The sequence below is a fragment of the Adhaeribacter aerolatus genome (assembly GCF_007991635.1).
GTDB classification, from domain to species: Bacteria; Bacteroidota; Bacteroidia; order Cytophagales; family Hymenobacteraceae; genus Adhaeribacter; species Adhaeribacter aerolatus.
In genome coordinates this window covers 1-57,671 of the sequence record NZ_BJYS01000009.1, presented here as the reverse complement: position 1 = coordinate 57,671, position 57,671 = coordinate 1, and the positions used below count along the sequence as shown (strand labels likewise).

Annotated in this window: 44 protein-coding genes (1 of these 44 running past the window's edge); 22 read left to right on the top strand and 22 right to left on the bottom strand. The window is 43.4% G+C overall.

Features of this window, described 5'->3' with window-relative positions:
* Positions 1 to 3,464, bottom strand: partial view of an Ig-like domain-containing protein gene (locus AAE02nite_RS08110; protein ID WP_146896833.1) — the beginning only. The gene continues 3,523 nt to the left of window position 1, outside the view; only the first 3,464 of its 6,987 coding nucleotides appear in the window; the start codon lies at positions 3,462 to 3,464; the stop codon falls past the left edge of the window.
* Positions 3,465 to 4,963: 1,499 nt separating this feature from the next.
* Here AAE02nite_RS08110 and AAE02nite_RS08105 point away from each other — a divergent pair.
* Together AAE02nite_RS08105 and AAE02nite_RS08100 are read left to right on the top strand one after the other, a co-directional pair.
* The gene (locus AAE02nite_RS08105; RefSeq protein ID WP_146896831.1) at positions 4,964 to 5,959 is read left to right on the top strand and encodes a glycosyltransferase; all 996 of its coding nucleotides are present in this window, start codon (positions 4,964 to 4,966) and stop codon (positions 5,957 to 5,959) included.
* Between the two features lie 219 nt (positions 5,960 to 6,178).
* Complete coding sequence (locus tag AAE02nite_RS08100; RefSeq protein ID WP_146896829.1) at positions 6,179 to 7,117, top strand: glycosyltransferase family 8 protein; 939 nt, start codon at positions 6,179 to 6,181, stop codon at positions 7,115 to 7,117.
* A 138-nt stretch (positions 7,118 to 7,255) separates the two neighbouring features.
* On the opposite strand, the gene AAE02nite_RS08095 is transcribed toward AAE02nite_RS08100, so the two are convergent.
* The gene (locus AAE02nite_RS08095) at positions 7,256 to 8,164 is read right to left on the bottom strand and encodes a glycosyltransferase family 2 protein (protein ID WP_146896827.1); all 909 of its coding nucleotides are present in this window, start codon (positions 8,162 to 8,164) and stop codon (positions 7,256 to 7,258) included.
* 912 nt (positions 8,165 to 9,076) lie between these two features.
* Between AAE02nite_RS08095 and AAE02nite_RS08090 the strand changes: the two genes are divergently transcribed.
* Together AAE02nite_RS08090 and AAE02nite_RS08085 are read left to right on the top strand one after the other, a co-directional pair.
* Positions 9,077 to 10,234, top strand: coding sequence for a glycosyltransferase (locus AAE02nite_RS08090; RefSeq protein WP_146896825.1), 1,158 nt, complete (start codon positions 9,077 to 9,079; stop codon positions 10,232 to 10,234).
* A 91-nt stretch (positions 10,235 to 10,325) separates the two neighbouring features.
* Complete coding sequence (locus AAE02nite_RS08085; protein ID WP_146896822.1) at positions 10,326 to 11,171, top strand: glycosyltransferase family 2 protein; 846 nt, start codon at positions 10,326 to 10,328, stop codon at positions 11,169 to 11,171.
* Positions 11,172 to 11,317: 146 nt separating this feature from the next.
* On the opposite strand, the gene AAE02nite_RS08080 is transcribed toward AAE02nite_RS08085, so the two are convergent.
* The 10 genes from AAE02nite_RS08080 to AAE02nite_RS08035 form a co-directional block, all read right to left on the bottom strand.
* The gene (locus tag AAE02nite_RS08080; protein WP_146896820.1) at positions 11,318 to 12,508 is read right to left on the bottom strand and encodes a glycosyltransferase family 4 protein; all 1,191 of its coding nucleotides are present in this window, start codon (positions 12,506 to 12,508) and stop codon (positions 11,318 to 11,320) included.
* A gap of 71 nt (positions 12,509 to 12,579) precedes the next feature.
* The gene (locus tag AAE02nite_RS08075; protein ID WP_146896818.1) at positions 12,580 to 13,830 is read right to left on the bottom strand and encodes a hypothetical protein; all 1,251 of its coding nucleotides are present in this window, start codon (positions 13,828 to 13,830) and stop codon (positions 12,580 to 12,582) included.
* 187 nt (positions 13,831 to 14,017) lie between these two features.
* Positions 14,018 to 15,232: a glycosyltransferase family 4 protein gene (locus AAE02nite_RS08070; RefSeq protein ID WP_146896816.1), complete on the bottom strand. Its 1,215-nt coding sequence runs from the start codon at positions 15,230 to 15,232 to the stop codon at positions 14,018 to 14,020.
* A 56-nt stretch (positions 15,233 to 15,288) separates the two neighbouring features.
* Positions 15,289 to 16,320 (bottom strand): acyltransferase family protein, encoded by a 1,032-nt coding sequence (locus AAE02nite_RS08065; RefSeq protein ID WP_170252548.1) that lies wholly within the window; start codon positions 16,318 to 16,320, stop codon positions 15,289 to 15,291.
* A 297-nt stretch (positions 16,321 to 16,617) separates the two neighbouring features.
* Entirely contained in the window at positions 16,618 to 18,966 is a 2,349-nt protein-coding gene (locus AAE02nite_RS08060) for an exopolysaccharide transport family protein (RefSeq protein ID WP_146896811.1), read from the bottom strand.
* A gap of 295 nt (positions 18,967 to 19,261) precedes the next feature.
* Positions 19,262 to 19,837: a WcaF family extracellular polysaccharide biosynthesis acetyltransferase gene (locus AAE02nite_RS08055; protein ID WP_146896809.1), complete on the bottom strand. Its 576-nt coding sequence runs from the start codon at positions 19,835 to 19,837 to the stop codon at positions 19,262 to 19,264.
* A gap of 17 nt (positions 19,838 to 19,854) precedes the next feature.
* Positions 19,855 to 20,607: a polysaccharide biosynthesis/export family protein gene (locus AAE02nite_RS08050; protein ID WP_146896807.1), complete on the bottom strand. Its 753-nt coding sequence runs from the start codon at positions 20,605 to 20,607 to the stop codon at positions 19,855 to 19,857.
* Positions 20,608 to 21,536: 929 nt separating this feature from the next.
* Complete coding sequence (gene corA / locus AAE02nite_RS08045; RefSeq protein ID WP_246150886.1) at positions 21,537 to 22,691, bottom strand: magnesium/cobalt transporter CorA; 1,155 nt, start codon at positions 22,689 to 22,691, stop codon at positions 21,537 to 21,539.
* A 121-nt stretch (positions 22,692 to 22,812) separates the two neighbouring features.
* Positions 22,813 to 23,418: an IMPACT family protein gene (locus AAE02nite_RS08040; RefSeq protein WP_146896805.1), complete on the bottom strand. Its 606-nt coding sequence runs from the start codon at positions 23,416 to 23,418 to the stop codon at positions 22,813 to 22,815.
* A 5-nt stretch (positions 23,419 to 23,423) separates the two neighbouring features.
* Positions 23,424 to 24,338: a hypothetical protein gene (locus tag AAE02nite_RS08035; protein ID WP_246150885.1), complete on the bottom strand. Its 915-nt coding sequence runs from the start codon at positions 24,336 to 24,338 to the stop codon at positions 23,424 to 23,426.
* Positions 24,339 to 24,460: 122 nt separating this feature from the next.
* Between AAE02nite_RS08035 and AAE02nite_RS08030 the strand changes: the two genes are divergently transcribed.
* The 10 genes from AAE02nite_RS08030 (at position 24,461) to AAE02nite_RS07985 (ending at position 36,824) form a co-directional block, all read left to right on the top strand.
* A complete protein-coding gene (locus AAE02nite_RS08030; protein WP_146896803.1) occupies positions 24,461 to 24,886 on the top strand; it encodes a sugar 3,4-ketoisomerase in 426 nt (141 codons plus the stop codon).
* 35 nt (positions 24,887 to 24,921) lie between these two features.
* On the top strand, positions 24,922 to 25,920 hold the full coding sequence (locus AAE02nite_RS08025) for a GNAT family N-acetyltransferase (protein ID WP_146896801.1): 999 nt from the start codon (positions 24,922 to 24,924) through the stop codon (positions 25,918 to 25,920).
* A 6-nt stretch (positions 25,921 to 25,926) separates the two neighbouring features.
* Positions 25,927 to 27,174 carry an MATE family efflux transporter gene (locus AAE02nite_RS08020; protein ID WP_146896799.1) on the top strand — a complete coding sequence of 416 codons (1,248 nt, stop codon included), beginning with the start codon at positions 25,927 to 25,929 and terminating at the stop codon, positions 27,172 to 27,174.
* Positions 27,174 to 28,133: a glycosyltransferase gene (locus tag AAE02nite_RS08015; RefSeq protein WP_146896797.1), complete on the top strand. Its 960-nt coding sequence runs from the start codon at positions 27,174 to 27,176 to the stop codon at positions 28,131 to 28,133. The genes AAE02nite_RS08020 and AAE02nite_RS08015 overlap by 1 nt, the downstream gene beginning before the upstream one ends.
* A gap of 2 nt (positions 28,134 to 28,135) precedes the next feature.
* On the top strand, positions 28,136 to 29,644 hold the full coding sequence (locus AAE02nite_RS08010; protein ID WP_146896795.1) for an HTTM domain-containing protein: 1,509 nt from the start codon (positions 28,136 to 28,138) through the stop codon (positions 29,642 to 29,644).
* Between the two features lie 72 nt (positions 29,645 to 29,716).
* Positions 29,717 to 30,673 carry a GNAT family N-acetyltransferase gene (locus AAE02nite_RS08005; protein ID WP_146896793.1) on the top strand — a complete coding sequence of 319 codons (957 nt, stop codon included), beginning with the start codon at positions 29,717 to 29,719 and terminating at the stop codon, positions 30,671 to 30,673.
* Positions 30,674 to 30,687: 14 nt separating this feature from the next.
* On the top strand, positions 30,688 to 32,346 hold the full coding sequence (locus tag AAE02nite_RS08000; protein WP_146896791.1) for a hypothetical protein: 1,659 nt from the start codon (positions 30,688 to 30,690) through the stop codon (positions 32,344 to 32,346).
* A 174-nt stretch (positions 32,347 to 32,520) separates the two neighbouring features.
* A complete protein-coding gene (locus AAE02nite_RS07995; protein ID WP_146896789.1) occupies positions 32,521 to 33,498 on the top strand; it encodes an acyl-ACP desaturase in 978 nt (325 codons plus the stop codon).
* A 508-nt stretch (positions 33,499 to 34,006) separates the two neighbouring features.
* A complete protein-coding gene (locus AAE02nite_RS07990) occupies positions 34,007 to 35,107 on the top strand; it encodes a vWA domain-containing protein (protein ID WP_146896787.1) in 1,101 nt (366 codons plus the stop codon).
* A gap of 172 nt (positions 35,108 to 35,279) precedes the next feature.
* Positions 35,280 to 36,824, top strand: a complete 1,545-nt coding sequence (locus AAE02nite_RS07985; protein WP_146896785.1) for a sigma 54-interacting transcriptional regulator — start codon at positions 35,280 to 35,282, stop codon at positions 36,822 to 36,824.
* A 60-nt stretch (positions 36,825 to 36,884) separates the two neighbouring features.
* On the opposite strand, the gene AAE02nite_RS07980 is transcribed toward AAE02nite_RS07985, so the two are convergent.
* Positions 36,885 to 37,373 (bottom strand): RES family NAD+ phosphorylase, encoded by a 489-nt coding sequence (locus AAE02nite_RS07980; RefSeq protein ID WP_146896783.1) that lies wholly within the window; start codon positions 37,371 to 37,373, stop codon positions 36,885 to 36,887.
* A gap of 2 nt (positions 37,374 to 37,375) precedes the next feature.
* Positions 37,376 to 37,783, bottom strand: a complete 408-nt coding sequence (locus AAE02nite_RS07975) for an Xre family toxin-antitoxin system antitoxin (protein ID WP_146896781.1) — start codon at positions 37,781 to 37,783, stop codon at positions 37,376 to 37,378.
* Positions 37,784 to 37,987: 204 nt separating this feature from the next.
* On the opposite strand from AAE02nite_RS07975, the gene AAE02nite_RS07970 reads away from it, so the two are divergent.
* A complete protein-coding gene (locus tag AAE02nite_RS07970; RefSeq protein ID WP_146896779.1) occupies positions 37,988 to 38,428 on the top strand; it encodes a DUF1622 domain-containing protein in 441 nt (146 codons plus the stop codon).
* Between the two features lie 157 nt (positions 38,429 to 38,585).
* Positions 38,586 to 39,338: a ZIP family metal transporter gene (locus AAE02nite_RS07965; RefSeq protein WP_146896777.1), complete on the top strand. Its 753-nt coding sequence runs from the start codon at positions 38,586 to 38,588 to the stop codon at positions 39,336 to 39,338.
* Positions 39,339 to 39,400: 62 nt separating this feature from the next.
* Here the strand turns inward: AAE02nite_RS07965 and AAE02nite_RS07960 are convergent, their stop codons facing one another.
* From AAE02nite_RS07960 to AAE02nite_RS07940, 5 genes are all read right to left on the bottom strand, one after another.
* A complete protein-coding gene (locus AAE02nite_RS07960; RefSeq protein ID WP_146896775.1) occupies positions 39,401 to 39,859 on the bottom strand; it encodes a peptidylprolyl isomerase in 459 nt (152 codons plus the stop codon).
* A gap of 73 nt (positions 39,860 to 39,932) precedes the next feature.
* Positions 39,933 to 40,418, bottom strand: coding sequence for a hypothetical protein (locus tag AAE02nite_RS07955; RefSeq protein ID WP_146896773.1), 486 nt, complete (start codon positions 40,416 to 40,418; stop codon positions 39,933 to 39,935).
* Between the two features lie 41 nt (positions 40,419 to 40,459).
* Entirely contained in the window at positions 40,460 to 41,398 is a 939-nt protein-coding gene (gene rsgA, locus AAE02nite_RS07950; protein ID WP_246150882.1) for a ribosome small subunit-dependent GTPase A, read from the bottom strand.
* A complete protein-coding gene (locus AAE02nite_RS07945; protein WP_146896771.1) occupies positions 41,380 to 42,630 on the bottom strand; it encodes a 3-deoxy-D-manno-octulosonic acid transferase in 1,251 nt (416 codons plus the stop codon). The genes rsgA and AAE02nite_RS07945 overlap by 19 nt, the downstream gene beginning before the upstream one ends.
* A 91-nt stretch (positions 42,631 to 42,721) precedes the next feature.
* A complete protein-coding gene (locus tag AAE02nite_RS07940; protein ID WP_146896768.1) occupies positions 42,722 to 43,354 on the bottom strand; it encodes a peroxiredoxin in 633 nt (210 codons plus the stop codon).
* Between the two features lie 679 nt (positions 43,355 to 44,033).
* Between AAE02nite_RS07940 and AAE02nite_RS07935 the strand changes: the two genes are divergently transcribed.
* The 5 genes from AAE02nite_RS07935 to AAE02nite_RS07915 all read left to right on the top strand — a co-directional run bounded on the left by AAE02nite_RS07935 (position 44,034) and on the right by AAE02nite_RS07915 (position 52,797).
* Positions 44,034 to 47,039, top strand: coding sequence for a serine hydrolase domain-containing protein (locus tag AAE02nite_RS07935; protein WP_146896766.1), 3,006 nt, complete (start codon positions 44,034 to 44,036; stop codon positions 47,037 to 47,039).
* 1,029 nt (positions 47,040 to 48,068) lie between these two features.
* Entirely contained in the window at positions 48,069 to 49,346 is a 1,278-nt protein-coding gene (locus AAE02nite_RS07930) for a hypothetical protein (RefSeq protein ID WP_146896764.1), read from the top strand.
* A 117-nt stretch (positions 49,347 to 49,463) separates the two neighbouring features.
* Positions 49,464 to 50,504 carry a sensor histidine kinase gene (locus AAE02nite_RS07925; protein ID WP_146896762.1) on the top strand — a complete coding sequence of 347 codons (1,041 nt, stop codon included), beginning with the start codon at positions 49,464 to 49,466 and terminating at the stop codon, positions 50,502 to 50,504.
* Between the two features lie 4 nt (positions 50,505 to 50,508).
* Positions 50,509 to 51,588 carry a sensor histidine kinase gene (locus tag AAE02nite_RS07920; RefSeq protein ID WP_146896760.1) on the top strand — a complete coding sequence of 360 codons (1,080 nt, stop codon included), beginning with the start codon at positions 50,509 to 50,511 and terminating at the stop codon, positions 51,586 to 51,588.
* Between the two features lie 432 nt (positions 51,589 to 52,020).
* Positions 52,021 to 52,797 (top strand): LytR/AlgR family response regulator transcription factor, encoded by a 777-nt coding sequence (locus AAE02nite_RS07915; RefSeq protein ID WP_146896758.1) that lies wholly within the window; start codon positions 52,021 to 52,023, stop codon positions 52,795 to 52,797.
* Here the strand turns inward: AAE02nite_RS07915 and AAE02nite_RS07910 are convergent.
* The 3 genes from AAE02nite_RS07910 to AAE02nite_RS07900 form a co-directional block, all read right to left on the bottom strand.
* Positions 52,794 to 54,983, bottom strand: coding sequence for a bifunctional alpha,alpha-trehalose-phosphate synthase (UDP-forming)/trehalose-phosphatase (locus AAE02nite_RS07910; protein WP_146896755.1), 2,190 nt, complete (start codon positions 54,981 to 54,983; stop codon positions 52,794 to 52,796). The two genes, AAE02nite_RS07915 and AAE02nite_RS07910, sit on opposite strands and share 4 nt — an antisense overlap.
* Positions 54,984 to 55,221: 238 nt before the next feature.
* Complete coding sequence (locus AAE02nite_RS07905; protein ID WP_146896753.1) at positions 55,222 to 55,734, bottom strand: gamma carbonic anhydrase family protein; 513 nt, start codon at positions 55,732 to 55,734, stop codon at positions 55,222 to 55,224.
* A gap of 253 nt (positions 55,735 to 55,987) precedes the next feature.
* A complete protein-coding gene (locus AAE02nite_RS07900) occupies positions 55,988 to 56,968 on the bottom strand; it encodes a radical SAM protein (protein WP_146896751.1) in 981 nt (326 codons plus the stop codon).
* Between the two features lie 211 nt (positions 56,969 to 57,179).
* Here AAE02nite_RS07900 and AAE02nite_RS07895 point away from each other — a divergent pair, with 211 nt between their 5' ends.
* Complete coding sequence (locus AAE02nite_RS07895) at positions 57,180 to 57,545, top strand: DUF1801 domain-containing protein (RefSeq protein WP_146896749.1); 366 nt, start codon at positions 57,180 to 57,182, stop codon at positions 57,543 to 57,545.
* Positions 57,546 to 57,671: the final 126 nt, after the last annotated feature.

Sequence of the window (57,671 nt, the reverse complement as noted above, 5' to 3'; positions counted from 1 at the left end):
ATTAAGTATATTTCAAAAGGAGCAACAGTTTTCTCGCCTATTTTAGTAGAGCCATTAAAGAACTCCACTTTGTTGATGCTGCCATTGGTAAGTTCGGCATTAGCCGTAACAAAAACATTGGTGGGCGCTTTAATCTGGGCATTAATACCCGGCGAGGTAATAACTACGGTTGGGTTATTATTTACCAAAGTGCTAATAATTACCGGGGCCGAGGTGGTGATAGAGCCGGCGTTATCAGTCGCCTTGGCAGTTACTACGTAAGAGCCGATAGCTACATTGTACCAGCTAAAGCTGTAAGGGCTGGTGGTATCTTCGCCTAATTTGGTGGTGCCATTAAAGAATTCTATTTTGCTTACGGTACCATCTGTATCGGCGGCAGCGGCATTAATGGTAATGCTGGCCGGAGCGGCGAAAGTACTGGCGGTTAACGGCGATGTAAGGCTTACCGTTGGCGCTTTATTGGCGCTTACGGTAATATTTACCGGAGCCGAAGTAGTAACCACATCGTTGCTGTTGGTAGCTTTAGCTGTTAAGGCATAAGTTCCGGCAGTAGCATTATTCCAGCTAAAGCCATAAGGGCTGGTTAAATCCTCACCTAGTTTTACGGTGCCGGAAAAGAATTCTACTTTGGTAATGCCGGCCTGTTGGTCGGTAGCATTGGCAGTAATATTAATTACTTCGCCGTTAGGTATTTCTTTATCTGCCGTAGGAGCAGTAATATTTACCCCGTTTTGAGGTGCGGCAAGTTTAAGCAGTACGGTATATTTTTTTAGCTGGTCGCCAACCGTAATGGTAATAGTGGCCGAATGGGTTCCGGCGGCCAAGCCAGCGGGGTTGGCTACAAGTCCAATCTGACTGGTGCACCGTTCATCCGGAATAGAACCGCTGTTAGCAGAAAAGGTTAACCAGGAGGCACTGCTGCCGGCAATCCAGTTCATGGCGGCAATGGTAGAGTTCTTTAATATAAAATCGGTATTAATTAAACTACCGCCGGCGGTACCTGCCATCTCAATTACGTGCAACGGCGCTTCTACGGTGGTACCTTGCAAGCCACCTTTGTAAAGGGTACCTACGCCTTGGTAGGTATTTTCCCGCAAAGCCATTTTAGGGGTAATGGTCAAGCCGCTACCGCCTACTGAACTAAAATTGTTTTTATAAAACAACTGATTCATAATGCCGCTGGTCGAAGAGGTTAAGCCTTGTGGTAAATTGCTTAAAGCGTTAAACTCAAAAACATCGGCATTCAGAGAGTTATCGGCAGCGGTAGAGATAGAAGTATGAATACCGGATACGGTAGCCCCCTGGATGTCATTTTTGCGGTAGGTAGTACCCAAAACGGCTGTTCCTTCGGGCCGGGTTAAAATAAGCTGGTTGTAGATACCCCACCGGCAATTTACCATTTTGTTGTTGGCGTACAGGCTAAAGAAATTTGGATCTAAACCGGTGGTGTGCTGGGTTGACCAGTTGGCTACACCCTGACGAAGCTCATGCAGGGTATTATTAGCGGCAATAAAATTCATGGCGCCACCAAAGGGCTCAATACCAGCGGCGGCAATGTGGGATGGGCTGGTAACGGCGCGCGGCTTACCATCTAAATAATTGTTATAAACCGCAATCCGGTCGATAAAGTGGCCGATTACCAGGTAGCTGCTGGCATCCGGTGTCACATTCCAGGGTTCGTTTAATGTAATAATGCCCCCGTTATTGGCGATTACCCGGCGCGATTGGCCGATGCCTTTTCCTTTTACAATTACCGCGTATAATTTATTCTGAGCGGTAATGCTGTAGCCGGGTACGTTAGTGGTGGTAGCAGTGGAGGAAGATGCATAACCAGCCCACTGGCCCAGGTTGCCTTCCCATAAAAATTGTTCGCCGGAGTTTTGATCTACATCAGCTGCCGGACGGGGAGTAAGATCGTAGGTAACGTTATTGCCTAGGTAAGTGTTGCGGTTACTGCCCCAGGTACCATTGCCGGTAAAAACGCGGCCTTTGCCCCAGCCCGCACCGTTATTCGGATCGGAATTGTTTAAATCGCTGCAGGTAGTCCGGGTCATGCTGATGCCGGCACCACTCCAGGAGTGCAGCGCCATATCAGAATCGTTCGTCAGTTTAATGTTGTTGCGATCGATAAAGAGCTGGGAACAATCGCCCAGGAAGCTGGAGATGCCAATATGCTCGGTTTTATTCAGATACACGTAGCGGCAATTGTGTAAATCCATAATGTTGTAGCCGGCAAACGCAAAACGGGCATTGGTAATATATATATCGGAGCTGCCCCGCAGGAAAATAGGCTTATCCAGCGTTCCGCGGAAGTTGTTATTGCCATCAAATCCTAAATCGGTAATAGCAAAATTCTGCACCGAACCGAAAACCATGGACATGGCAGCGGTAGAATAAGTGGTTGCACATTTCAGAATAGATTTAGTTGGGCCATCGCCTTTAAGCTGCAGATCGTTGTAAGCCTGCAGGTTGCTGCTCAGCATGTAAACACCTGTTGGGAAATACACACTGGCGCCCGGGCTGTTTTTAGCAGCTAAAATGGCATTACGAATAGCTTGGGTGTCGTCGGTGTAGCCGTTACCGGTAGCACCATAATTTTTTACGTTGAAAACTGTGGTTGTCCATTGGGGGCCGTTAAAAACCGTTAATTTTTGCGGACCGCTCCAGCCGTATTGTCCGCCGTGGCCATTGTGTACCCACACTTCGTATTCACCATTGCCTAAACCGGCAGGTACCGTAAAATCTACTTTATAAGGGTTTACCTGCGTAACAGTGGCCCACTGACCGGAGCTGCCTACCGGCTTAATATATACATAAGAACGCAGGGTATCGTTGTTCTGCGCCAGGTTCCGGCCAAACACCGAAACGGTTTGTCCGCGGGTAGCTTTATCGGGACCTACCCACCAGGCATCGGTTTGGTTAATGGCAATCGGCTGGCCATAACCAGCTTCGTTGCCCGGCCAAATTAAATACATGGACCACGTAGGTAAATCTTTTGCTAAAGTAATAATGGCTTTATCTGTTTCTACCCGTTGAATGCGGGCTTCTTTTTGCACACCGCCCCGGCCATACACCAGAAAACGGCTGTCTTTTCCTTCGTCGTTGCCCGTGTACCGCGATAAGTTAACACCAGTTAAAACAATAGATTCATCAGGACCGGCGGTGCGGGTCCATTCTGCGGCTTGGGGAGCTGCAGAAGGGGCGATACCGCTCATGGGCGGGGTAAAGGCATCGCCAGGAGCAGCTGGTTCCGGGCTGGGTTTAGCAAAGCGCGCTAGAGCCGGATAAGTAGATTGTGCCAGACCGCTATACCCACTGCCGCAAGCTATAGCAAACACAAAAAATATGCGCAGAAAATGCGACTGCAAAACCAACCTCTGCTGAAGTTTATAATCCTGTATTCGGAAAAAGAGATAGGAACTGCGGAGTAATGATGTATAAGTTTTTGTAAAGGTATTCTCCATATAATTAGTGTTTGAATATTAGAGGCAATGAAATTAAATGGTATTAATTAGATGTGATGAAATAAAGGTTTATTGGTATATTTATATAAATGAAATTTTATTCCACTTTCGGCTTTATAAAATATTGTTTTTTTCTGATTGAAGAGATAATGTTGCATTAATCCAATGTGATAATAAAAACATGTATTGCTGTTATATTAAAAATGTACATAATTAAAAATTTAATATTCTTGCTTATGTTTAATTTATATGATGATGCTAAACTAGATTATATTTTTCTAACTCCCAAAAATGTAAATTTATAAATATCATTTTATGTGAAAATTTATAATTATACTTGTAACTATTAAATTATAGGTTGTATTAGGAGATTATGTTGTTCTAAATTTTGGAAAGTTATTAACAAGGTGCATTAGAATAGTAAAATTATTAGTACAATAGTAAAATAAAAAAAATTATATTATTGCTAACTTATTATGCGTACCTGTAATTGTATGGGTATTTTAATAGAGTTGCTTTTGAAAAGCAGAAGAGATAGAGGTATACCGTAATTGGTAGGTGTTTTATTGCTACTGTAGAGTAATTACAGTTAATTTTATGCTAACTGAATTTTGATTGTTAAGAAAAAGATAAATTGTATAAGTTAATAAAATATAATATTGGAAAGGAGGGGTATTGGGAGTAAATAGAGGTGGATAGTTGTAGCTGCATATTATACCTACAGATAAGGTGAAATTTATTAGGGTGCAGCGTCGGCGAGAGGCAAACAAAATAGGTGTGAAAACTGGAATTAACACAAAGCTGAAAAGACACTTTAGAATTAAAAGCTTGGCTGTTTTATGCTTCTAAAAAAAGCAAGTGAGCTGAATGGCAGTGGATGTCAGAAACTAAGGAGTATTTAATAGATGCTTTGCGGAATAGAAGCAGGATTCTGGATTTAGCCTGGTAACTAATGTGAATCAAGGTAACCCCCCAAAATTTATTTAAACAAACTTCAACTCTTTAACTAACTTTGAATTTTGTTGATTAGTAAAGTAAGCAGGGATACTTCTTATTAATATATCGATCAGCATAAGCCGTTATTTGCTGCTTTTTTAAGGGCTTTATGCCGGTGAAAAGCTGATAGATTATTCCTTTATAAGAGAATAAAGTGGGTTCCGGCGCGAGATATCTGATTTTTTAGCAGCATAATAGTGAAATTTAAATAAAAAAATGGGAATAGTATATAAAAAACGCTATATTTATATCGATAATTTAATTTGGTGTTTTTGCGCGGCAAAACAGGTAAATAATTTAATCTAAAATAATCAGGGTAGTTTTGTTCAAGCTGAACCAAAGTGCCGGGTTTATGAAGTATGTTTTAAATGTGTTTATAAGGAGAGGATGTAAAATCAAGTAAAGCTGTTCTCGTTGGTTTGTGCTTCCTGGAGTTTAGGGTGTTGCTTGCTATTTGCTCTTTTTACCGAAACTATTCTATCATTATTAATTCTAATCTGTTCATGACTTTCCCCCGGTATAATTTTGTAATAGATTGTACAGATGCTGCCCTCGCCGAATATTTGCGTCTCGATACCGAAACAGCGGTAAAAATTTATACCCGCGGCGATTTAAACTGGTGTTTGCAAACCTATCATATCTTATCGAAGCACAGCTCGTTAGCTGTTCAGTGTTCTAACAAAATGCTGCCAGGGTTTATTAATATTATTCACTCCGATCAGTTATTACAGCAAAAGGGCCAGGCATCGAAGTTTATTGTGTGCGTAAGAGCTGATTATCCGGGGCGCCGTTGGGCACATTATCACCTGGTGCAAAATAAAAACCAGTTGGGCCCCAACACTTCTTTTATACCGCATTGGGTGCAGCCGGGGCTGATAAAACGGGACGCTAACCGAACAGCCGTAAGCCGGGTAGCTTACGCCGGCGAAGCCTTTAACGGCAATCTGGCTGGCACCGTAGATACCTGGAAGCAGTTACTGGCGCCGCATAACATCCAATTTGTTACCTTGTCGGGTGGCTCCTGGCACGATTTAAGTTCTATTGATATTCTATTGGGAATCAGGAGCTTCGATGAACAGCCCCACAATACCAAGCCGCCTACTAAATTATTTGGCGCCTGGCATGCGAATATTCCTTTTATTGGCGGGCACGATTCGGCTTTTAAACAAGTGGGCGTGCCCGGAGAAGATTACCTGTTGGTAACTACCCCCGACGAAGCCATCGCAGCCATCTTAAAATTGCGCGACGACCAAGCTTTGTATAATAAGCTAGTACAAAATGGAAGGAGAAAAGCAACCCTTTATACCGAAGAGACTATCGCGCAGGCTTGGGTAGATGTTTTAACCGGCCCGGTTTTGCAACGATATCGGGCATGGTTGGCCAAGCCTTTTTTAGAGCAAGCTCGTTTTAATACTTTATTGAGTATGGGTAACCTGGAGCACCAGGTAAAACAATTAATAAAGAAGGTAGTGGGCAAAAAAATGAAATCAGCCATTTAGCAGTCGGCTGCATTACTCTAAAACCGTTTTTATCGTAGAGCAAGTGTAGCAGTTTAAGATTAGCAAAAGCTGTTCGGTAGGAAAATAATAGCCAAATCGCCTGAGCTAAGTTGAGCGTGTATCGGTGCGATTAGTTTAGTTAAAGCCAATCCGAATAAGGTGCTGGTTTGTAAGGTTTTTAGTTAAATTTGCTTTTACAAGTGTGGGTTTATAATTAAAATGGCAGAGCAAGAAAACAAAATACACATAGCATTAGCCTTCGACCAGAATTTTATTGTTCCTTTTTATGTGCTGATTACCTCTATTTTCCACAACAACAAAAAGAACAACATAGTATTACATGCCATTGCGGCCGGTGTGGATAACCGCGAACGGGAAAAAATTACCCGGTTTGTGCAGGAGAATCAAAGTCAGATATACTTTTACGAGCTGGATAAAGCCAACGTAGACGCGCTGGTTCTGCCCGACAACGTGCATTTTTCGGCGGCCACTTACTACCGCTTGTTTTTCCCGTCGCTAGTGCCCGCAGACATAAAAAAACTGCTTTACATCGATACCGATACGGTAGTGGTGGGCGACTTGGCCGAATTGTACCGGGTAAATGTAGATTCGGTGCCGGCCGCAGCGGCTCTGGATGCAAAAATAAGCTTACGCCCGGATTTAGGTATTTCTACCAAAGGCCATTACTTTAACGCGGGGGTGATGTTGATTAATACCGAACTTTGGAAAAGCCAGCATATTTTAGAAAAAGCCTTGCAGTTTCTGAATGATTTCCCGGAGAAAATAGAGTGGGCCGACCAAGATGCTTTAAATGCTTTGCTGCAAAATAATATTGTGCAAGTAAGTAACCGGTTTAATATTACCTTTTACGATATTCCAAAATATTTAACCCGCCAGGAATTTGATGCTTTTATAAAGGACAAGGTAATTATTCATTACACCACCCAAAATAAACCCTGGATGATGACCTGTACCAACCGGTTAAGGTATATTTATCATTATTACCTGAAACTTTCGCCATTTGCCACCCAGCAGAAGTACATCGATTTCAAAATTAACAAGTCTTACTTTTTAAAATATTTAAAAGTCCGGCTAAAAGAGTTTTTGATTGATAATGGGGTAATTAGGGCCAGAACTACCGCCTCGGATTCGCTTTAGTCCGGAAATATTTTACGTTTAAGACATAAAGCGCAAGTCCGGCTATTATCAGGATAAACGAAGAACGGCCTGCTATTTTAACAATAGCAGGCCGTTCTCTTTTAAATCTTGCTTAGTTGGTAATTGCTCAACCATTGGTTAGGCATAAGGCTGATATTGTTTTTTGAGTTCGCGGTACTTCAAATAAGTTTGGGTTGATACCGGTTTTCTTTCTTTCATGGCTAATTTAAGGCCATCCAGGAAACCATAGAGGATGCCCCGGGTTTTTTGGTAAGGTCTTTTGATTTTAAAACCATATAAAAAACTTTTGAAAGCACTCCCCGCCAACTGAACGGGTAAATATTTAAGGGGCACATTAAAAATAGCAAACAGCATTAAATTGCGGCTGCCGTAAAAGTCCATGCGATCCCAGCTTCGCTTCGGCGATTCGTAGTGGTGAATGGCATTGCCTTTACCCAAAAATACCGGGTGGCCCAGTTCCAACAGCCGGATGCAGTAATCTTCTTCTTCGCCCTGGTGGAAGAAAGAGGTCCGGAAACCACCGATTTGTAAGAAAATATCGCGTTTAACCACAAAAGAGCAGCCCTTAAACGTATGCGATTGCCAAAGTCCATCGTTAGGAGCAACATCATGTACCTCCGGCGATAAGTTGGCATCAATATAAGGCCAGGCTACAGCGGCGCAATTATTAGCTACACAAAAATCAGCAATCTGGTACAAAATAGTGGGGCTTTCTAAAACGCAGTCATCGTCAATGGATAACACATAAGGCGTTTTAGCCATTTCAACGGCCTCGTTGCGGCGTACAATATAGCCGGCCGACTCTTTGTAGGAGTGTAAAGTTACTTCGGGAAACAGGTTTTTTACGTTCTCATACGTGCCATCATCCGAGTTATCATCTAAAACCAAAACATGGTGTTTAATCGTTTGATTCCGCAAGCTTAATAAAGCTTTATGTAAATCAGGCCAGCGATTTTTGGTAGAGATAATAACCGTAATTAAATCATCTAAAGTACTCTTAGATGTAACCAAATTCTGATCATTCATATTCTTTCAAAATAAGGATTAATCCAGATAGATTTATCCAACTCTAAAACAAGGAATTAGTTTCTGTTTACAATAAAACTAAAACTATCCGTTAGCTCGTTCTATTCGGGTTTCCTTGTTTACACGCAGGTGTATACTCTCTGTTGGCATATCTTAAATACATCAGTTTAACTGGTCAGATACATTTCCTGCGATTACTAGCCTTTAACTGTTTCGGCCTATTTATAGTTACAAAAAATTATAGTTATAAAAAATAAATGTTAAATCCAGTTATTTAGTAAAATAACTAATTTTTTCTCGTTTATTCAACAGAACATATCAAAAATACAGAATTTTGAACAGCCACCCCATGCTGTTGAAATATTTGTAATTCCTAATATTTAAAATTACCTCCGGCCAGACAATATTTATCCGTATAATAGGTTCTGCACTTTAATTTATCTTTCCTGCTTTTACCATAATGCTCTTTGGGGGTTAGTTAACCTAATCAGAACTTTCGCGAAAAGCCTCTCTTTAATAATGATGGTGGTGTGTTTTCATTGTTGGCCTGCCGGTGAAAACACGCTGTCAGGTCAGTTTGGCTAAAGTTTTACTAATTCACACCGAACTAAGTAACCAAATTGCTGGAGCAGGGTAAGCATCCGAATATAGTATTCTGCGTAAGTAGGGCAAATAATTAGTAAAACAAAAAGATAATGATGGTGGTAAGTACAGCGAATAAGTCAAATATATTTTAATCTAAATATTCTTCTGAATTGATAGAAAAAATTAGTAATCTTACATCAAAAACCGGCATTGCTACTTAGCTAGCGCAGTCGGACTTAATTAGTTACAAAAAATAGACATACGGTTTAATAAGAGAATAAAATGGCTTTGGAGCCGATTCTTTTTATTAAAGGTTATCGCATATAAATGAAAGTTGCTTTTATTACGCCTTCTGTTTCCAGGAGCTCCGGCGGAATTTTTGAAGTTGAACTGGCCCTGGCAAAAGCACTGACCGCGGTTGGTTGTGAAGTACAGGTTTACGGACAGAATGACGAAAATACCCAAAATGACTTGCCAAGGTGGGGGGGAATTAAGGTTTTTACTTTCCCCTCTATCGGTCCGCATGCGTTCCGGTATTCGCCGGCGCTTAAAAATGCCATTGTAAAAAGCGAGTGCCAAGTAGGCCACTTACAGGTGCTCTGGATGTACACTTCGGTGGTTACCAATCATTGGTTTAGTTCGGGTAAGTCTTACATTGTTACCATTCATGGTATGCTGGAACCCTGGGCTCTGAAAAATGCCGCCTGGAAAAAGAAGATTGTAACGTTTTTGTACGAGGGCCGCTGCTTAAAAAATGCCGCCTGTATTCACGCCCATACTTATAAAGAATATAAAGATATCCGCCAGTTTGGCTTAACCAATCCGGTTTGTATTATTCCAAATGGCGTAGATTTACCTGATACCAAACCGGTAACCGAAAAACCAGCCTGGTACAGCCAGGTAAATAACCGCAAAGTAGTATTATTTATCAGCCGGCTACACCCTAAAAAAGGCATTGAAAATATGCTGGAGGCGTGGGCAGCCTTGCCGGAGCGCCAGCAATGGTGCCTGGTAATTGCCGGTTGGGGCGATAATGATTATGCCCAATCCTTAAAAGACAAAGTAAGAGAACTAAGTCTGGAAGGAGATATAATTTTTACCGGCCCCTTGTTTGACCAGGCCAAGCACCTGGCTTTTACCCACGCCGATGCGTTTATTTTACCTTCGTTAAGCGAGGGTTTGCCTATGGCTATTCTGGAAGCCTGGTCGTATAAAGTGCCGGTGCTCATAACGCCGGCCTGTAATTTGCCCGAAGGATACGAAGCCGAAGCCGCTATAAAAATTGAGCCTAAACCAGCCAGTATTTCGGCTGGTTTACAACAATTGTTTTCTTTACCCGACGAACAGCGCCGCCAACTAGGGCAGAACGGGTACGAACTGGTACTGAAAAAATATACCTGGGACAAAATAGCCGAACAAATGGCCGAAGTATATAATTGGGTAGACAAAGGTGGCCAGCATCCGGAAACGGTATTATTTGATTAATCAAGCAACAGAAATTAGCAAAACTGATTTAGCGTAAAACAGGAGCAACCCCAATATTGGTTTCGGCTAACATCCGGGTTGGCGTGAAGTTATGAATACAAAATTTACCATAATCATTCTTACCTTTAATGAGGAAGCAAACTTACCGCTTTGTTTAGCCAGCCTGAACGGCGTAGATGCCCCCATTTTTGTAGTAGATTCGGGCTCGAAAGACAGCACCTTGCAAATAGTAGAGCAGCATGGTATTGTTTACAAACAGCATCCTTTCGAAAATTATTCGCGGCAACGCAACTGGGCACAAGCCAATAACCCTTACAATACCGAGTGGGTATTTCACTTAGATGCGGGTGAGCGTTTTACACCCGAACTGGTGCAATGGCTGAATAAAAATTTTGATCCGGCTAAAGCGGTAGATGGGTATATGTTTAGCCGGCGGACCATGTTTTTAGGTAAATGGATTCGCTACGGCGGCCATTATCCTAATTTCCATTTGCGGTTGTACCGGACCAGCAAAGGTAAATGCGAAGACAAAGTGTACGATCAGCATTTTGTGGTTGATGGGGTAACAGAAGTAGTAAAAGCCGGCACCGACATTATTGATACGGTTACCGATACCCTGCAAAACTTTACCATGGGCCACGCCCGCTGGGCTGCTTTTGAAGCCAACGAAATTATTACGGCTACCTCCGAGAAAGGCGATGTAAAGGCTAATTTATTTGGTACGCCAATTGAGCGACGACGGTGGTTTAAGAGCAATGTCTTTCAAAAGTCGCCTTTGTTTATGCGCAGCTTTTTATACTTCTTTTACCGGTACTTTTTTAAGCTAGGTTTTTTAGATGGCAAAATGGGGCTGGTTTTCCATTTATTGCAGGGTTTCTGGTTCCGGTTTTTAATTGATGCCATGGTGCTGGAAGCGAAAACCAAAAAGCGAAGTTAATTATTCCATTTGGTCACTATTAATGGTGTGATTACCACCAAGTTTCAAGTCTTTGCCCGCAAACCTAAAAGGCAACTGGCCGGTCATAAGACACGGCCGGGGCGTTGGTAGAAGTACTTTGCAAAAGTTCTGACACTAATAAATCCTTAGCGGTTTATCAATTTCTTCAGCAGAAACCGGGTAAGTAAGCCCATTCCTTTGCGCGGTGCTTTGTGGGCCACTTGGGCCGCATCTCGCAGACCCCGACCGAAAGCATCTGCATGTAAGGTGGTAACAATTTTTCGGCTTTCCTGTCCCATTACTTCCGGGTTGTCCTGGCCGTTCGAGAGGGAAGTCATAATGCGGGTAAGTTCCGGTTGGTTGTTGGGGTCGATTACATAGCCGTTGCGGCCCGTATGCACCAATTCCGGCACACAGTTGCAACGCTCCGATATGACTACCGGCAAACCCGATGCCATGGCCTCGTTTACCACCAAGCCCCATTGTTCGGTGGTGCTGGCATGAATAAACGTTCTGGCTAATCCAAAATAAATAGGTAGTTCGTCGTACTGCTTAAATCCTTCAAAATGGACCTTGTCTCGCAAACCTAATTCTTCTGTAAGTTGCAGCAGTTCTGGTTTTAAAGGACCATCGCCGAGCAGGTATAAATCCCAAGCCTGGCCGTTAGCATTTCTTAAATAGTCATGGTAAGCCTTAATCACAAAAGGTAAATTCTTTTTCTGAATAAAACGACTTACAATTAAAAAGTAGTTCTCCGGTAAGTTTTTTTGCTGTTGCCAAAAGCTGCGCTGGCCGCGGGCTTTGTCTGCCTCCCGCTCGAAATAATCGTTATCCACTACATCGTAGCCAATAAATATATTTTCTTTCGGCATACCTAAGGCGTGCAGGTAATCGGCATGGCGGCTGCCACCCACTAACCCAGCGCCAAAACGGCCAACCAGAGTGTGTTTAATAAATTCTTTCCACCAAATGCGCTGTTCATCGCCGGCGGCACTTTCGCTCATAACTACAGCCGGTACTTTATTTTCGAGGCACCAGGCGAGAGCTCCCAAAGCGGCCCGGTCGTACCAGCCGTTAACCGCCACTACATCGGGTTTAGCTTTGCTTAATTCCTGCGCCAAAGTTTGCATGAGCTGCGCAGCCGGAATTTTGGTACTTTCTTTCTGCGCAAATAGCGTAATGCGGTTTTTCAGCACCTGGCTTTCCACTTTGTCCCACTGGTACTCACTCGTTTCGCCGGATACTTCTATGGGAATAACCGTTACATATTTGGCCGCGGCTTCTAAACGGGCAATATGATAAGGACCAAACCGGTCAAATAAAACCGCTACTTTCATGGGCAGGAAATAAATTTAAAACTTTAATAAAGGGCTTTTGGGAGTTGAGCAAATGGTAATACTTAGGTAAGCTATTCTTCGGTTTCGGCTTTGGCGTACAGCGCGGCCCCCCAAAGCGCAATAAAGCTAAAGAATATACCCGGCAGGAAAACAACTGTAGAGTGGGTAACCGACAACAAAGCTTGTATTACGCACAACATGTATAAAATCTGAACCAATAAATTTCCTTCTGTCTGCGAGATTCTCCAGAGGTACCGGAAGAAACCTCCTAAAAAGAAGAAGAATATAAATCCAAAATAACTGAATTGCTGAAAACTATCGGCCAGGCCGGTAATGGTAAGGCCGGGTGGCCGCTGGTAACCGTTGCGGTAAACTACCGTACGTTCGCCGATGTACAGCGATTCCTTAAAATCGGTACCTAACAACTGGCCGGGTACATACCGGAACACCATTTCGTTCCAGTAACTGGCGCCAAACGTGTATTCTCCGTGAAAAGAATACGAGTCGAGAACGTGCGCGGCTACCGCTAATTCCAGCACTTCATTTTCTTCTACTTTAAAATAATTTTTAAAGCTTTCTTGTAAGTCCAGAGAAGTGAGGGCCAGCCAGGGATCTTCTTCGGCTTTTTCGCGGTAATCGCCAATGGCCGGTATAATTAACATGGCAAACACAATAATACCAATAATAGCGGCCCGCGGTGGTACAAAGCCTCTTTGGTAAAACATAGTAAGCGCAATTGATAAGACAAAGAGGGCAGTTGGCTCCCGCCGGCCGGCAAAAATAATTAAGTTAAGGGTAGGCAGCGCTGATAAAACCGTGAGTAAAATATTAACAAAATTGGGTTTCCGGAAACTAAAATAAAGGAATATAGGAAAGGCAATATAAATTACGTTGAAGAACATAAAATAGATGGTAACCGAACCAGATAGCTGGGTTACTTCCTCATCAGAATTGCCTATTTCGCGGTTTATCAGAAATAAAAAGAAATACCCCAGCGCCATATAAATGATGCCCACTATTTTAAGTTTATGGAGGTTGAGCGGCACATTTAAATTATTTCCTAGTTTAATTAAGGGCGCTACATAATAACCCAGCGCCCCCATACCCAAACATAAAAAGCACATGCTGAAAATAGGAACCAGGTTACTGTTGGGCACCAGGTAGGGCTGGTTGTAGAGAATAATGGTTTGGGGTACCAGGAAGATAATAAATATACCCGCCAGAAAGTAAGGATATTCAAAAATAAGCCGAGGCTCAATAACCGTTTTCAGAAAGAGGCCGCCGCACAGGAAATAAAATAAATATAAAAATAACTCACTCATAATAATTGGTCGGTCGGGGTAATATTGGTGCTATAAAGTTAAAGATAAAATTGCCATTTACCGGCATCAGCAGTCAGCGTGGTTTTAGCAGGGTTTATTTAGTGGTTAGCGCGATATAATAGATAAAAGTATAACAAATTAAGTATTAAGGTCTAAAAAGCAATTTTATGTCTCCTCCGGAATAGGTCTATTTTAAGCTAATGGTTTTTTGCAGCACACGCTGGAGTAAGCTGTTTAGCTTTTTCCCGTAATTATCCCAGGAATATTCCTGAATATCGGCTTGGGCAGCGGCGGCCAGCCGGGTCCGGAGCACTTTGTCTTCGATGAGTTGGCGTAAGGCAGCCGTGGTTTCCGCAACCGAACCGTAACGCACCAGCAAACCGTTTTTTTGATGCTCGATAATACTGCCGGTGTTAGGTGTAGTAATAACTGCCAAACCCATGGCCATCGATTGGTAAATAGCCAGCGAACTACCTTCTAAAAAACTGGGTAAAATAGATATTTGGGCCGTTTTTAACTCGGTTACCAAACTGTCCTGATGAATAAAACCGTGGTAAAAAACCCGCGCCAGATTCGTAGGTACTTCCATTTGCACATTGCCGTAGAAATGAAGTTCGGCCTGCGGATATTCTTCTAAAATGTTTTCCCAGGCTTGTAATACCACATCGGCACCTTTGCGGTAATTAACGGCGCCTACGAAAGCAATTTTTATTTTGGCCGGGTTCTGCGGCTGCCCGGCTTTGTTGCTGAATTTATTTAAGTCGGCGCCGTAAGGCAGTACTACTAATTTAGCCGGGTCTGTACCTACCGATAAACACGAATCTCGTACAAATTCGGAACCGCAGAGAATAAGGTCGGCCAGTTCCAGTTCTTTTGCATAAATCGCGTAGCTCGGGCCATCGTCTTTGGTTTGGTTCTGAATAAATGCCGCATCCGATTTATATTCCTGGGCCAGCGTTAGTTTATACTGCGGTATGGCAATGGATAAATCCAGAATCAGGAACGATTTATTTTTCCATTTTTCGAAAACCACCCAACTGGAAGTATCATAGCCAATACAGATTTTGGGCGGCGCGTAGTTCTTAATTATCCATTCCTGAAAAATTTCGTTGCGGTCCAGGTAATCGGCATTTTTAGCTTTATACCCCAGCTTTCTTTTCAGCAGCATCTTAATTTCCGGCAGCATATTGGTATCTACAAAACTGGCCGGTAAGGGCGCCGAACGCTTTTTAAGGTTAGCCCCAATTTTAGGCGAAATATTTCCCCAAACCTGTACCGTTTTCTCATCGAAATACAAGCTGGTGAGGTGCTTGTAATCTTTGAACGATTTGGCTATCTGGTAAGCTTGTTCCAGGTTATGTTGTTTGCCCGGATGGAAGGATATAATTTCAGGTGTTTTCATGGATGCAAATGCAGGCCGGTAATTCGGGTGCCCGTTGTTTTAGGTTGCCCGGCACATTACCTTATTTTTTGTACTTCCAGGCCAACTGGTTTTTTTGTTTCTTTTATCCATTTTTTACGCAAGCGCTCCACCGGTTCGTCGATAAGCTTATAAATGCCGTAACTGCCTACCAGGGTAACTATGAAATAGAGAATGAAATAGGGCAGACGCTGCACCAATGGCAAATGCGCGAAAAAGTAGTTGTAAGGGAGCGCTAATACCCAATGAAATAAATAAATATCATACGATAAATTACCCATCAGCCGGTCGGTAGGCGGGCTGGGCTGTTTTACATTGGCTGCCAGGATGGGAATAATAACAATGGCCAAAGCCGTGTTAAATAATTCGTGGTAATTCATGCCCAGCCACATCAGGTCGCGGTTGCTGGCAAACATATTGGTCCGCAGCACCGGGTGCAGGTAATTAATGCTCAATAAGGCGATAAATATTAACGCCGAGAGGTAAACTGCGGATTTGCCGGGCTTATAATCGGTAACATACAGCAAAGAGCCAACCAGGAAAAAATGAATACCTGTAATTACTGTGCCCTGGAAAATATGGTGCAGTAAGGTGTTGGCTATTACTGAAACCAGGAAACAAGCCAGGTAAACCCAAACGGGTTTAGTACGGGTTAAGCACAGAAAAATGAGCGGAAAAATAATATAAAATTGTAACTCAATATCTAAAGACCAGGCTGGAACCAGAAACATCAGCGGCACCGGCAGTTGGTTGTAAGTCAGTAAAAAAATATTGCTAAACCAAAACCGGCTGTCGCCGTCTTCGACATAGGCCTGCAACCCTTCCGGCGACCACTTAAAAACAAATACGATTAAGAGTACAAGTATTAAATTAAAAATATAAGTGGGGTAAATGCGTAACCAACGGCTGGTAATAAATGAATAATACGGGCTTTCCAGTAAGTCGTATTTTTCTTTATACATCTTATGAATCCAGTAGCCGCTCAGCATAAAAAAGGCAAAAACCGCAAATTCGCCAATTTTTAAATATTTGGTATTATGGTGAAAAACCACAATTAAGGCTAAGACCAACCTTAAAAAACCAGGGCCTGTTAAAAAACTTTTTAAGCTAAAGGTTGGAGTAAAAATGCTCATTAGGTAATAAAAGTAATTTGCCGTTAGAGTACTGGTTTAGGCCGGTTTTGCTGGTCAGGAAATATTAAACCTTAGACTTTCAATTTTAAAATCATTCTGAATAACTCAATTTATTGTAAAATTGAGTTTGGCCAGATTTGATATAGGTGGGCTTATTCTTTTCCGTTGCTTTTGGCAATACGGCGTTAGAAATAAGCCCACCTCTATTTATCAGTAATTTAAGAAAGCGGATGTTTATAAAGCTTTAACTTTCTTTTTGTCGTCGGAGAAGTAACCGTACTGGTATTTATCGTTGCTGGCCGGTACGTCGTTCAGGATAATACCCACGTTTCTGATTCTGCCTTCCTGATAGATTTGCTCCAGCTCCACTAACTTATCTTTTGGTGTATAACCCTGGCGAATTACCAGTAAATTTAAGTCGGTGTATCGGGCAATAATGTACGGATCCGAAACAATACCCAGTGGCGGACTATCAATAATGATGTAATCGTAGTTTTCGCGCAGGTGGTTAATCAACAACGGGAACCGATCATCCAGAATTAACTCGGCCGGGTTATTCGGCAGCGGTCCGGTGGCTATGGTGTCCAGCATCGGGTTATCCGTCGGGAATATAATGTCTTTGATGTCAATATCGCCGTTAAGGTAAGAACTGATACCCACTTCCTGTTTCATCAGTTTATGCAACTGGCTGTAAATCCGGAGGTCGAGGTTAATTAAAATTGTTTTCTTCCGGGCTAAGGCCAGCGAAGAAGCAATATTGATAGAGTTAAAGGTTTTACCTTCGCCACTGCTGGTAGAGGTAACCAATAACACCTGCGATGGTTTATTTACCCCCATCGAGTTGAGGGTTGAACGCAGTACCCGGAAAGATTCGGAGATAGCTGTTCGGGAATTGGTAGTAATGGCATACGGCGACGAAGTGGTGTTGTGGTAAATAGTACCCAAAACCGGCATCGAGGTCAGGCTCATAACATCGTCTTTCGAGGCGATTTTATTATTCATGGCACCTTTTATCCAAACAAAAGCAAATGGTAAGCCTAAGCCCAACAGCAATGCCAGAATATAAGTATTTGTTTTCTTGGGTTGAATAGGCGCGCCACTTTCGTTGTAAGCCGGTTCTATTACCCGGTTCTGAATGGTAGCCGAAGCTTTAATAATACCGGCCTCTACTTTTTTCTGTAACAGTGTTTGGTAAATAGTGCTGTTTAGCTCATACAACCGTTCGATGTTAACAAATTGCCGTTCGGCTTTCGGTACTTGGTTTACGTTTTCCTGGAAGGTCCGGCTACGGGAGTTAATCTGGCTCAGACGAATGCGGTTAGAGGCCAGTAAGCTGTTCAGGTTGGCCTGCAGCGTTCTTCTGATATTATTTATTTTGATGGTCAACTCCTGGTAAACCGGGTTTTTGGTCTGGCCACCGCTGGAGAAAGTATTTCTTTCTATTTGCAACTCAACCAATTGGCTGATTAGATTATTCAGCACAGGATCATCAATACCAATCGAAGAGGGTACCACCAGTTTATCTAAATTCCGTTCTGAATTTAAAGACTGCAGAATAGAATTATAATACCGTTCGTTTACAATTAAACCGGCTTTATCGTTCTCTAGCTGCGACAGGGCAGAAAGCCCTCGGTCAGTCATGGAGTTAGCCTCGGAGTAAGTATTTTCTGCTTTAAAGGCTTCTTTTTGTCTTTCTACCTGGGTTAAGGTACTCCGGGTAGCAGCTAACTGTTCGTCAATAAAATCTAAAGTTTGGGTGGCAGCTTTGTTTTTGTTTTCGTACTTATAATCGATGTATTGCTTGGTATAAGCGTTCAGAAAATCAATTCCTTTTTGCGGAATGCTGGTTTCGTAGTAAATATCCAGCACCGAGCTTTCGTTTTCCGGAAACAAAATAGAAATACTACCCTTGGCACCCATTACCAAGCTGTTCCAGTCGTGAATAATAAATTCATAATCTTTCCGCGCGTGTTGTTCCACTTTAAAATCCGGCGTTATTTCTACCAAGAGCGAGTTTCCGTTTACCATAACGGTTTCGCCTACTTTGTGCTGGGCTTTCCATTGCGCATTTTCTTTCGTTAACCCATGGCCTTCGTTTTCCAGGGTATAATAATTTTTATCAATAAAAGTAATCTGGAAAGGAGAGCCGGTTACCGTGTTGGTTAACGTAGAATCTATAAAAGAAACCCGGAATGGCAGGTTCTCATACATTTCGCGGGTAGTTAACTGGTCTTTAGTAAAATAAGAAACCCGGAAATTAAGGGTTTTCATGGTCCGGTAGATAAACGGAAATGACTTCAGAATCGCGATTTCATCGGCCATGTTTTTCACCGGCGCTTCACTACCAGTCTTCTCGTATAAAATCTGCGCCATATCGCTCTGGCTCGGGTCGGCCTCTTTTACCAGTACCGAAGATTTAACCAAATACACCGGCGGGGTATACAGATTATGAAAGTAGGCACCCGTCAGAAAAAGCAAAACACTTACCAAAAAGAGATATTTATGGGCAAGTAGTCTTTTAAGTAATAAGCGGTTTTTAAAGGTAGTCTTTTTATTGACTCTGGGGGGTTGCGATAAATCCATTTTAATGAGCTAGAATAATTTTATTATGTTTTACCAGGCGGCAGAAATTACTGATTATTTTTTGCAGCAATTTACAAGCCAAAGCCGGCGACAACTTACAATTTAGATAAATTTCATTTTTTTACAGGGTTAGAAAAGGTAGTTGATTGCATTCAGCCATTAATTTGTGGCAACCAAACTTTAAACCAAATTCTATTTTCACTTTTGTACGGCTCTCTCACATTGGTTTAAAATTTAATGGTAACAACTGTATTACGGTAAATAGCCTTACAATACTTATAATTAGGTAGAAATATCAAAAATTAATGATGCGTTCTCTCTTTTTCTCGGCCGGATTACCCTGATAAATAAGATAAGGCTCCAGGTTTTGGGTGGCCACCGACCCTACAGCCAGAATGCTGTGCGAGCAGCAAATAACACCCGGACAAACCACCGCCTGCGCGCCAATCCAGGCGCCCTCTTCTAAAATAATTTTATTTACCATTAAATCAAAGGTTTCTGATTTATAATTATGGCTCCCCGTTAGCAACATGGCTCCCTGCGAGAGCGTTACATTATCGTGTATAATTATGGGGGCCAGGTTGTCGATCCAAACTTTTTCGCCGATCCAGACGTGGTTGCCAATGGTTAAAAGCCAGGGATATTTAATATTTACATTAGGTTTTATAACCACGCCTTTACCAATCCGGGCCCCGAACATACGCAACAGCCAAATTTTAAGGCCATTTACCGGCACCAGCGGATTTATAAATACCAAAGCGTTGAGAAAAAACCAGATAGTACGCTTCATAGCCGAACCACCTGGCTTATACCAGTCGTTGTTGTATTTTGATAAGTTTACCTTCCGGTTTTCTGACGCCTTTACTGACATGTGAGGCAAAAGTAATTTTAATTATTTACCCGTAACAGGACAAAACTTAAACTGGTAACAATAGAGAGAATAATACTAACAGTACTCAATCGATCCCGGCTGGTTGTTCTTCTACTCACGGAGTTTACCAGAATAACATCGTTTGGCTGCAAGAAAAACTTATCCGATAGCAGCAGATTATCTTCCAGCACATTTATTTGGTAAATATTGGCTTTGCCATTTTCATGACGAATAAGCCGGACGTTCTGGCGATCGGCAAATTCGCTGAAACCGCCGGCCTGACCAATGGCTTCTAGTACATTTACTTGCGGGTCAATAACATTAATAGTGCCTTGTTTGCCCACCTCACCAATTACCGTGTAATTAAAATTTAATAATTTAATGGCTATGCGGGGATTTTTTAAATAATCGGTGGCCGCTGTTTTTATTTTTTTCTCGGCGTTTGGTATGGTTAAACCGCTAATTTTAACCAGGCCAATCACCGGCAGGTCAATTTGCCCCTTGCTATCTACGGTAACTTCTACTTCGGGCCGGTCGTTTAAAAAGTTAAATCTTTCTTCGGTCATGCTGAAGATATTAATCAGCAGGCGATCATCTTCTTTAATCAGGTATTCTTTTTCTTTTAAAGTAAAGGATTTAATTAATTCGTTTTGGTTGTTCTGCGCATCGGCTTGTTGATCCTGCAACAAAATGAATTTTTTGCTGGAGGCACAGGAAGAGATTAAAATTAAAGCAGTTAGATAAAAAATAGCGCGATTAATTAATTTCATTGAGTTTTACGGTTTGTTAAACTTAGTCGGTTTTAAAAGTAATGGGTCTATATTAATCGTAACAAGTAAATATTCTTGGTTGCTCGCATCTGACAAAAGCTGTCCGGGTACAAAATTTACGGACGATTTAACTTTTCTAATAGTTTATAACTTTTTTGTTATACCTGGTTTCAAATTTTTTATCGCCTCTATATTAAATCCCGGGCAAACAGCACCGGTCTTAACTTTATACTTAAAAAAATTAAAGAATCGTTGGTATACAAAATGGCTCTTTCGTGCCAGACAAATTTTTTTAGGTCTGACTTACCAGGTGGTATGGGTGGAGGCTGGTATAAACCGAGTAATATTTTGTAAAGCTTCTGCCGCTGCCGTCCCGGTTCCTGAAAAAAGTTTCCTTATATTCCGTATAAAATTGATTCTATTTAGAATTAATAGAACAAATGTAAAGATATAATTTTGTAACCAAAAATATTAATTAATTTTAATATTTAAATATTTAAATTTAATTTTTATAGCTTTACTCTAAATTACGCATTTGGGTTTCACAGAAAGTCGAAAAAATATATGTTCTGATCTGGTTTTAAATAAGCCTAGGCGACAGGTTGAGCCTCGTTATATTTACAGCTTGTCTTATTAGCCCGGCATTGCAAGCTAAAGGTTTTAAACGGTACATTATTCTTATATACTGGCCTGTTTAAAAGTACATAGTGCTCTTACAAGTTTATACTTAATTCTGATTCTGCTACTTAACTTTCTCGCCCCAGCGCTATTTCTATATTGTGGCTGTGCCCGTTTTAGGGACCATTATACGAATCTTAGTAGCTGGTGAATACCGGAACAACCCTAATTTAAAAGCTTCATGGTAGCTGCGTTGTAAACCAAGTTCTGATTTTGGGTTTATTCCGGTAACCTAAAAGAACCGGCTGCCATTACCCGGACCATTTTAGCCAGCCCTTCCGCCAGAAAAAATAAAGTTGAAATAATACAAGCAAGCCCATGGCACTGAGCACAATAATGTAGCCATAGGGATGGTACAACTCCGGCATATTAAGGCGGTTAACGCCGCCGTGCGGGTTTTCGCGCGAAAAGTTCATACCGTACAAACTGGCAAAAAAGCTCAACGGAATAAAAATGCTCGAAATAATGGTAAGCACTTTCATAATTTCGTTCATGCGGTTGCTTACGTTTGATAAATAGAGTTCCGTCAGATTCCCAATCATCTCGCGGTAATTATCAATCAGGTCTATTACCTGAATGGTATGGTCAGAAGCGTCTTTAAAATAGGGACGCATGTCTTCGTCGGGTACCAGATCTTCGTCGCGCAGCATTTCGTTAATTTTATCGCGCTCCGACCAGGCAATGCGGCGGAGCTTGTTTACCTCACGGCGGATATTCAGTATCTGGTTTAAGGTTTTTTTGTCGGGTTGCTCAAACAAACAGTCTTCCAGCGCTTCAATATATTCACCAATTTGTATCAGCACCACAAAGTAATTATCAATTACTACATCCATGAGGGCGTAGGCCAAATATAGTACCGGCCGTTTCCGGAGTACGCCCTTGCCGGCTTTAATGCGCTCCCGGAGTACGTCCAGGCAATCTTCGTAATCGCTCTGGAAGGTTATTACATAGTTGGCGCCGGTAAAAATAGAAAGCTGATCGTCGTCGAGGCATTTGTCTTTGGTGAAATTAATCATCCGGGAAATGATAAATAAGCGGCCGTCATTTTCTTCCACTTTGGGCCGCTGGTAATCGTTTATCACGTCTTCCATCTGCAGGGGATGAATATCGAAATCGGCGATAAACTTTTCGAGAATCGGCAAATCGGCATAGCCACGCACATCTATCCAATGCCGGGCGTGGGGATGTTGCCGGTAAAAATGGAGGAGTTCTTCGTATGTGTTAAATTCGTTTTCCTGGTAAAAATCTTCGTCGAACGATAATAAAAACAGGCGCGGCTTAAAAGAACCGGCCGGCACGTATAAATAGCCCGGCTTGCGGCCTACTTTATTGGCGGCAATGGTTTGCTGCAAAACTTTGGGTTTTATTTTAGAAGTATCCATGCGGGTGCGGATATTATTTGGCAAGCTTTACGAAATATTAAGGTTATCGGATAACGTACGCCCGGTGCTTTTAAAATTATTTTCGAGGCCAAAAGCGAGAGAGCCGGCTTTACAAAACACTTTTAACCAACGGCAAAATATTATTTTAAAGCCTATTCACCCGGGCTATATCTGCGAGCTTTTGGGTTATTTCTTCCTGCAGGTTTTTCCGGACACCGAGAGTTAAACGGCAATCAATATTAAAATCCTGACTGAGCATCTGGAGCTTGTATTCTTTAATCAGGCTCATGATGGTATTCATCTGCTCATAATCAAAGAGAACTTCTATAGTGATGGTTTCTATTTTCTCTATTTTTTCGGCAGCGTGTATGGCTTCGGCCGCAGCAGTGCGGTAAGCATTTATCAGGCCGCTCACTCCTAGATTTATGCCACCAAAATATCGGATTACTACTACTAAAATATTGGTTAACCCGGCCGAGCGGATTTGCCCGAGAATCGGATCGCCGGCAGAGTGATTGGGTTCGCCGTCGTCGTTGGCGCGGTACTGATGGCCGCCGGTGCCCAGTTGGTAAGCGTAGCAATGGTGGCGCGCATCAAAATATTCTTTCCGCAATCCGGTTAATATATTTTTAATTTCTTCTTCCGATGCTACCGGGTAGGCGTAAGCCAGGAACTTGCTGCCTTTTTCTTTGTAAACTCCTTCAGCAGGTGCAGCAATGGTCAGGTAAACGTCGGAGGCTGGTTCGGACATGATAACTACAAAGTTAAATATTTGCCAATTTCCTGATACGATAATAACACCAGCGCCACTACGGCTACCGCAACCCCCACCAGATTAATACGGGATAAACGCTCTTTGAAAAACAAGATAGCCGCTGCCATTCCCAGCAGAATAATGCCAATATTAATAACCGGGTACAGAAAAGCACCGTCGTTGTTAAAAGCGCTCAGGGTTTTAAGCAAGAAGTAAATAGAGAAATAATTAGGAATACCCAGCACCACCCCGCCAACCAGGCTCCGGAGACTAAGAAATTGTTTTTTTAATAGCAGTTGGTAAAGCAAAAACAAGGTACCCATGGTGGCACTGGTAGCAAACGTAAAGGTGGTAAAAGCTCCGGCTTCGGCTGGTTTCAGGTAATAATGGTTGGTATAGTTAATGAGCGCATCGCCTACGCCCGAACAAACGAATATTAGCAAGGGCAGCGCTAAGCTGACCAAAGCCGGTTTGCTGGGACTAGCCTGGGTGTTTTGCCGGGTGGGCAAAGAAGTAAGCACAATGGCCGCTAAAGCCACGCCCATTCCCAGGTAATTTAATCCGGTATATTCTTTTAAATTATTCTGAAGGATCAGTAAGCTAACTAAAACCGGAATAACCAGCGATATTTTAGAAGCCACAGAGGCGGCGGTAATACCCACGCGTTGCGCGGTAATGGCAATCAGGTAAAAGGTAAAAATAAATAAAGTGCCCAGTAGCAGGGCAAAAGGAAACCAGCTGGCTTGTGTAATCTGATGAAGTGCGGGCACCGGCGAAAACTGTAGCAACCCAACCGTGGTGCAGGTAATATAATTAACCACAATGGCCGGGAAGGTAGGTACCCGGAATATTTCGTAACATTTAAAGGTTAAAATTAAAAATACAGTGCAGCCGATGCACGCCAACAGGTAAATCATAATTTAATGTAAAAGTAGCTTGCTGCTTTTAAGCTCCAGAAACCTTGTTTGCCGGAGTCTGCCTTCATTTCTAAGCTTTAAATTCCGGAATCTGTGTTAATTTTGCTTTTGAGAGCGAAATAATGGAGCAACATATTCCGGCAAAGGTACCCAAGATTATTTATTTTGACGCCATCGGCACGGCCGCAGAAGGCTTTCTGTTTTCGACCCAAACCGCCGGTAATTTACCTTTCGCGGTAAAACGCGCTTTCTGGCTGCAACACGTACCGGAAAATTACACCCGCGGCCACCATGCGCATTATACTACCGAAGAAGTGCTGATACCTTTGCAGGGCAGCATAACGGTTACTACCCAGAGCGCGACCGGCGAACAAACATTTACTTTAAACCACCCGAATGCCGGCTTGTATATTCCGGCTTGTTGTTGGGTGACTTTAGCTTTTTCGGCGGATGCTTTACTCTTGTGCCTGGCTTCTACGGATTATAACGAGGCCGATTATATCCGGGATTACGAAGCGTTCCGCCGGAATTGTTTGGCTTCAACATAAAGACTTATTTACTTGTAATCTGCTTCCTGTAAAACATGCCTGCCTACCTCCTAAACCACCAGCTCGATTACGCCAAATGGGATGCGTGCGTGGCAGCCGCGGGGCAGCGACTGGTTTATGCTTTCTCGTGGTACCTGGATGTGGTGTCGCCGGGTTGGGCGGGTTTGATAGAAGAGCAGAACGGACAGTACGTAGCCGTGCTGCCCTTGCCGGTAAAAAACCAATTTGGCATTCCTTATTTAGCGCAACCGCTGTTCTGCCAGCAATTAGGTTTTTTCTCGGTTAACGATTCTGTTGCGCCGGAAACATTTATTGCGGACATGCAGCGCCGATTTACTTTAATCAGCCAGTACAGTTTTAATACAAGTAATATTTTCCCGATTCATGCTCAGGCCGAAATGGATTTTAAAGTAAATCGCCAGTACACGCACCACCTGGATTTAAACCAAAGCTACGCAGCCATTTACCACAATTATTCCCGCGACCGGAAACTGAACCTGAAACGCAGCCAAAAAGCCGGTTTAATTATTCAGGAAAGTACCGACATCGAAATATTAATCAGGTTGTTTAAAGAAGATGCGGCTTCCCGAATCTACGGCGGCGTATCTGAATTAGCTTACGCCCAATTACGCCAGCTTTATCAGGTGCTAAAAGCAAAAGGTTTGGCTACTTTGTTATACACCCAAACCCCGGCCGCTGAATTAGATGCCGGTTGCTTGTTCGTAACGTACGGTCAAAAAATTATTTATCTTTTTAATGCGGCCTCTATAGCAGGGCGTAGCCGCAACGGGCGCTCCCTTATGATAGATGCTGTTATTCAAAAATACGCCGGTCAGCCTTACGTTTTAGATTTTGAGAGTCCGGTAAATATTGCCTCTATTATTCGGGTGTACCAGGGGTTTGGGGCAACCCCTGTTCCTTTTTATACGATTACCCAGAATAACTTGCCGGCTCCGCTCAAATTCCTGAAAAAAGCCCGGCAATTTATATATCTGAAGGTTATACCTACCTTTGCGGCTAAGCCCACGAGTTAAACCCGCATGTTATCTTTTCTAAAGTCATCTTTTTGGTCGTTGCTGTCGGTGGGCTCCCGCACCTTAAGTGCTTTGGTAATAAATAAAATAATTGCTGGTCAGTTTGGCCCGCAGGGCATTACCTTACTGGCGCATTTTCAAAACCTGGTAACCCTAGCCACTACTATTCCCATCGATGGCATAAACGTGGGGTTGGTAACTTATTTAGCCGGCAAAGAGCCCAGTAGTACCAGTTACCGCCGGTATTATATGGCTGGTATTTTTTGGCAGGTGCTGGTTTTTCTGGTGGTAATCGGGGTATTTCTGGGGCGGCAGCATTTTTACTTAGGGGCCTTTTTGCAGCAGGTTAACCCAATTAGCTGGGTGGTTTTTTTTATTTTGGGCCTGGTGCTGTTTTTGGTAACTGCTTACCTGCAAACCCTGTTGCTGGCCCGGCAGGAACTTCGGGCTTATACTGTTTTAATTGCCGTATCAAGTTTGTGCAGTGCCTTATTTATCTGGTGGTATTTAAAAATTTTGCCTTTGCCCTATTTGCTGCTGCTTTACCTGGCCAGCCAGGCAGTAACGGCGGTTTTTGCTTTAATGATGGCTACCCGCCAAAATTGGCTACCCACCTGGCAATGGCAGGTGCCCCCTAAACCAATACTCCGCGATATTGGTAAGTTTATTTTAATGGCGCTTACCTTGGTAATATGTTCTAAACTGGTAAACTTTTACGTGCGCGATTTAATGATTAAGCGGTTTGATTTGTACCAGACTGGTTTGTGGCAGGCCATGGTAAAACTTTCCGATAATTATACCCTGATTTTTACTTCCCTCATAAGTATGGTGTATTACCCCCGCGTGGCCAGCTTGGTTCAGCAACCAGCCGCTTTACGACGGTACGTGCGGCAGGTGTTTTTTTTGCTGGTACCGGCCATTGCTTTGGGTTTATTTTTATTTTACGCGCTGCAACGGTGGTTTATTCTGCTGTTGTTTAATGACGATTTTTTGCCCGGTGCTTATCTGCTGGATTATCAGGTATTAGGTGATTTTTTTAAAATGTCGGCCTGGATATTATCTTACCTGATGATGGCCCAGGCCCGGATGGGTTTGTATATAGTGGTGCAGGTGGTGGCAGCTGCTTTGTATTTGTTTATTTTATTCTGGTTGGTAGAGCGGTTTGGTTTGCCCGGGGTTACCATGGCCCATTGTGTTAGTTTTGGGTTGTTTTTAGTATTTAATCTTATCTTTTTCCGGAAGTTAATATTCTGATGCAGCCGCTGGTAAGTATAATCGGCCTTTGTTATAACCACCGCTCTTTTCTGCCGGAAGCGATGGCCTCTATCCTAAACCAAACCTACTCCAACCTGGAAATAATATTGGTAGACGATGCCAGCACCGATGGTAGTGCGGAATGGCTGGCGGAATATTGTCGGCAGCATCCGCAACTTAAATATATCCGGCACACCCACAATACTGGCAATACCCGTGCTTTCAACGAAGCTTTCTACGTATCTTCCGGCGAATATATTATTGATTTTGCCACCGACGATGTGTTGTTGCCTAACCGGGTAGCCGAGCAGGTTAAAGCTTTTCAGGAACTAGACCCGAGTTACGGTGTAGTTTATACCGATGCCGAACTAATCGACGAAAACTCGCAGGTGATTGGCCACTTTTACCGGCGCAATGCGCAGGGGAAAGTTATTTCTCATACGCCTTCGGGTTATGTATTTACCCATATTTTAAAGGATTCCTTTCTTTGTCCGCCTACGCTCATGTTCCGGCGCACTTTGCTGGAAAAAACCAGTGGTTACGACGAAAACCTGGCTTACGAAGACTTTGATGTGTGGGTACGATCGGCGCAAGAGTTCCAATATTACTTCCTGGATAAAATATTAACCCGCCGCCGGGTACACGCCGCCTCTTTGTCGCATCGGTTATACACGCCCGGCGATAAGCAACTGGCTTCTACGATTACTATTTGCCGGAAGGCGCAAAAACTCATCCGGACCGACAGCGAAAATGCGGCTTTAGTAGTGCGGGTTAAATCTGAACTGCGGCAGGCGGTGTTTACCCAGAACTTTCCGGAAGCCCGGCAATTAGTAATTTTACTGGAAGAACTCACCGTTTTAAATTGGCAGTACCAATTATTAAAGTGGGTAGCGGAGCGGGAAATCCGGCTAGGTTTTATCCGGAAATGGTATTACCATTGGGTTTATGATAAATCCTGAGCATGCTTAGAAAATATTTCGGGAAAATAGAAGCGATTTATGCTATTCGGGTAAATGCCCTGGGTTTAGCTTTTTTCCGGATTTTTTATTGCCTCGTATTGCTGCTGGAGGTAAAGCAACTTTTCACCTTCCGTACCCTTATTTTCAGTGAAGTCACCATCTCAATAAACCTAATTACTAGCCTGCTTCTACTGTGGGGCTTGGCTTTAATATTTCTCTTCCTGGGATGGTTTACCCGCCTGGCGGCTGTTATCAATTATAGCATCGGGGTATTTATTGTGTGGCACATGCCGGATTATAAATATCACCTCGATTTTGTAATGACTACCGTTAATTTCCTGCTGCTTTTTCTGCCTGTATCGGCTGGGTTATCGCTGGATAAATATTTTGGCCGGCAACAACATTCCGAAAAATATTCGTCGGACCAGGTGAGCAGCCTTTATGGCTGGCTCCTGGTTCTATTGGGCATTGGCCTGGTTTACCTCGACTCTTCGGTTTATAAATTCAGTTCGCCCATGTGGCGGTCGGGCTTAGGTTTCTGGCTGCCGAGTTCGCTGCCCCAAAATGCCCACACCAATCTTTCCTGGGTGTTAAATCAGGAGCTCCTGGTGCGGTTTATTGGCTACGGCATTCTCCTTTTTGAAGTGCTTTTCCTGTTTCTGATTTGGTTCCGGCCGCTCCGATGGGTGCTGGTATTAGGCGGCATGTTATTGCACCTGGGAATTGGTATTGCTTATCCTATACCACATTTTAGTTTAATCATGGTGGCCTTGTATATTCCTTTATTACCGGATAGTTTCTGGTATAAATTGCGGCTGGTTTGGGGAAGGCGAGTAGAGCAAAATCAGAATGAATTGTATCGGTACGCGGCTTTTAAGCCTGAGAGCGGCCCCAGGCTTAAAAGATATTTAATGGCTTTGTTTATTTTGTATGCCGGCGTAGGGCAATTGATGTGTATACTGGCGGCACCGGCCATGCAGGATTTTGCCGAAAAATACTGCGCAAAGGATGTTCTTGCCGGAACTCAATATTTGTTTAAGCCATTTTACTATGTTAACCAGAAGTTCCTGGGCATTGTGTCGCACGATATTTTTCTGGATAAACATTTCGCCGGCTACAATCAGATCTTAAACCTGAGTTACGTTGCGAAAGACAATACCTTGGTGCCACTGCCGCTTTTTACCCAAACCGGTCAGCCCGGTACCTACAGCACCGGCCGCATCTGGACCAAATGGGCTTACCGCGTAACGGGTGCTCATCCGGAACCCAATAGTCTACAAACAGGTATGGCACAATTTTCCGCCTTCTGGATGCAGCAACAGGGGCTTAACTTAAAGGAAGCCACTTTTCTGATTCGGGTAAAGAAAATTGCGGTTGTAAATAATTGGGAGAAAAACTACCTAAACCGGCAAATGCAACAACCCTGGCGTACTATCGGGCGGGTATATTGGTACCAAGGCAAATGCCGGTTCGAATGGTTGTCGGACAGTGGATTGTTGAAAGAAAAATAATCTGCCCAGGTGGCGCATGCCGTATTCTGCTTTTAACTGCGTAATATTGTTTTTTCAAATTACAGTTCATTAGTGGCAATTATCCGGGAGAAAGTTATTCAGGTGGTTCGGTATTCTGAGGCGCATCGCGCCTTGTGGAATAGCTTCAATCAGCAGGCAATAAATGGCTTATTTCTGTTCGACCGTAATTACCTCGAATACCACCAGGACCGGTTTCAGGATCATTCTTTACTGTTTTTTCAGGCAGAAGAATTAATTTGTATTTTCCCGATGAACGAAGCAGCAGATGTGGCTTTTTCGCACCAGGGCCTGACCTTTGGCGGATTAATAATTGGCCTGCGGGTAAAAATACATACCTACTTGCAAGCCTTTGAGGCGCTGCTTAATTATTTACAAAAAGGCGGATTTAAAAAACTTATATACAAACCCATCCCATTTATTTTTCAGCAACCGCTGGCCCTCGAAGACCAATATGCTTTTTACCGGTATGGTTTTGTTTTGAAAAACCGGAGCCTGTCTTCCTGTATTGATTTAAGCCTGCCATTACATTATACCAAAGGCCGCAAGTGGAGTTTAAGCAAAGCCCGGCAGAGCAATTTATCTGTTACCGAATCGCAGGATTTTAACACTTTTATGGAGATGGTAAAGCAAATTCTGCAGACAAAATATGCCGTTCAACCAACCCATACCGCCACCGAAATAAGAGATTTAGCCGAGAAGTTTCCGCAAAATATTAAATTACTGGTGGTATATCACCAACAGGAATTAATTGGCGGGACAATTATTTACCTGAGCCAACAGGTGGTGCACCTGCAGTATATTGCTACCACCGTCACGGGTAAAAGCATGCACGCGCTGGATATAATCATGCACCATCTGATTCAGACCTACCGTTCCGAAAAAAAATATATAAACTTTGGTATTTCGCCGGGCGAGGATGTTTTTGGCTTGAATACCGGCTTGATCCAAAATAAAGAAAGTTTTGGTTCCCGGAGCCTGCCCCATGATATTTACGAGCTCACTCTTTAACGTTTGCGGCTGGAATGGAATTTAAAGGCAGCTTTTTTAGAGATTCTGCGGCCATCTGGCTGCCGGGTTTACTCCTGGGGCTTACCTACCTGCTGCTGGGGTTCTACTACGAAACCAACGACGACATCATAATTTCGCTGCTTTTGCGAGGTATTGCCATCCAGCCGCCTTTGGGCGATTTAACTTTGTATTTTCATGGTTGGGGCCAGGTATTAAGGGGTGGTTACCAATTAATGCCTTCCATACCCTGGTACGGGTTGTTCCTTTATGGCTGCTTGTATTTGGCTACAGTTTTAGCCTTTATGTGGGGCTTTCGCGCTCTGGCTACTTTTAATTTTATTAAAGTTTTAGCCCTGGTACTGGTATTTTATATAAGCACCTGGCTCGAACATGCCATGTGGTTTAACTACATGCGGGTGCCTTTGCTGCTGGCTGGTACCAGTTATTTAATAACGCAGGGGGGAAGCAGCAAAAGTAAAAACACTTGGTTACCGGCTGCCGGTTTGCTCTTTCTGGTAGCGCTCTCTATCCGGCCCAGTGCGGCTATTCTGGGTCTTTTAATCGTGTGGCCAGCTTCTTTGTTGATTAATCCGGCTACCAAGATTTCGCTTCGTCTTTTCCGGCCACTAATATTTTATTTATTTATAGCAGCAGGGTTTTTAATTTACCACAAACTGAACCAGCGGCCGGCAGAAACCCAATATCAGCGGCTGGATTGGTTAAAATCAACAGTTCTGGACTTTGAGATTTACCAGCCGCAGCCCCGGACGCAAAAAGATAAATTAGCCTTCCAAGCGATAAATAAATGGTTTTTGGCTGATACAAACGTAATAAACGAAGCTTTTTATAAACGGGCAGGAAGTGTAAATCTGGCTTATATTTTAACAGAAGCAGTACCTGCTAAACTACCGGACTTAGTAACCGGGTTGGTGAAAGACCATTTTTTTATTCTGGCAATTAATGCTTTTCTCGTCTTTTTCTCTTTTAAAAACCAACCTACCGAACCAACCCAAAACCGAAAATTAATATGTAGCTACCAGGTTTACTTCTGGTTATTGGTATTGGCCTTGGGCATCTTGCTGAAATTACCGCCGCGCGTAATTACCCCTTGTTTAAGTTTGTATACCTTGGTAAACGCCGCTATATTTTTTAGATCTGTAAAAAGTGATCAGTTTAATTTTAAAAAGTTTAAGGTAATCTGGTTAATATTAATTTTACTGTTTTTGCTGCAACTTTACAAAATTAAACACCGGGCTGGGTGGCAACAAAATAACCAGGCGACAAACGAAGCCTTTATCTCTACGCTCGGTAATTCTTTTGCTGGCCAAATTATAGTTACCCAAATATTACCAGATTATTTTCGTTCATTATCGCCCTTCCGGAATTATAATTTTGGTAATAACCACTTGTTTTTATTAACCGGTTGGAACACCCTGGCACCGGGAAAACAACTTTACTATAAAAAGCTTACCGGACAAACAGATTTTGCAAAAGCCGTATTAACTTTGTCCCGCCAAAAAAACACGGTCTGGCTGCTGTCGCCGGAATTTTATAAGTTTATAGATACTTACTTTAAAATGTGTTATAGAAAGAATTTAGGTTTGAGGCCCGGCCTGATTTTAATGGAAGGACATTCGCCAGCCCAAATTTACCGGCCAAGCCTTTTGCCGTAAAATTTTAACTGATTTTCTTTAAACTCTAAGCATTAATTACATCTTTAACAGGTATAACTACGTATTTATAATTTCTAAGAAAGTTATTTCTGATTAAATATAAGTGAATGAGTGGTAACGCTTAAGATAAAATTTAGTATATTTGGTGTTTAATATTTTTATAATAGAATTTACATGATTGCAGCTATCTCTTCCCGGGTGGAAGTCCTTAAATACTTAGAATCGTTTGTAGCCGAAAATTTATCCAGCTTCCTGAAAACGGTTGAAGACAGTTGGCAGCCAGCGGATCTATTGCCGGATGCCCGGCTCGACAATTTTTTTGATGAAATAAAATTATTGCGGGAGCGGGCCAAATCCTTATCCTACGATTTGTTTGCCGTATTAATTGGCGATACAATTACCGAAGAAGCCCTGCCAACCTACGAAAGCTGGTTGTTCTCGATTACCGACATGCCCAATAACCCCGATAGCGCCTGGACCAAATGGAACCGGGGCTGGACTTCGGAAGAAAACCGGCACGGCGATTTACTCAACCGCTACCTTTATTTATCGGGCCGGGTAAATATGCGCGAAATGGAAGCCTCTACGCAATATTTAATTGCCGATGGCTTTGATTTGCAAACCGACATGGATCCGTACCGGAGCTTTGTGTATACCAGCTACCAGGAAACCGCTACCCAGATTTCGCACCGCCGCGTAGCCCAGATTGCTAAACGCGAAGGCGATAATGTGCTGGCTAAATTGTGCGGTTACATTGCCGGCGACGAAGCCCGTCATGCCAAAGTGTATAAATCTTTTGTAGATAAGATCTTTGAAGTAGACCCCAGCGAAATGATGCTGGCTTTCGAAGATATGATGCGCAAAAAAATTGTGATGCCAGCGCACTACATGCGCGAATTAGGCGTTGAAATTGGCCAAACCTTTGGCCACTTTACCGATGCCGCCCAACGGATTGGCGTTTATACCTCGCACGATTACGTAAATATTCTGGAAGATTTAATTAAAGACTGGAAGGTAGAGCACATAACCGGCATGAACGAAGCCGGCGAAAAAGCTCGTGATTATATTATGGCCCTGCCCAACCGTTTAAAGCGGGTAGCCGAGCGCATGAAGGTACCCCAAAGAGAATATAAATTCCGTTGGATTGATTAATCTCAAATCATATAAAACAAAAGCCCTGATTTAATTAAATCAGGGCTTTTGTTTTATAAAGTTTTCGCTAGAATTTATGTTGACGGTTAGGCTATTTTAATAAGCAGTTTTGGCTGATTTTTACTTACCTGCATTAGCTTTTGCGTTTATCTTTCGTATAGCTGTTTTATTTGCCCGATCGGGCACCAATCTTTAATTTTTCTGGATAAAATTAACTAAACAATAATCCTTTTGCGTTTGTTTAAATATCAAGCCCGAAGGAAAGCCACCCGCCAGGAAGAAATCAGTTAAATCAGCCGAAAGAATTTTGTTAGAGGGCAATTACATGAAATTTAATACGTAAAAATTGCCTAAGAATATTATTGGTTGTTGGAAGAGGGGAACAAATTAGAAATTATCAGATGGTGGGGAGAGAACAGAATAAGGGAAATCAGCCAGAATTATAGTAAATTAGGGTTGAAGATGAAGAGCAGTTGAAAAGAGTATTTAAATTTTAATTTAGAAGAAGATGGCAGCCGGATATAGATTTACCGATTATATACCTCCCCAGGACGATAAAACAGGATTTGAGTCGTTGCTGCAGATTTTTATGCAGCTTATTACCATAACTTCCGGCGATGTGGGCGAAGCGCTTTCGTGGCTCAGTTCGCTGGATAAACAATATAACCTCACCAATAACGAATACGGCATTGGTAACTTTATTGAAGATCTGAAAGCCAAAGGATATATTGATGAAAATGAACAGCAGAAAGGCTCTTTTGAGCTTACCTCTAAAAGCGAAATAAACCTGCGCCGCAGTGCCTTAGAAGAAATCTTCGGCAAACTGAAAAAGTCGGGCAAAGGCAACCATACCACCCCGCACACCGGGCAAGGCGACGAGGCCAGCACCGACCGCCGCGAGTTTCAGTTCGGCGATACGCTGGAGCAGATTGCCATGACCGATTCTATCCGGAATGCGCAATTAAACCACGGGCTGGGGGATTTTTTCCTGACCGAAAATGATTTGGAGGTAACCGAGCGGGAGCACAAAAGCCAGACCTCTACCGTACTCATGATTGATATTTCGCATTCCATGATTTTGTACGGCGAAGACCGAATTACACCCGCCAAAAAAGTAGCCATGGCCCTGGCTGAGCTCATTACCCAAAAGTATCCCAAAGACACTTTGGATATTATTGTTTTCGGCAACGATGCCTGGCAGATTACCATTAAAGACTTGCCTTATTTGCAGGTAGGCCCTTACCATACCAACACGGTAGCCGGCCTGGAGTTGGCTATGGATATTTTGCGTAAGCGTAAAGCCGCCAACAAGCAAATATTTATGATTACTGATGGCAAACCAACCTGCCTGAAAGAAGGAATCCGGTATTACAAGAACAGCTTTGGCCTGGACCGGAAAGTAGTAAATAAAACGTTGACCCTGGCTGCCCAGTGCCGCCGGATTAAAATTCCGATTACTACGTTTATGATTGCTTCTGACCCGTATTTAAAGCAATTTGTTGATGAATTTACAAAAGTAAACAACGGCAAGGCTTATTACAGCAGCCTGAAAGGTTTGGGCCATTTAATATTTGAAGATTACAGCCGCAATCGGCGTAAAACATTTTAAGTAAGTACTAATATTTATATTCCTTTTAATTTTATTATTGATGTTACGCAAAATTTAAAATCTTTATGAAGGTGTAACCTCCTGAAAGCGAACGAATACATAACTTAATTTTGCGTACTGTCCTTTTAAAGCTAAGAGTTATTTACCATCCAATATTTGCAATATCTGATTCATGAATTATAAAGATATCACCCCCCAGAATTTATTAAAAATTACCACGCTCGGTCAATTGCGGGCGGCTGGTTACGAACCTAAATCGGTAAAACAGGAGCTGCGCGATAACTTAATTTCTAAACTCCGGAACAAGGAAGAAGTATTCCCTGGAATCTGGGGCTACGAGGAAACCGTTATCCCGGATATGCAGCGGGCAATCTTATCGATGCACCACATTAATTTGCTGGGTTTGCGCGGACAAGCCAAAACCCGCCTGGCCCGGATGCTGGTAGAATTATTAGACGAATATATTCCGGTAGTGGCCGGCTCCGAACTGAACGATGACCCGCTGCAGCCCTTATCGGTATTTGCGAAGCATTTAATTCTGGAGAAGGGTGATGACACACCGGTAGCCTGGATGCACCGCTCGGAGCGCTACACCGAAAAACTGGCCACACCCGATGTGTCGGTTGCGGATTTAATTGGCGATGCCGACCCGATTAAAGCAGCCACTTTGAAACTACCTTATTCCGATGAGCGCGTAATTCACTTTGGCCTGATTCCGCGTTCGCACCGGGGTATTTTTGTGATTAATGAATTGCCCGATTTACAGGCCCGTATTCAGGTTTCATTGTTTAATATTCTACAGGAAGGTGATATTCAGATTCGCGGGTTTAAAGTGCGTTTGCCGTTAGATATACAGTTTGTGTTTACCGCCAACCCAGAGGATTATACCAACCGGGGCAGCATTGTAACGCCGCTAAAAGACCGCATCGACAGCCAGATTATTACGCATTATCCTAAGTCTATTGAGGTAGGTAAAAAAATTACCCTGCAGGAAGCCAGAATTCACAAAGAACAGCAGCAAATTGTTACCACCAACCAATTGGTAAGCGACCTGATTGAGCAAGTGGCCATGGAAGCCCGCGAGAGCGAATTTGTAGATGCCAAAAGTGGCGTATCGGCTCGTTTAACCATATCGGCTTACGAAAATACGATTAGCGCTGCCGAACGCCGCGCCCTGATAAATGGGGAAGCTCAGACTTTTGTACGGGTAACCGATTTCCTGGCGGCGGTACCGGCATTAACCGGTAAAGTAGAGTTGGTGTACGAAGGTGAGCAGGAGGGACCGTCTATTGTGGCGCAAAAGCTCATGGGCAAAGCCATCCGAAACCAATTTCTAAATTATTTTCCCGACCCCGACAAGCAGAAAAAACTGAAAGAGCAGAATGCGTACAAAAAAGTAACCGACTGGTTTGGCGAAGGCCACACCCTGGATATTTTGCAGGACATGCCGGCGGCCGAGTACAACAAAAGCCTGAACAGTGTGCCGGGCTTGGCTGCGTTGGTAGATAAGCTTCACAGCAAATCTGATGCTCAAACCAAATTATTTCTGATGGAATTTTGCTTGCACGGCTTGGCCGAGCACAGCCTGATTAGCCGGAATAAACTAACGGCTGGCTTGCAGTTTAAAGACCTGCTAAGCAGTATGTTTACCATGCCTTCCTTCTCCGACGATGATGACGAGGAAGAGGATTATGGTAGCCGGAAGAAGCGGAAATAACCACTACCTTTTATTCTTATATTATTATAACCGGAGCAGCTAATTAGCTGCTCTTGGTTTTTACTTCTTTTTCCGGCCGGTAACTACTTCCTTATCTATGGTGATAAACCGGTAGTCATAAACAAAGGGCTCTTTTCTTTTAATTTTTACTTTGGTAAAATCAGGATGCCGGCTATTAATTACAAAGTTATATTCGGCGGGTACAACGGCAGAAGGAACCTTTAAGAGCAGCGTTTCGCCGGCTTCATACCAGGCCGCGCCCAAAGGTTGGCTAAGCGCATAGCTGCTTTCTAATTTCCAGGTAGGCGGCAATTGCTCCACCGTAATGGTTGTAACTGGTATATCGTCCGGTATTTCCAGTACCATCACCACGAACCTGGACCCGAGTACGCCTTGTCCCATTTTATGAACCATATTTTCCATAGAGGCCAACGAACGTGTAGAACCAGCATAAATTACAAACTGGCCATCATAGTTCCAGCGGCCCGAGAACCCTGGGGCATAAAGCCGGTCGGCAAAACGTTCAAAAACAATCCGGTAAAGCTCCATGCTTAGGCCGCGTAGCCGTGGGCCAGTCGCATTAGCTGTTTTTCTACTTCCAAAATACCCGATACAGAATGGAGCAGTTCCATCGGGCTTTTATTTTCCAGACCTGGCGACGGAATAGCCAGCCAATCCATAAATTCCGGTGTGGAGCCGAATAATTCGTCGCCGAAAGAGAAAAGGCGGTGCAATTGCAAAAGCTTTTCCGCCGAGTCACGGGTAAAGCGCTTGTTCGATTTGCGGTAATTATCTACCGTTTTGGGATCGATGCCTACCAGGCTGGCCAACTCATCTTTTCGCAACCCCGAATGCCGGAGTAAATTCAGGAAATATATGGCTTCAACGCCTTCCTGCGCCTTCTTTACCAAAGCCAGGTTGTTGTCTATCACAAATAAATCATCTATAACTTCTACCATGGTATTTTTCCAAAAAAATTTCGGTTCAGGTAAATATACGAAAATTTCCTGAATAAGAACGTAAAATTCCGATTAGCATATTTCGATGTACTTCTTAGGAGCAAATACTCGCTCATTTATATAGATTGAGTTGGTTCTGGCATCTGCCCAAATCTTTTTTGCAGTGTCCGGAGTAAGTGTAATAATATTATTTAAGAATAAATAATGGGAATATTTTTACTCGAACTACTACAGGAGAAAGTCCCGTCCGTGTTAGCCAGTCCGGCCCAGCTGGGGGTAGAGGCAACAATCATTAGCCTGGTACAGTGGTTAAAATTACTACTCGAAACCATTGGGGCTGTTATAATAGGCACCGGCGTAATTATTGCCGGCTATTATTTATTCCGGCGACTGCTACCGCCCGAAGACGTAAATTATAACCGGATCAGGCTTATTTTAGCCCGCTACCTGGCGCTGGCGTTGGAGTTTCAGTTGGGAGCCGATATTCTTTCTACGGCTATTGCTCCGAGTTGGGACCAGATTGGGAAATTAGGCGCTATTGCCATTATCAGAACCGCTTTAAATTATTTTCTATCTAAAGAGATGAAAGAGGAACGGGAAGCCACGAGCCAGGCTGGCTTAAAAGAATTGCCGGAAAATAAATAAATGTAAAAGCCACGGGTGGAAATTTTGGATAAATAAAAGTATAAAGAAGTTTAAGCTGGCATGCATGAGCATACTCCAAAGGCATCGGTTTACAGCTAAATGGTTGGCTATTTAGATATAGATTAGATAATTAAAAGACTAAACACCACGCAGCTATATGCCTATTTGGATATTTGCAGGCTTTTGGGGATTATTGGCCGGATCAGCATTGCTGCTGGGTGCGGCTATCGGTTATTTTGCTCCCGTAAGCCAGCGGGTAATTGCCAGTATTATGGCCTTCGGGAGCGGTGTTTTAATTTCGGCGCTGTCTTTGGATCTGATGAATGAGGCGTTCAGGCAAGGCGGATTTGATGCGACGGCCATAGGCTTTTTAAGCGGAGCGGTTATTTTTACCCTGGCTAACTGGTTATTAACCCGATGGGGCGCCCACCACCGAAAGCGCTCCGGTACCCAACAACCCACCGAAGCCCAAACCAGCGGCAGCGGCATGGCGCTGGCCATCGGGGCCTTAATAGACGGAATACCGGAGTCGATAGTAATTGGCATTAGTATGATTGCCGGTACAGGTGTAAGTTTGGTAGCTGTAGCCGCCATTTTTTTATCTAACCTGCCCGAAGGCTTATCCAGTGCAGCTGGCATGAAGAAAGCAAAACGCTCGGCCGGCTATATTTTTGGGGTTTGGGGAAGCATTGCGCTGATTTCGGGAGTCGCCTCCATTGCCGGATACACCATTTTTGATCATTTTAACGCGAATGTAATAGCCGGTATTACAGCGCTGGCAGCTGGGGCCATTCTGGCCATGGTAGCCGATACCATGATTCCGGAAGCTTTTGAGGAAGCCCATAATTTTACCGGACTTATAACGGTATTGGGCTTTTTAACAGCATTCGTCCTGACTAAATTTGCTTAACAGGCTTAAATAAAAACGCCATTGAAAATTTTCAATGGCGTTTTTATTTAAGCAATATTTATTTACGCTTCGTTAACTACGATCTTATCGATTTTGTCACCGGCTTTAATCTGGTCGATTACGTCTAAGCCTTCTACTACTTTACCAAAGCAAGTATGATTGCGGTCGAGGTGAGCCGTGTTGCGGCGGCTGTGACAAATAAAGAACTGGGAACCACCGGTATTACGGCCGGCATGTGCCATCGATAAAACTCCTCTATCGTGGTACTGGTTATCGCCGGTCAGTTCGCAATCAATTTTATAGCCTGGGCCACCGGTTCCGGGCTGACCTTTAGCACCTTCGCGGGTGTTAGGGCAACCGCCTTGAATCACAAAATCCGGAATAACCCGGTGAAAAGCTAAGCCATCGTAATAGCCCATTTGAGCTAAATCAGTAAAGTTTTTAACCGTTTTCGGCGCATCCTGCTCGTAAAACTCTACTTTCATGACACCTTTAGCGGTATGAATTTCAGCTGTTTTCATAAATATTTAACTGGTTTAAGTCTTAAACAATCCGGCAAAGTTAAAAATTCAGCCGAAGAGAAATTAGAATAAGTTAACTTTTTAACTCCTTTCGATAATTGCTAAAGTTTTCAATCCATTCTGGTAGCTCATCATGCAAGTCTTCCCATTTGTCAGAAATATCCAGAGCCTCACTTTTTCCATCCAAAGTTTTCGGCCTTAAGGAAATACAAATATCTCCATATTCAAATTGGTCGAAAGTGACAAGTGAACTGAATAATACGCCCGACGCTGTATCTATTATAATCTCCTTTATTTTCTCCTTAACCGCATTATCCAAATGAGCAAATGCCAACCTAAATGCTTTGTCCTTTCTGCTTAATGCATTCTCTCTTAGAAACGGCTCTTCTGGTTCATGATTGTCAATTAAGTCGAAGGCATTATTTAACCAATTATCAAGATTACCTATTAAGCTCAAACCTAATAAGGCTCTGGCTAGTTTTCGCTTTTCGTCTTCTGATTCAGGGAGATTAATATTGCCGAACCCATCGACCACATATTTTTCAATAAGTTCTATCATTTATAGTTGTTTTCATCAGCTAAAAAAAGCAAAGTTAATATTTACCGGCGGTTATCTTCTTCGGCCAGGATGCTGCGGTAGCTTTCATAGCGGGTTAAAGCTATCTGGCCGGCTTTAACGGCGGGTACTACGGCGCAACCCGGCTCGTTTACATGCCGGCAGTTGTAATATTTGCAATCTTGCATGCGCTCACGTATTTCCGGAAAAAAATGGCCTAACTCATTGTCTTCAATATCAACCAAACCCAGTTCTTTAATGCCGGGGGTATCAATAATAAAGGTGTTGGGATTTACTTCAAACATTTCGGCAAAGGTAGTCGTGTGCTTTCCTTTGTCGGAGTAGTCCGATATTTCGGAAGTTTTCAGTTCCAGGTCCGGCACCAGTAGGTTAATTAAAGTAGACTTACCAACGCCCGAATGCCCAGAAACCAAACTGGTTTTATCCTGCAAAACGGCTCTAACTTCATCTAACCCAATTTCCTGTTGGGCCGAGCAGGAAATACCAGGGTAACCAATCTGGCTGTATAAACCCGAAATAGCCTCCTGATAGCGCCGGTCTTCTTCGTCGTATAAATCTATTTTGTTATAAATAATGGTAGCCGGAATATCATAGGCTTCGGCTGTAACCAGAAAACGATCGATAAAACCAAAAGAAGTACGCGGCGAAACCAGGGTAACCACCAGCAGCGCCTGGTCCAGGTTGGCCGCAATAATATGGCTGTGGGCAGTTTTATGGGTCGATTTACGGATAATGTAGTTCTGCCGCGGCTCAATTTCGGTTATGATGGCTGTATTTTCTTCGGACGCTTCCCGCTCAAAAGTAACCCGGTCGCCAACAGCCAACGGATTACTTACTTTGGCATCTTTTAACTTAAACTTACCGCGTAGCCGACAAGGGTGCAGGTTGCCATCAGCATCGCGCACCAAATACCACGACCCCGTCGATTTAATTACTACTCCATTCATACTTTTTGCAGCCATTGGTCTACTTGTTTCAGAATAATATCGGTAGCACCGGCCTGTTCGTGTACGTAGTTTTTTGCTTTGCGGGTGATAGCTTCGCGCTCGGCAGCGTCGGTAGCTAAGCGGGTAAAAATGGCAGTTAGCTCAGCCGTATTCTGAATAGGATGCGCCACGCCCAGTTCTACCAAATCAATTGCTTCCTGAAATTTAAGGTAAGTTGGCCCGAAAAAAAGCGGTAGACCAAAAACGGCCGCCTCTAAAGTATTGTGCAAACCTTTCCCGAAAGCGCCGCCAATATAAGCATAGGTGCCGTAACTGTAGAGCGATGAAAGCATGCCAATATTATCGATTAACAGCACCTGGTAATTGGCTACGGTAGCTTCCTGGGCCTGTGAGAACCGGATAGCTTGCCCTGGTAAATAAGCTACTATTTTATTTAATTCGTCTGCATGAATCTCGTGCGGAGCAATAATGAATTTTATTTGGTTGATGTGCTGCTTTATAAAAGGAAGCAATACTTCCATATCCTGGGGCCAACTGCTGCCGACCACAAATATAGGTTTGCCGGCTTTAAACTGCTCTACCAATGGAATAATTTTAACCGACGCCGCCGTTTGCAGCACCCTATCAAAGCGGGTATCACCGGCTACTGTAATCTGGTTTAGACCAATATTTTGGAGTAAGGCCGCGGAGGCTTGGTTTTGCGTAAATATATGCGTGAAGAGCTTTAATATGCCGCGGTAAAAGCCGCCGTAAGGCTTGAAAAATAATTGCGAAGGCCGAAAAATAGCCGAAACCGATATAGCCGGAATTTGCCGGCGGTGTAGTTCCGCTAAATAATAATACCAGAACTCGTACTTTACAAAAACGGCTAGTTTGGGCTTTACCAACTCTACAAACCGGCGGGCATTGGCGGCACTATCCTGAGGCAGGTAAAATATATAATGGGCACCGGCGTAGTTTTTCCGCACTTCGTAGCCCGACGGCGAGAAGAAAGTAAGTAATATTTTATATTTCGGATATTCCGAAGAAAACTTTTCGATTAATGGTCGGCCTTGCTCAAACTCGCCCAGCGAGGCGCAATGAAACCAGGCTACCGGTTGGGTATTGCCCGCAAGTTTATTTTGAATCTGCTCAAAAATATCTTTCCGGCCCGCTACCCATTGGGCTGCTTTCGCATGAAAAGGTGCACTGGCTTGCAGCAGCAGGGAATAAGCTTTGGTACCAAGAGAGTAGAGGAGGCGCGACAATATTTTAAACGTTATAGGGTACAAAAGTAAAAAGCCCCCGTTTAAAACGGAGGCTTTCCCAAAACAATATTAAAGTAATATTTAAAAAGAATTAGTTATTAGATAAATAACTGGCAACACCTTCGGGCGTAGCCAACATTGCTTCTTTGCCTTGTTCCCAGTTAGCCGGGCAAACTTCGCCTTTTTCTTCGAAGTGCTGTAAAGCATCAATCATCCGGATAACTTCTTCTACGTTACGGCCCAGCGGCATATCGTTTACTAATTGGTGACGTACTACACCTTCTTTGTCTATCAGGAATAAACCGCGGTAAGCAGCCGGCTCACCAGTAAAAATTAATTCGCCGGCTTCGTTGTAAGAGTAAGAACCTGCCAGTACATCGTAGTTCGTAGAGATGGTTTTAGAAGTATCGGCTACTAACGGGAAAGTAATGCCCTGAATACCACCTTGTTCTTTCGGAGTATTTAACCAGGCAAAGTGTGCAAAATGAGAATCGGTAGAGCAACCAACTACGGCTACGTTACGCGCCTCAAAATCAGCTAAACGCTCCTGGAAAGCAATAATTTCGGTTGGGCAAACGAAAGTAAAATCGAATGGCCAAAAGAAAAATACTACATATTGCTTACCTACATATTGTTCTAAAGAGAAATTTTCTTCGAATTCTTCGCCGTTTACCACAGCGGTAGCGCTAAAAGAAGGGGCTTTTTTTCCAACTAATACTGCCATAATTTATTTATTTAGATTAAGGATTTAGATTAAATATTTATAATAAAGGTTATTCCGAATAAAATATTAAACAGAAAAAACATTTTTTTAACGCTCTCAAACTGCCCTATTGCAGGTGTTCTGGGTTAAGCAAATCTCTCGGTTCTACCTTGATTTTGCCAATGTTTGTACTTTGGCTTTCAGCACGTTGGCTGCTAATAAGTGTCATACCGGAAGATAGTAAACGCTAGCCTTTGGTAATAAAGCAGCTAATGAAAAATGTTTATCTCTGATAATTTTGCAAAGCTATGGCCTTTTTGTTAATAAATCAAAAATATTCTAAAATTTGGTGCGGAACTATTAATTACCAGGTTTGTACTTAGCTTAGAAGAAAAGTAGGTGAAAACCTTCGTTTTATAACTAAACTCCTAATACTTGAAAACTTAAAATTGCGCTGGTGAAACGTCGTTAAGTTACTGGTAGCTTATACCATAAGCCCAAAATCATTTAAGGGTAATATTTTACCCCAAAAATATAATTTGCTATATTTGATGATTAAGGATAGCCTTATCTTTCTGATTTAATCCTGATTTACCGCTCTTGCTTAATAGCAATTTAGCTAAGAGAATTTTTTGGGTTAAATAACAGGAAAAGGAGCCAAGCCAGTTTAAGTTTAAATTCGCGTAAGTTTATAGTATTAATGACCTCTAAAAGAATATTTTTTTCCTTAGCATTTTTTATTCTTATTCTTTTTACGGCGGCAGCCCAAACCAAAAAAGTGGCGGTGCCAACTCCTCCGGTTCCCGTCAAACCCGAAAATTTCCCGGTGTTCTTCAAAACAAATCAGCTTTGGGTCGATTCGGTATTTGCTACACTTAGCCCCGATGAGCGCATTGGCCAGTTAATAATGGTGGCCGCTTATTCTAACCGGAACAAAAAATTTGAAGATTCTATTGCCAACGTTATCGCCCGGCATAAAGTAGGTGGCCTGGTGTTTTTCCAGGGCGGACCGGTGCGACAAGCCAAACTAACCAACCGCTACCAAAGTATTTCGAAAGTACCGCTGCTGATTGCGATGGATGCCGAATGGGGTTTGGGGATGCGGCTCGACAGCACCGTTAAATTCCCTTACCAAATGAGCATGGGCGGCATTTCCAACGACAAGCTTATTTACGACATGGGCGCTGAAGTAGCCCGTCAGTTTAAGCGAATTGGCATGCACATTAATTTTGCCCCCGTAATAGATGTAAATAATAATGCCGATAACCCGGTTATTAATTTCCGGTCGTTCGGCGAAAACAAGCACAATGTGGCCCGCAAAGGTGCCGCCTACATGAAAGGCATGCAGGACCAAGGCATTATGGCGTGCGCTAAACACTTTCCGGGCCACGGCGATACCGATGTAGATTCGCATTATTCCTTGCCCAAAATTTATTACAACCGCAAGCGCCTCGATACCCTGGAAATGTACCCGTTTAAAGAGCTGATGCGGCAAGGTTTAGGTTCGGTAATGGTAGCGCACTTAAATATTCCGGCGCTCGATACCACTACTAATTTGCCTTCTACGCTTTCAAAACCCATTGTAACCGATCTGCTCAAAAATGAACTGGGTTTTAAAGGGCTGGTGATTTCGGATGCCATGAACATGAAAGGCGTTACGAATAATTTTCCGGATGGTACCGCCGATGTAAAAGCGATTTTGGCCGGCAACGATATTATTGAGTTTTCGGAGAATGTGGAACGGGCGATTACCTTAATTCGGGAAGCAATTGCGAAAAAGGAAATTACCCAGGAAGAAATTGACCACCGGGTTAAAAAAATATTAGCGGCTAAATATTGGGCTGGTCTGCACAAGTTTAAACCAGTAGCGTTGAAAAATCTATACGAAGATTTAAACAACCCAATGGCTAATTTTATTAACCGCAAACTTACCGAAATGTCAGTAACGGTCCTGCGCAATAACCGTAATACCTTACCGGTAAATAACCTGGATACCCTCCGGATTGCTGCCTTGGCCATTGGTACCAAAACCGCCACGCCCTTCCAGCAAATGCTGACGCGTTACGCACCTACTGATAATTTCTTTTTGCCGGCCAATGCCTCTATTGATTACCTGCGCGATTTGAAAAATCAGTTACAGAAGTATAATTTAATTATAGCGGGCGTACACGATTTAAGTACCCGACCAGCCGGTAATTACGGGGTTAGCGCCGAGACGGTGGTTTTTGTAAAAGAACTAGCTAAAGGCAAGAAAACCATTCTGAATATTTTTGGTAATGCATATTCCTCGGCGAAGTTCCAGGACTTGGATAAACTAAACGCGGTCATTATGGCCTACCAGGAATCGGTAAATGCGCAGGAGGTAGCGGCCGAAATAATATTTGGCGGTTTGGGTTCTAAGGGGCGTTTACCGGTTACTACTTCGCCGGCTTATAAGGCCAACCTGGGCCTAGCCACCACCGGCGGTACGCATTTCAAATACAGCTCACCCGAAGATATTGGTCTAAGTTCCAAAACCTTCAGCCGCATCGACTCTTTGGTACAGGTTGCCATCCAGGAAAAAGCCATACCTGGTGCCCAGGTGCTGGTAGCGAAAGGTGGTAATGTTATTTACCAGAAATCGTTTGGGTACCATACTTACGAAAATAAAGTGCCGGTTAATAATTCCGATATTTACGATCTGGCTTCGGTAACCAAAATAAGTACTTCTATTGCGGCCCTGATGAAACTACAGGACGAAGGTAAATTTGATTTTAACAAAACCGTGGGCGATTATTTGCCGGAGTTCCGGGGTTCCAGCAAAGAAAACCTGGTGTTTAAAGAAATATTAGCGCACCAGGCCCGGCTCCAGGCTTGGATTCCGTTCTGGCAGGTAACTAAAAAGAAAAACGGCAAATTCAAATGGTTTACGTTTAAAGCCGATTCTTCGGCCCGGTTCCCGATTAAAGTGGCGCAGAACTTGTACATGCATCGCAATTACCACAAGAAAATTTACAAGCAAATAAAAGAATCGCCGCTGAACGAGAAAGCCGGTTACGTGTACAGCGATTTATCTTTTTACCTGTACCCGGTTATTGTGGAGCGACTCACCGGTAAAAAGTTTGAAGATTACCTGAAAGAAAACTTTTACAAACCGCTGGGCGCACAAACGCTTACTTTTACCCCGGAGAAATATTTCCCACACAGCCGAATTGTGCCCACCGAGTACGATTCTTTGTTCCGGAAGCAATTATTACACGGTACCGTGCACGATGAGGGAGCCGCTATGCTGGGCGGTGTATCGGGCCATGCTGGTCTGTTTGGCAACGCCAATGATTTAGCTAAACTGATGCAAATGTATTTGCAAAAAGGCGAGGTAGCCGGACGGCGCTACATCAGCGAAGCTACTTTAAATACCTATACCAGTTGCCAGTTTTGCCCCACCAACCGCCGGGCATTGGGCTTTGACCGCATTAATTCGCCGTACGTCGAGAACGGCAACGCCGCCAAAGGTGCGAGTCCCGAAAGTTTCGGCCATTCGGGCTTTACGGGTACTTTTACCTGGGTAGATCCGAAATACGATTTAGTGTATGTGTTTTTGTCGAACCGCGTACACCCCACACGTAACAATAACAAGTTAAGCCAGTTAAATACCCGAACCGCCGTGCAGCAGGTTATTTACGATGCCATTGAACAGGCAGCCAAAACCCAGGCCCGCCGGCAATAATTTTGAAATTTAGTGCAGCAAAAAGTATATGATTCAGCCCGGAATACCGGAATAGACCTGCGCGAGGGATAAGAGCCATTTGTTCACAAAGATCAACCTAATCCTGTTAGGCTTAAAGATGGGCCTCCGGACGGAAAAGGCCCGCCTAATGGGCAACGTCGTATAAATTTGAATCTGGAGGAATAAAACGATAACCGCTTCCGCTATATCCCCAATAAATAATTCGGAAAGCCTGGATTAAGTAATTTGCATGTGTATTATTTTGCCTGCAGGTAACATTGCCCATTTACAATCTGCACTTTCTTTTCTGGCAATTACAGGTAGCCATACTTGTAGCAAAAGTGATAACTATTTCCCTGGCACGTTTGGTACAGGTGTATATGATACTGGGAATCGAAGTCTTGGATCACCAGATATTTTTCAGATGGTGGTTTTAACCAATAGTTTTCACGTTTTCAGAATGTTGCGATTCTTATTCTTTTTCTAGTTGACGTAACCGCTCTTTTAGCTGCTGATTATTCGCCAACAGCGAGGCTGATGCTGTTCCTGATATAAATATTCACTTTCCCTTCTGTTTTTGTTTCCAGCGGTAAATCAGGCTCTCGCTAATCTCTAAAGCTTATTAAACATAGCCAACTGTTTGGCCACCATCTTGAGCACTTCAGTTTTGAAGTCAACGCCGTTTTTTACGACGCCTTAATCCCTGCTCTTTTCTTCCATTCACTTGCAGAGTTAAGCCACTCAACAATGTCGCTTTATTTGACCATCTCTGTAACTGGTGGCCAGCCCCATCCGCCTTAAGTGTTACGCTTGCAAAATGTTCTATTGTTGGTGTAAAGGTTATACCTGGCTTTGGGGCAGATAAACCTTTTACCTGGTAAACAAGGCTCTGTTTATTCCGGGAACTTACCTTTACTACCGGCAATTGGCAGTTCAGGTAACTATTTCTACAACTGGCTGCTTTTGGTTTTTTTGGGGGGCGCTTAATGCTGAATTTTGTTGGAGAAATTACCAGAAAAAGTTATTATTATGAAATGGTTTACTTTCAAAAATAAAGCTGCCTATGCCATGTTTTCTACTATCCTGCTAACCTGCTTACATGTTTTCAGCGCTTTTGCCGTTCCCGGTGATCCTTGTAGTTCCGTTACGGATTTCGATTCGGTGCGGCACCAACAGGGCATTCACTCCTGGGTGAACCGCAACAATGGCTCTTCCACGATGCTTTCGTATAAGGGCAAAATTTACTTTTCCGACGATGAGCGGGATATTATAAGCATCAGTCCCGGCGGCTTTTTTAAGTACAGCAAAACAACCTTTGGCAACTGCCGCGAAATTCAGCTATTAAGCGAACCGGACGGCAGTTTGCAGCGGCGTTATTTTGTAGGCCGCACCGAGCAACCTTACGAACCCGAAGGCCGCCAGTGGCTGCAGGAAATGTTACCCGGTATAATTGCTACCACCGGCATTGGGGCCGAAGACCGGGTACATCGGCTGTACGCCAAATCGGGCCTGAACGGCGTACTGCAAGCCATTGAGAAAATAGAGAACGATAATGTGCAAAGCATTTATTTCTCGTACCTCTTAAACCAACCCCGTCTGAAAGATAATGACCTCCGGCATATTTTCGCCCAAGTAAACAAGTTTATTTCTTCGGATTACGAAAAAGGCAAACTGCTGCGCAAAACCAGTCCGCACCTGCTGCAAAGCGACAAAGTGACGCAGGAATATCTAAATGCCGTTACCCTAATGTCGTCGGACTATGAAAAAGCCCGGGTTGTTTCTTACATCGTGCAAAACGGTAATTTAAGCCCGGCTAACTTTTCCCAAGCCATTAATACCGTAGGCCGCATTGCTTCGGATTATGAACAGGCCAAAGTATTGAAACAGGTGATTGTACACCCGGGGCTACCCGAACGGGCTTACAAAGACGTAATTGTGCAACTCGGCAATATCGATTCGGATTATGAAAAGAACCGGATAATATTCACCCTCATGAGCAATCAGAAATTATTGGATCAGCATTTTAATGAGGTACTGGCAGCCGTACGGAATATCCGTTCCGATAACGAAAAAAGCCGCGCGTTGGCTTACCTCGTCAGCAAGCATAAACTTACGCCTCAAAATTATTTACAGGTTTTTCCGGTGGTAGCCGATATTAACTCCGCGCACGAAAAAAGCCGTACGCTGCAAAAACTTAAAACCACTATGCCCACCGACAACGAACAGGTACGGGCTGCTTATGTAAAGACAGCCAAAACCATTAACTCAGACTACGAATACCAACGCGTGGTGTACGGAGTGGAGTAAAGCGCCCTCCGGGATTAGGGTTGCGCAAGCCGGTCCTAAAAGTACCGGTTAATTTGTTTCAGCATTTAATATTTTAACAGACAATCTTCCCAAACCCCAGGTACGCTAACGCTTTTTATGAAAATGAACCGCCGGATAATCATTTCTTTTGTCATTAGTACCCTGGTTGGAATATTGTTATTCCTGTACTTATATTATTCAGTAAACGGGTATTTGAGCTTGAAAGAAAGCACGCTTAAACCTGGTCTGTTTAGCATACTTGTGGCTAATGCCGTCGGGTTAGGATTTTATTACCTGAGCCGGTTTCTGAATAAAAAAGCGCCCTGGCACCTGGCTACGGCCTGGCGATTTGCGGTAGAACTGGCCGTAATGGGGTTTTGCCTTTTTGCCCTCGCTTACGTCTTTTTGCGTTTGTACCTGGCTTGGCAAGGCACCACCTGGGCTTATTTTAACCAGCAATACCACGACCCCCTAATTAAATTCTGCATTCTGGGAATTGTGGTGCTGTTTATTTATACCATCGTCGATTTTACGCTGTATACTTACAACCAGTACGCGGCCATTCAGATAGAGGAAGTGAAAATTGCCAGCACCCAGCTAGCTTTGCAGTTTGAGGTACTCAAAAGCCAGCTCAGCCCGCATTATTTGTTTAACAGCCTGAATACGATTTCTTCTTTAATTTACACAAACCCCGACCAGGCCGAAGAGTTTATCCGGAAACTGGCCCTAACGTATCAGTATATTCTGACTAATCAGAATTTGCCGCTGGTACGGCTGGCCGAAGAACTAAACTTTATTAAGGCTTATTTCTTTTTGCTGAAAAGCCGTTTCGATAATGCTGTGCAGCTATCGGTAGAGTTGCCCCGCCGGGTACTGAGCAGTAAAATTCCGCCCCTTACCTTGCAGTTGCTCCTGGAGAATGCCGTGAAACACAACGCGCCATCCGAAGAAACGCCGCTGCACATCCGCATTTTCGTTTCGGATAAAAACCTGCTGACCATCACGAATAACCTTCTGGAAAGGGAATTCAAGGCCAGTTCTTTCCGGGTAGGGCTCGATAATATCCGGCAACGCTACCATTATTTTGCCAAAACTGATATTAAGGTAGATAAAACCGATTTGTTTAAAATAGAACTGCCCTTGATTTACACCGCCTGAACCCATGCAAGGAATATTTATTCATAATCCTTATTTCCGGGTATTATTTCCGCCGGTTTATGGCCTGCTAGTGTACGTTTTGGTGCTGCTGGTTTTTGATAGTATCCGGCAGGTAGAACAAAATTTTTTCAGCGAAGAGGCCTTACTTTGCGTGGGCTTAACTTATGCCCTGACCGAAAGCTTACGCCTGGTACTAATTGGTATCAACAAGCTCTTTCCGGTTTTCCGGAGCGTGCAGCGGCGCATACTTATTTACCTGACGGCTAATATTCTTTGTTCGCTTTTGGTTGTTACGACGGTGGTATCGGCTTATTTTATCTGGTGGGTGGGCTACTCGGCTTTTCAGATAGAGTTACTCACGCTCAACAGTATTTTCCTGGTGTCGGTGGTACTGTATACGTTGGTTTATTTTGGCATTTATTACCTCAACCATTTCAACCAGCGCCGCCTGGAGCAGGAACATAACCTCCGCGAGAAAATGGAGTTTCAGGTTAACGCCTTAAAAAACGAGGTAAACCCGCAACTGCTGTACGCCAGCCTCGAAACCCTGATTAAAATATTACACCACGACCCCGACGAGGCCGAAGCCTTTATTCATGACTTATCGAAAATATACCGCAATGTGCTGCAAAACAAAAAGCAGGACATGATACCCATTAGCCGCGAGTTAAGCGCAGCCCAGGATATTATCCGGTTGTATAATTACATGCACCACGACCTTATTCAACTGCACCTGCAAACCGATAACGAAGAAGCACTCGCCCATAAAATGATTTTGCCGGGTACGCTGCAAAAATTAACCGAACATGCCATTAACCGCTCATTAATTACCGAATGCAAACCTTTGCAACTACACGTACGGTTGGGCCAGGCTGAGCACTTGACTTACCGGTACGCGCTACGCGAACGTTTATTAGTAAGCGGTCTTAATCCGAGCCCCTGGCCGGAACTCACCCGCGCCTACAGCTTCTTTACCGACCGCCCACTCGAATGCTCCCAGGAAGATAACTACGTTTCGGTGCGCATCCCGCTCTTAACCGTAGCCACCCCGGAACCGGTTCTTTCTGAGGAGGTGAAGGAGTGAATGACGGACCTCACCTAAATTCCTCTCCTGAAATAGGAGAGGAACTTTGATTAGTATTCAAGGTAGTGCTCCGCCAAATTAAAAATTAGATATTATAAATTAGGAATTAAAAATGCTGGTTTATTACCTCTCCACTTACAAATTAATTCTAAATATCAAATTGAAACAGCCTTTGGGCAAGAATGCTGTTTACATGTTTACTGAGATAGATAAAGAGAATGAATAACTAATTCTTATGATACATTACAATTTTTCACCAGTTACTAGAAGTGTTTACCTTAAAAAACGCATTACCAGAGCACCCCTTCGCCTTGAGGAGAAGGGGTTGGGGGATGAGGTGACCTCCATTACTACTCTACTTAACAACAGAAAATCAAATTAATCAAACAAACCCAGCCAACCTTTAACTTTAAACCTTCAACCTTTTCTCCCATGCGTGTATTAATTATTGAAGATGAAAAGCCCGCCGCCGAAAAACTCGAAAGGCATATCCGGAAATACGACCCCAGTATTGAGGTAGCCGACCGGCTGAACAGCGTGGAAAAAGCCGTGATGTGGTTAGGTAATGCCCGCAACGAGGTAGATTTAATATTTATGGATGTGCAGCTAACCGATGGCTTAAGTTTTGAAATATTTAAGAAAACCGTAGTAGAGAAGCCGGTAATATTTACCACGGCCTTTAACGAATATGCCATTGAAGCTTTTAAAGGCAACGGAATAGATTATTTACTGAAGCCCATTACCTACGAGGCGGTTGCGGGCAGTATGCAAAAGTTAAATACGCTGCGCAAAACGTTAGGTGCCTCGGATACGGCTTCGCAGCTTTCGCAACTGGAGCAGGCTTTGGGTATGCTGCAAAAGAAGAATTACAAAAACCGGTTTATGGTGCGTACCGGCGAGCATATCCATTCAATTCCGGCGCAAGAAATTACCTTGTTCTATGCCGAAGATCGCAACGTGTTTCTGCTGGCCGATAACCGCAAAAAATATATTATTGATTATAAAATGGAAGAACTGGATGAGGCACTGGACCCCACCCTGTTCTTCCGGGTTAACCGCACGTTTATCATCAACATCAATGCTATCCGCGATGTGGTGGTGTATTCTAACAGCCGCCTCCTTATTCGGCCAAAAGCCGAATTTGACAAAGAAATTGTGGTTAGCCGGGAACGCGTGCAGGAGTTTAAAGATTGGTTTAACGGTGCTTAAGCCTGATTACGACCGTTAATTAACTGTTGTAGTAATTCCCTTACGTGCTGCGGACTGTGCATGTGGTATTTGGCTATAGACCGGATATTACCTACTTTAATGGTATACGCATTTTGGGGCATCACCTTAAAAGTATCTTCATCGGTCCGGTCGTCGCCAATGGCCAGTACAAAATCGCTTTGGTATTCGTGTAACCACCGCGAGGCCGCAATGCCTTTGTTTACCTCAATATTCTTAATTTCCACAATTTTATCACCTTCCATTACCTGTAAATTGCGGTTGGCAATTAGGTAATTTAAGTGGCTGCTTAGCTCACCGGCGCGGGTTTCGCCCAGCACCGGATCTACTTTGCGGTAATGCCAAACCAAAGCAAAATCTTTTTCTTCGAGCAACGTGCCCGGCGTGCGGCTTACGTACGTTTGAAATATAGGCCGGATTTCTTCTTTCCAGGTATTATCCAGGTTCTGAATCATGCGCCAGTCGGTTTCGTGTTTCCGGAGCCAAACGCCGTGTTCGGCAATCATATCAATAGGTAGGTGCCCCAGCCATTTAGCCAACGTCTTATGGTCGCGCCCGCTTATTATAACCACCCGGTTAGCCGAATCGGCTGCCAGCGCCTGCAATAATTGCAGCAATTCTTCGTCGGGTTGGGTTTTATTAGGGTCACGGGTAAAAGGCATTAAGGTGCCATCGTAATCCAGAAAAATTAACCGCTGCTGTGCTTGCCGGTAATCTGATATTAATTTTTGTCTTAGCTCGCCGCGAAGCAATGTTGTTATTAACTCATTCTGTTTTTCTTTGGTGTAGGCTAATCTATCCATAAAAAGTTTTACCCAATGGTGAATATTGTATTGCTGCACGGTGGCCATCATGCTGGCAATTGCCACCCGCTGGGTATCTTCCGGAGCGGTTAAGGCCTGGTATAAAGCCCCTACCATCTGGTTTACATCGTTGGGGTTTATTAAAATAGCTTCGGAAAGTTCTTTGGCGGCCCCGGCCATTTCGCTCAATATCAGTACGCCGGTGCCATCGGTGCGGCTGGCTAAATATTCCTTGCAAACCAGGTTCATGCCATCGCGCATGGGCGTAACCAAGGCCACGTGGGCCATGCGGTAAAAAGCCGAAAGTTCTTCGAACGGAAAAGAGTGGTAATAATATTGCACCGGCGCCCAGCTCAAGGTTCGGTACAAACCATTAATGCGGCCTACCAACTCATCTACTTCTACTTTAAGTTCTTTGTATTTTTCTACCTGGTCGCGGGAAGGCACCACAATCATAATCAGGGTCACCTGCTCGTGAAATTCGGGATATTGTTTCAGGAATAGCTCAAAAGCCCGTAAGCGTTGCGGAATACCTTTCGAATAATCCAAGCGGTCGATAGACAATACAATTTTGCGGTACCGCAGCGCTTCTTCAAAGGTTTTCTCAATTTCAGCTACTTTCTCCGAATGGGCGGTATCGGCATATTTATCGAAATCAATTCCCATCGGGAAAGCATCTACCATTACGCTGCGGTTACCGGTTTCGATAACCCCGTTGGAGGCCGGTAAACCCACCAGGTGAATAACCGAACTCACAAAGTGGCGCACATCGTCGTAGGTATGAAACCCGATTAAATCAGCGCCTAAAAGTCCTTGCAGAATTTGTTTGCGCCAGGGCAGCATCCGGAACACTTCGTAACTCGGGAATGGTATATGCTGGAAAAAGCCTATGGTAATATCGGGTAAACTTTCCCGCACCAGCGAAGGCAATAATAATAACTGGTAATCATGAATCCAGATGGTATCGTCGGGATTGGCAACTTTTACAATTCGTTCGCAGAATTTCTGGTTTACACGGAGATAAGCTTCCCAATAGTCCTGTTCGTAAACAGCAAACTGCGAAAAATAATGGAAGGTAGGCCAAAGTGTTTCGTTGCTAAAGCCCTCGTAATATTCTTTTATTTCAGTTTCGGTTAAAAATACCGGCTGCATGCTTTCCTTTTGCAGTTCGGTTATTACCTGCTGCTCTTCGCTTTCTTCTTCCAGGTACAAGCCCGGCCAGCCTATCCAAATATTATCGCCTTCTTTGTAAACCGAACCCAGGCCGGTGGCCAGGCCACCTTCGCTGGGTTCAAACGTCATTCCATTCTCGGTTCTTTTAATTTTAACCGGCAACCGGTTAGATACTATAATCTTTCTCGCCATAAATTAAATCTTCTCCTTAAAAGATACTCTTTAAAAATGTTTAAGGTTAGTTTTTAAAGCACAATTATCCCATTTTACAGGCGGTGGCCCGTGGCGGGATTCCGGCAAACTATAAAATATAACCGTAATCGCAAGTTTATGGCGAGGAGATGGGCGAGAACCCCGGTGGAGCGGTCTACTATTAGGATGGGTACCTAGCGGGCGAAATATTCATTTAAAGAGGCTAACGGATTGTGTCTTACGCCCGAAACCAACTCCCGTACATCACATAATTATCTGCGGTTTTGGCCAGGTTATTTATTTGTTCCGGACTTAGCTGTTTTACTTTTTTAGCCGGAATACCGGCGTAAATATAACCGGCTTCACAAACCGTGTTTTCGAGTACAATGGCGCCGGCAGCTACAATGCAATTGCTTTCTACCACGGCTTTGTCCATCACAATCGCTCCCATGCCAATAAGTACATTATCGTGCACCGTACAGCCGTGCACAATGGCATTATGCCCAATCGAAACATTATCTCCGATAACTGTAGCCGCTTTCTGGTAAGTACAATGTATTACCGCGCCATCCTGAATATTAGTTTTATTACCAATCCGAATACTGTTTACATCGCCCCGGATAACCGCATTAAACCACACACTACAGTCGTTTCCCAGCGTTACATCGCCCACAATAGTAGCATTTGGAGCAATAAAGCAGTTTTCGCCGAGCTGCGGATAAATATCTTTTACCGGTAATAGGAGGGCCATGGTTAGTTATTAGTTGTTAGTTATTAGCAATTAGTTGTTAGTTGTTAATTGTTAGTTATTAGTTATTAGTTATTAAGGAGAAGTTAAACTACAGAATTAAATTGTTAGATAGTGATTTAGTTATAGTATTTTAATTTTTGCTCCAGATTTGCTTAATTATTTGGGTTGTCTATTACCTTTCTCTGAATTTGTAATTTTCAAATAGTTTATTACATTTTGTTTCAACTAAAAACTAATAACTAACCACTAACACCTACCTAAACAGACGTTTCCAGGTGCCTTTGTTTATGTTATATTTTAAGGTACTGGGCAGCGCCTGCCAGAAGTATTTGTTTACTTCTACGGCAAAGCTGGGCTGCATGTAGCAGTTAATGGTGCAGCCTTCGCAGGCCGGCAACCGTCCTTCCAGGGCTATCTGTTTTTTTACCGCTTCGGAATGATATAACTGATAAAGCTGGCCGTTTATCGGATATTTCTTCTCGCCTAAATGGTAGCAAGGCAACACCAGTTCGTTTTCCGGCGAAATAACCACGGTGGTACTGGCCGCTTTACACACCGGGTCGGCGATGTGATTGCCTCCGTTTTGGCGCAACGAAATAAAAGCCTCGTTCAGGTAAACATTTTTTCTCTTGCCGAACGCAGAGAGGTATTTTAGCTGGTCGGGCGTTAAGCCGGCGCCAGTATCTACAGTGTTGTATTCAAAAGCCGGGTTAATTATTAGCATTAGCCGGTTGGGTAAAGCTACCTCCTGGTAAACTTTTTCGAGCTGGTCAATGTTTTCGCGGAAAACAGTAAATAAGATATCGGGGCGCTCGGCTAAGCTTTTAGCTATCCTAATCGACTCCAGCACAAAATCGAAACAAGCCACGCCGCGGCCAGTATCGTGCTTTTCTTTTTCGGCGGCATCCAGCGAAAAATGCAGCATATCTACTTTGCCTTGCAGGCGTTGGGCATATTTGGGGTAGAGCAGGCAGTTGGTGGTGAGGGTGGTAATAAATCCCATTTGGTGCGCCAGCCCCAAGAACTGATCGAGCTGCTGGTGTAGCAAAGGTTCGCCGCCGGTAAAATCAATCACATTTACCCCCAGTTTTTTCAGATCGCGCAGGTTTGTTTCAACATCTTCTAACCGGATGTAAGGCGAAGGTTTTTCCCAGATATCGCAAAACGAGCACCGGGCATTACACCGGTAGGTAACGTAATAATTACACAGTACTGGATGAGAAACAAGCCGCACGTTTAGTTTTGGTTTAGGAACTGCAAGTTAAAGCTTATCTCCAACAAAAGCTTTTATGATACTACCAAATCATAAAAGACATAAACAACAGGAATTGCCTTTAACAATTATCTGGTGGGAAAGTGTACATTTTTACATTGTTAAAAGTTTTAAGGAAAGGCAAATTCACCGATATTGATTTAAATATATTTATGTATTAAATGAAGGAATAATGACGGCCGTAGATTTATTCATCGCAGAACAAACCGAAGCTAATCAATCTATTTTGTTACGACTGCAAAACATTATTCTATCATCGGCACCCCAACTGGAGGAGAAAATAAGCTACCGGGTTCCGTTTTATTTCTACTTCGGGCGCTTGTGTTACCTTAATCCGCTCCGGCAAGGCGTAGCTATTGGTTTCTGCCGGGGCTTCGAACTATCTGATGAACAGGGATTAATGGAAGCAAAAGACCGGAAAGAAATAAAAACCATTACGTATAAAAATATTGCTGCAATCGACGAAAGAGTACTGCGGGAAGTTTTGCAGGAGGCCTTGGTCCTGAACGAATGGCACTACCGGAACAAAAAGAAATAGAATATTCTTTACAGGACTTTCGCAAAATTATCCAAAGTCCCCTTTCGGAGGGGACAAGGGGGAGGATTTACTAGGTTAAAAAACCATTTTGCGAAAGTCCTACTTTAATAAGATGGAAAGCTTAAA

Coding starts and splice junctions, on each gene's coding strand:
- AAE02nite_RS07985 (WP_146896785.1), top strand. CDS start 35,280: ATGAATTATAAAGATATCACCCCCCAGAATTTATTAAAAATTACCACG.
- AAE02nite_RS08060 (WP_146896811.1), bottom strand. CDS start 18,966: ATGGATTTATCGCAACCCCCCAGAGTCAATAAAAAGACTACCTTTAAA.
- AAE02nite_RS08100 (WP_146896829.1), top strand. CDS start 6,179: ATGGCAGAGCAAGAAAACAAAATACACATAGCATTAGCCTTCGACCAG.
- AAE02nite_RS07935 (WP_146896766.1), top strand. CDS start 44,034: ATGACCTCTAAAAGAATATTTTTTTCCTTAGCATTTTTTATTCTTATT.
- AAE02nite_RS08015 (WP_146896797.1), top strand. CDS start 27,174: ATGCAGCCGCTGGTAAGTATAATCGGCCTTTGTTATAACCACCGCTCT.
- AAE02nite_RS07980 (WP_146896783.1), bottom strand. CDS start 37,373: ATGGAGCTTTACCGGATTGTTTTTGAACGTTTTGCCGACCGGCTTTAT.
- AAE02nite_RS07955 (WP_146896773.1), bottom strand. CDS start 40,418: ATGATAGAACTTATTGAAAAATATGTGGTCGATGGGTTCGGCAATATT.
- AAE02nite_RS08055 (WP_146896809.1), bottom strand. CDS start 19,837: ATGTCAGTAAAGGCGTCAGAAAACCGGAAGGTAAACTTATCAAAATAC.
- AAE02nite_RS07940 (WP_146896768.1), bottom strand. CDS start 43,354: ATGGCAGTATTAGTTGGAAAAAAAGCCCCTTCTTTTAGCGCTACCGCT.
- AAE02nite_RS08075 (WP_146896818.1), bottom strand. CDS start 13,830: ATGAGTGAGTTATTTTTATATTTATTTTATTTCCTGTGCGGCGGCCTC.
- AAE02nite_RS08025 (WP_146896801.1), top strand. CDS start 24,922: ATGCCTGCCTACCTCCTAAACCACCAGCTCGATTACGCCAAATGGGAT.
- AAE02nite_RS07920 (WP_146896760.1), top strand. CDS start 50,509: ATGCAAGGAATATTTATTCATAATCCTTATTTCCGGGTATTATTTCCG.
- AAE02nite_RS07965 (WP_146896777.1), top strand. CDS start 38,586: ATGCCTATTTGGATATTTGCAGGCTTTTGGGGATTATTGGCCGGATCA.
- AAE02nite_RS07915 (WP_146896758.1), top strand. CDS start 52,021: ATGCGTGTATTAATTATTGAAGATGAAAAGCCCGCCGCCGAAAAACTC.
- AAE02nite_RS08035 (WP_246150885.1), bottom strand. CDS start 24,338: ATGATTTACCTGTTGGCGTGCATCGGCTGCACTGTATTTTTAATTTTA.
- AAE02nite_RS07975 (WP_146896781.1), bottom strand. CDS start 37,783: ATGGTAGAAGTTATAGATGATTTATTTGTGATAGACAACAACCTGGCT.
- AAE02nite_RS07960 (WP_146896775.1), bottom strand. CDS start 39,859: ATGAAAACAGCTGAAATTCATACCGCTAAAGGTGTCATGAAAGTAGAG.
- AAE02nite_RS08010 (WP_146896795.1), top strand. CDS start 28,136: ATGCTTAGAAAATATTTCGGGAAAATAGAAGCGATTTATGCTATTCGG.
- AAE02nite_RS08085 (WP_146896822.1), top strand. CDS start 10,326: ATGAATACAAAATTTACCATAATCATTCTTACCTTTAATGAGGAAGCA.
- AAE02nite_RS07995 (WP_146896789.1), top strand. CDS start 32,521: ATGATTGCAGCTATCTCTTCCCGGGTGGAAGTCCTTAAATACTTAGAA.
- AAE02nite_RS08105 (WP_146896831.1), top strand. CDS start 4,964: ATGACTTTCCCCCGGTATAATTTTGTAATAGATTGTACAGATGCTGCC.
- AAE02nite_RS07905 (WP_146896753.1), bottom strand. CDS start 55,734: ATGGCCCTCCTATTACCGGTAAAAGATATTTATCCGCAGCTCGGCGAA.
- AAE02nite_RS08090 (WP_146896825.1), top strand. CDS start 9,077: ATGAAAGTTGCTTTTATTACGCCTTCTGTTTCCAGGAGCTCCGGCGGA.
- AAE02nite_RS07930 (WP_146896764.1), top strand. CDS start 48,069: ATGAAATGGTTTACTTTCAAAAATAAAGCTGCCTATGCCATGTTTTCT.
- AAE02nite_RS07970 (WP_146896779.1), top strand. CDS start 37,988: ATGGGAATATTTTTACTCGAACTACTACAGGAGAAAGTCCCGTCCGTG.
- AAE02nite_RS08000 (WP_146896791.1), top strand. CDS start 30,688: ATGGAATTTAAAGGCAGCTTTTTTAGAGATTCTGCGGCCATCTGGCTG.
- AAE02nite_RS08050 (WP_146896807.1), bottom strand. CDS start 20,607: ATGAAATTAATTAATCGCGCTATTTTTTATCTAACTGCTTTAATTTTA.
- AAE02nite_RS07990 (WP_146896787.1), top strand. CDS start 34,007: ATGGCAGCCGGATATAGATTTACCGATTATATACCTCCCCAGGACGAT.
- AAE02nite_RS08080 (WP_146896820.1), bottom strand. CDS start 12,508: ATGAAAGTAGCGGTTTTATTTGACCGGTTTGGTCCTTATCATATTGCC.
- AAE02nite_RS07910 (WP_146896755.1), bottom strand. CDS start 54,983: ATGGCGAGAAAGATTATAGTATCTAACCGGTTGCCGGTTAAAATTAAA.
- AAE02nite_RS08040 (WP_146896805.1), bottom strand. CDS start 23,418: ATGTCCGAACCAGCCTCCGACGTTTACCTGACCATTGCTGCACCTGCT.
- AAE02nite_RS07925 (WP_146896762.1), top strand. CDS start 49,464: ATGAAAATGAACCGCCGGATAATCATTTCTTTTGTCATTAGTACCCTG.
- AAE02nite_RS07895 (WP_146896749.1), top strand. CDS start 57,180: ATGACGGCCGTAGATTTATTCATCGCAGAACAAACCGAAGCTAATCAA.
- rsgA (WP_246150882.1), bottom strand. CDS start 41,398: ATGGCTGCAAAAAGTATGAATGGAGTAGTAATTAAATCGACGGGGTCG.
- AAE02nite_RS08095 (WP_146896827.1), bottom strand. CDS start 8,164: ATGAATGATCAGAATTTGGTTACATCTAAGAGTACTTTAGATGATTTA.
- AAE02nite_RS08030 (WP_146896803.1), top strand. CDS start 24,461: ATGGAGCAACATATTCCGGCAAAGGTACCCAAGATTATTTATTTTGAC.
- AAE02nite_RS08020 (WP_146896799.1), top strand. CDS start 25,927: ATGTTATCTTTTCTAAAGTCATCTTTTTGGTCGTTGCTGTCGGTGGGC.
- AAE02nite_RS08070 (WP_146896816.1), bottom strand. CDS start 15,232: ATGAAAACACCTGAAATTATATCCTTCCATCCGGGCAAACAACATAAC.